Origin of the sequence: Variovorax sp. dw_954 (genome assembly GCF_018449755.1) — a bacterium.
GTDB lineage: Bacteria > Pseudomonadota > Gammaproteobacteria > Burkholderiales > Burkholderiaceae_C > Variovorax.
Genome location: NZ_JAAVVD010000016.1, coordinates 57672 through 114062 on the forward strand (window position 1 = coordinate 57672; position 56391 = coordinate 114062).

Below are 56391 nucleotides of genomic sequence, written 5' to 3' on the forward strand. Positions count from 1 at the left end.
AACGATCAATTTCGGCATGGCCGACTCCTGGATCTCAGTACGAACGTTTTAAGTATCAGCAAGATGCTCGCCAGCCCCGTCTCCGCACGCATTGCCATTCAAGCTGAGGCATCGGGTGCAGAAATGTTGCCGGCGCGAGCAAGAACTACAGATATGTTGTCCCGGCCGCCATTCTCGTTTGCAATTGCAACCAAAAGCGTTGCCTTTTCTGACAATTCGATATCTTGTAACAAAAGCGTGAAAAGCTGCTCTTCGAGAACCATTTCACTCAGTCCGTCCGAACATAACAGGTACAGGTCGCCCGGGCGCACACTGTGTTCGTGCATTTCCAGGTCGACGTGGCGCTCGATGCCCAGTGCGCGAGTGACCAGATTGCGGTGCGGCGACAGCGCCGCTTGCGCCGCCGTGATGGCGCCCGAGTCCATCTGTTCCTGCAGGAGAGAGTGGTCGCGCGTCAACTGTTCCAGAACGCCCGCCCGCAACCTGTAACAACGCGAGTCGCCAATGTGGCCGACGATCACGCGATGCGGCCCGAACGCGGCCACGACAAGGGTTGTCCCCATGCCCTGGAGTTGCAAATTTGCAACGCCCGCTTCCAGGATGGCGTCGTTGGCCTCGTCCACGCCGGCCTGCAACGCACGCCGGACCGCGCGCGCATGGGCCCGGGGACCGGCATGGGCCAGCCAGCGCCCGAAGCTCGCCTGCAGCAGCGCGATGGCCATGCCGCTCGCCACCTCGCCGCCGTTGTAGCCCCCCATGCCGTCGGCCAGGATGGCCAGGCCGAGCGCAGGGTCGAAGGCGATGGCGTCTTCGTTGTTCGCCCGCACCCGCCCGGAATCCGTCAGCGCCGCGAAATCCCAAGGCAAGGACACGGCTCCAGGGGAATATGCGGCGCCGGTGATTGCCATGTGCGAGGTCTTTCGTGTCAAGTCGCCGCGTGGGCGCGCTGCTGCATGGAGCGACCGATGGCCACCACGATGGCCGCCCCTGCCGCTGCAGCAGCGTAATGCAGCCACGGATTCACCGCCAGTACGTCATGCAGCGAAACGTCTTCCACGATCGTCTCGCCACCCACCCAACCGATCAGCGCGGCACCCAGCATCACGATGATCGGGAAGCGCTCCATCACCTTGATCATCAACGTGCTGCCGAAGATCACCAGCGGAATGCTGATCGCCAGGCCCAGGATCAGCAACACCATGTCGCCGCTTGCAGCGGCCGCCACGGCAATGACGTTGTCGAGGCTCATCACCAGGTCGGCAATGAGGATTGTGCGGATCGCGGCGGCCAGGGTTCCGTATTCCTTGCCCTCGCCCTCGTCTTGCTCGTCGTCGCTGAGCAGTTGCACGCCGATCCAGAGCAAGAGCAGGCCGCCAGCGATCTGCAGGTAGGGCAGCGCCAACAACTTGGCGGCAACGACTGTCAGCACGATGCGTAGCACCACGGCTGCCCCGGAGCCGAACATCACGGCTTTCTTTTGCTGTTGCGGCGGCAGTGAGCGCGCAGCCAGCGCGATGACCACCGCGTTGTCACCGGAAAGGATGATGTTGATCCAGACGATCTTCATCAGGCCCAACCAGAAATCAGTCGAATAAAGGAATTCCATCCATCGTGCTCCGAGCCCTATGTCTGGAACCAAAAAAGCGCCGGCAACCAACGTTGCGGGCGCCTTTTTCCAGATGCAGGCAGTTGTTTTGCCAAGCGCGAATTTACAAACGTGATTTCAGCAGTTTGCCCAATTCCGAGAAGTTGCGCGTCACGGTGAACCCGCACTCTTCCATGATCGCCAGCTTGGCATCGGCCGTGTCGGCGCCGCCCGAGATCAGCGCGCCGGCGTGGCCCATGCGCTTGCCCGGAGGCGCGGTGACGCCTGCGATGAAGCCGACGATCGGCTTCTTCATGTTGTCCTTGCACCAGCGCGCGGCGTCGGCTTCGTCCGGGCCGCCGATTTCGCCGATCATGATGACGGCGTCGGTGTCGGGGTCGTCGTTGAAGGCTTTCATCACGTCGATGTGCTTCAGGCCGTTGATCGGGTCGCCGCCGATGCCGACCGCTGTCGACTGGCCGAGGCCGATTTCCGTCAGCTGCGCCACCGCTTCATACGTCAGCGTGCCCGAGCGCGAGACCACGCCGATGCGGCCCTTGCGGTGGATGTGGCCCGGCATGATGCCGATCTTGATTTCGTCGGGCGTGATCAGGCCGGGGCAGTTCGGGCCGAGCAGCAAGGTCTTCTTGCCGCCGGCCGCTTCCTTGGCCTTCATCCTGTTGCGCACTTCGAGCATGTCGCGCACCGGGATGCCTTCGGTGATGCAGATCGCCATGTCGAGGTCAGCCTCGACGGCTTCCCAGATGGCTGCGGCGGCGCCCGGAGGCGGCACGTAGATCACCGACACGGTGGCGCCGGTCTGCGATGCGGCTTCCTTGACCGAGCCGAAGATCGGGATGTTGAAGATCGATTCGCCGGCCTTCTTCGGGTTCACGCCCGCGACGAAGCAGTTCTTGCCGTTCGCGTATTCCTGGCACTTCTCCGTGTGGAACTGGCCGGTCTTGCCGGTGATGCCCTGGGTGATGACCTTGGTGTCTTTGTTGATGTAGATCGACATGCTTGTTCCTTAGGCCTTGGCTTTGACTGCTGCGACGACCTTCTGGGCCGCTTCCGCCATGGTGTCGGCGCTGATGATCGGCAGGCCCGAATCAGCCAGCAGCTTCTTGCCTTCGACTTCGTTGGTGCCCTTCATGCGCACGACCAGCGGCACTTGCAGGTTCACCGCCTTGCAGGCTGCGATCACGCCGGTGGCGATGGTGTCGCACTTCATGATGCCGCCGAAGATGTTCACGAGGATGGCTTCCACGTTCTTGTTCTTCAGCATGATCTTGAAGGCTTCGGTGACCTTCTCGGGGGTGGCGCCGCCGCCCACGTCGAGGAAGTTGGCCGGTTCGCCGCCGAAGAGCTTGATGGTGTCCATGGTGGCCATGGCCAGGCCGGCGCCGTTCACCAGGCAACCGATGTTGCCGTCGAGAGAGATGTAGGCCAGGTCGAACTTGCTGGCTTCGACTTCTGCCGCATCCTCTTCGTCGAGGTCGCGCAGGGCGACGATCTCGGGATGGCGGAACAGCGCGTTGCTGTCGAAGTTGAACTTGGCGTCCAGCGCCATGACCTTGCCCTTGCTGTCACGGTTGAGCGGGTTGATCTCGACCAGCGAGGCATCCGTCTCCATGTAGCAGGCGTAGAGCTTCTTGAGGATGTCGACGGTCTGCGCGGTGGAATCGGCCGGCATGCCGATGCCGTCTGAGATTTCCTTCGCTTGCGCGTCGGTCAGGCCGACCTTGGGGTCGGCCAAGACGGTGATGATCTTCTCGGGCGTGTCGTGCGCGACGGCCTCGATGTCCATGCCGCCTTCGCTGGAGGCGATGAACGCGACCTTCTGCGTGGCGCGGTCGGTCACGGCCGACACGTAGTATTCCTTGTTGATGTCGGCGCCGTCCTCGATGTAGAGGCGGCGGACCTTCTGGCCTTCGGGGCCGGTCTGGTGCGTGACGAGTTGCATGCCGAGAATCTCGCCGGCCAGGCGCTTGACGTCGTCGATGCTCTTGGCGACCTTGACGCCGCCGCCCTTGCCGCGGCCACCCGCGTGGATCTGGGCCTTGACTACCCACACCGGGCCGCCGAGCTTCTGGGCGGCCTCGACCGCCTCCTGCACCGTGTATGCCGGAATGCCACGCGGCACCGGCACACCAAACTTGGCAAGGATTTCCTTGCCTTGGTATTCGTGAATCTTCATGAGGATGTCTCTCGGAAGAGGAGGTTGGGACGGGAGATGGGGATGTTGTCCGAGGGCCACGTGCGCTGCAAGACTGGCCGGCGAACAACCGGGGAATGTATCATGGTGCGCTGCACCAACCGCAGGCATCTGCTTGCGGTCAATACGTAGTTACTCCAGCGCAAAAAGAACTCCATGGTCAAGGTCTTCATCGACGGCGAAGCCGGCACCACCGGCCTGCAAATCCGCGAACGTCTCGCCACGATGCCCGGCATCGAGGTGGTGAGCATCGATCCCGCATTGCGCAAGGACGTGAACGCCAAGCGAGAGCTGATGGCCGGGGTCGACCTGGTGATGCTCTGCCTGCACGACGACGCGGCCATCGAGTCGGTGGCGTTGATCGATCAGTTGAGCGGCAAGAAGCCGAAGATCATCGACGCGTCGACGGCGCATCGCGTGAACCCGGCGTGGACCTTCGGTTTCCCCGAACTGGTGGCCGGCCACTGGGAAGCGGTGGCCAAGGCCGACCGCGTGGCCAACCCGGGCTGCTACGCCACCGGCGCCATCGCCATCGTGCGTCCGCTGATCGACGCCGGACTGCTGCGTGCCGACCAGCCGATTGCCCTGCCATCGGTCAGCGGCTTCTCGGGCGGCGGCCGGACCATGATCGAGGCCTACGAGTCGGGTGCGGCGCCGGCGTTCGAGACCTATGCGCTCGGCCTCAAGCACAAGCACATCCCCGAGATCATGAAGTACACAGGGCTCACGCACCGCCCCGTCTTCATCCCCTCGGTCGGCAACTTCAAACAGGGCATGCTGGTGCAGTTGCCATTGGACCTGGACCAACTGCCAGGCAAGCCGAAGGCCGGCGACCTGCACGATGCGCTCGCGGCGCACTATGCCAGCAGCAACACGCCGGCCCGATACGTGAAGGTGCTTCCGCCCACCGACAGCGGCAAGATCGATCCGTTGGCGCTCAACGACACCAACGAACTCGAGATCCGCGTGTTCCCGAACGAAGACCACCGCCACGCGGTCGTCATCGCGCGGCTCGACAACCTGGGCAAGGGCGCGAGCGGTGCGGCGGTGCAGAACCTCGAATTGATGCTGGGGCTCTGAGCTTCGTCGCTGCGCTGGCGGGGCTACCCGCCTTGACACCTCGGGCAATGCCGAAGCAGGAGGGATTCCCAGGCACGACGCAAGACCGGCTCGACCCTTTGTCCGACGCTACAGATTCGATAGCAATGCGTGCAATTGTGGCGCGCATTTCCGCGGTTCCGGGCGTGCAAATGTGGCTATCATCCGGCGATCCAAACAAGAGGAGCGCTGAACATGGCCGCCAAATTCCAGAAGCCCACCGGCGCGTTCGTGGCCGCATCCTGGGCCGCACTGTTCGTCGGCGCGATCGTCTTCCTCATCGGGTTGTGGAACGCCTCCATGCAACTCAATGAGAAGGGCTACTACTTCACCATCCTGATGTACGGCCTGTTCTCCGCCGTGTCCCTGCAGAAGTCGGTGCGCGACCGGCTCGAGGGCATTCCGGTCACCAACATCTACTACAGCCTATGCTGGGTCTCGCTGTTGCTGTCGGTGGCGCTGTTGGCCGTGGGCCTCTTCAATGCCACGCTGGCGGGGAGCGAGAAGGGCTTCTATGGCATGGCGTTCCTGCTCGCGCTGTTCGGTGCGGTCGCCGTGCAGAAGAACGTGCGTGACATGGCTGCGCACAAGAGCGACACGCCCGGCTTGGCGGACGAGCCCGACGTGGCCTGAGCGGCCTGCGAAAGCCGGACGCCCGCTGCGCGGGTCTCAGCGCGTGAGATAGAAACCCACGGCCGCCAGCGCCGCGTGCGCGGCGACGGCAATCCACCAGATCGTGCGGGAGGGCGTGGCCGCATCCTGAAGCGCATCGCCGATGCGCTGGTTGAGCATGGTGCGCAAGGCGGGGTCTTCGGCGCCTGCCGCTGCCGCACCGAATTCACCCTGAGTCTGCTGCCAATGCGCCACCATGTCCGACAGCGGCAGCCGCGCAAGCACGAAGCCGATGGCCCTGGACAGCGCCTTGCTCTCCCCGAGGACCGGCGCGAGTTGCCGGCTCAAGGTTTCCACGGTGAGCCATTCCGGTACACGCTGCAATGCGCCGTACGTGCGGGGCATGGCCTCGATGCGGCCCGCGATGGCAGAGGCCAGTCGCTGAGAGAGGGTCTCGCCGTGGGCCCTGACCACCTGCTGCAGCGCCCGTGCATGGCCTTGCTTCACGCCGATCATCAGGTAGAGCGGGACGTACAGCATCAGCAACATGGCCACCAGCAAGGGCGGTGAGGCCAGCATTGCCAGCACGGCGCCGACGCCGCCCGCATGGGCTGCCGACATGCCCGGTCCATCGAAGCGGCCGAGGTACCACGCGAATGCGCCGCCGCCGAGCAGCAGGGCCAGGAGTCCGCCCACGACGACTGAACTCGCGAAAGCCGCGCCGGCCTTGAAGCCGGTGCGCATGAGAGACGGCGAAGCCGGCGTTGAAGCATTCGATGGCAAGAATTCCTCCCTGGATTGCGGTCTGCGCCGCGCCTTCGAATCATGCCAGTCCACGCCCGCCACGGGCGCGTTTAATTGATGTCCGCGTTCGTTTTCAGCGTCTTCGTGACCACGTCGGCCGAGAAGCCGCGGGCCAGCAGGAAGCGCACCTGCCGGGCGCGCTCGGCGGCATCCGCTGGCGGCACGCCGAAGCGGCGGCGCCAGACTTCCAGGGCACGGGGCAATTCGGTCTCGCGCAGGCTGGCCACAGCCTCGGCGATGGCCTCCGGAGCAATGCCCTTGTGCGCCAGCTCCTGCCGGACGCGCGCGGCGCCGACGCGCGAGGCACGTTGGTTCAGCACGGACTGGACCACGCGCGCCTCGCTGATGAAGTCTTTCGCGGCGAGTTCGTCGAGCGCCCGGCCCAGCGAGCCGGGCTCTTCCTCATGGCGCGCGAGCTTGCGTTCCAACTCCGCGCGCGAATGCTCTCGTTGGCTCAGCAGGCGCAGCGCGCGGCCTTTGAGGGAAGGGGCTCCAAATGCCATCGGCTGGCGTGTCGCTTACTTCTCGGCCTTGTCGGCCTTCTCAGCCTTCACGGGCTTGGCCACGGGCGCTTCGGGCGCACCCGCATCGGCGGCCAGCAGCGGAATGCCCAGCGATTCGCGCACCTTGTTCTCGATCTCGCGCGACAGCTCCGGGTTCTCGCGCAGGAACTCGCGCGCGTTGTCGCGGCCCTGGCCGATCTTCTCGCCGTTGTAGGCGTACCAGGCGCCGGACTTGTCGACGATCTTTGCCGTGACGCCCATGTCGATGATCTCGCCCTCGCGGCTGATGCCTTCGCCGAACAGGATGTCGAACTCGGCCGTCTTGAAGGGGGGCGAGACCTTGTTCTTCACCACCTTGACCTTGGTCTCGTTGCCGATGGCTTCGTCGCCCTTCTTGATGGTGCCGATGCGGCGAATGTCCAGCCGCACCGAGGCGTAGAACTTCAGCGCGTTGCCGCCGGTGGTGGTTTCGGGCGAGCCGAACATCACGCCGATCTTCATGCGGATCTGGTTGATGAAGATGACCATGCAGTTGGTCTTCTTGATCGTGGCGGTGAGCTTGCGCAGCGCCTGGCTCATCAGGCGGGCCTGCAGGCCGGGCAGGGAGTCGCCCATTTCGCCTTCGATTTCGGCCTTGGGCGTGAGCGCGGCGACCGAGTCGACCACGATCAGGTCGACGGCGCCGGAACGCACCAGCGAGTCGACGATTTCAAGGGCTTGCTCGCCGGTGTCGGGCTGGCTGATGAGCAGGTCGGACAGGTTCACGCCGAGCTTCTGGGCGTACTGCACGTCGAGCGCGTGTTCGGCATCGACGAAGGCGCAGGTGCCGGCCTGACGTTGCATCTCGGCGATGACCTGCAGCGTGAGCGTGGTCTTGCCCGAGGATTCAGGGCCGTAGATCTCGATGACGCGGCCGCGCGGCAGACCGCCGACGCCCAGCGCGATGTCCAGGCCCAGCGAACCGGTGGAGACCACCTGGATGTCTTCCAGCGCCTCGCCTTCGCCCAGCCGCATGATCGTGCCCTTGCCGAACTGCTTTTCGATCTGCGCCAGCGCGGCCTGCAGTGCCTTGGCCTTTTCGCTGTTCGGGACCGAGATGCTGGTGCCCTTGACGAGTGCGTCCATGAAAAATCTCCTTGAATATCAACGGTTTGTGTTTGGTTTTCGCATCTGTGTTTGATAACAGGCTGGATGCTTGAACAGTAGTGTATGCGGCTGTATAAATCCGTAAAGTCGATTTTTAGTCAGTTTGCTTTACCATATGCACGATGACCACGGACCCCGAAGACGACTGGCGGCAGACCCACCTGGGCCGCCTGCTCGGCCACGCGATGCGCCGCTTCGACGAGCGCGTGCTGGCGCTGATGGCGCACGACATCGACGTGCCCCTGGCGTTGTCGAACCTCGCCGCGCGCCAGCAGGTCAGCGCCGCCCACATCCACATCACGCGGCACTTGGCGCGCAACGGCTCGCGCCTGACCGAACTGGCCGAGCGCGCCGGCATGACCAAGCAGGCGATGGGCACGCTGGTCGACCAATGCGAGGCCTGGGGCATCGTGACGCGCGGGCCCGACCCGCTCGATGCGCGGGCGCGGCGCGTGGAGTTCACCAACGACGGGCTGGCCTGGCTCGATGCCTTCCGGCGCGCCGTGGCGCAGGCGGAGCAGGAGTTCCGCGCCAGCGTGGGCGACGAGGTGGCGACGGTGGTGACGATCGGGCTGGAGGCCTATGCAACCTGAGCGAAAGGCCATGGACGCACTTCTAGAATCGGCGCTCGATAGAGCTAAATCGCAGGGACACCACACCAACGGGGACACCACCCATGCGAATCCTGATTGCCGAAGATGACCAGGTCCTGGCCGATGCCTTGCTGCGCAGCTTGCGCACCTCGGGCGCGGCGGTCGACCACGTGGCCACCGGCTCGCAGGCCGATGCCGCGCTGATGACCAACAGCGAATTCGACCTGCTCATCCTCGACCTCGGCCTGCCCAACCTGCACGGCCTGGAAATCCTGAAGCGGCTGCGCGCCCGCGGCTCCTCGCTGCCGGTGTTGGTGCTGACCGCCGCCGACAGCGTGGAGGAGCGCGTCAAGGGGCTGGACTACGGCGCCGATGACTACATGGCCAAGCCGTTCTCCCTGCAGGAGCTGGAGGCGCGGGTTCGCGCGCTCACGCGCCGCGGCATGGGCGGCACCAGCAACGCGATCCGGCACGGCCCGCTGGTGTACGACCAGGCCGGCCGCGTGGCGACCATCGACGGGCGGATGATCGAGCTGTCGGCGCGCGAACTGGGCCTGCTCGAAGTGCTGCTGCAGCGCGCCGGCCGGCTGGTCAGCAAGGACCAGTTGGTGGAGCGGCTGTGCGAATGGGGCGAGGAGGTGAGCCTCAACGCGATCGAGGTCTACATCCACCGCCTGCGCAAGAAGATCGAGAAGGGCCCGATCCGCATCGCGACGGTGCGCGGGCTGGGCTACTGCCTGGAGAAGATCCAGGCGTAGCCTGGAAGCCGCCTTACTGCTGCTTGTCCAGATACATCGTCATGACGTAGCGGGGCGACTTGGCGATCATGACCAGCGAGCGGAAATAGCCATTCCCGACGTAGTCGCCGGCCCCGGTCAAGTAGATTGCGCTCGGGCCGGCGTAGTCTCCGGCGGTGTCCAGTTCGCACGCCTTCTGTGTGCCTGTCGCCGCATTGGCCGTGTTCAATGTCAGGTCGTACATGTTCTTCGCGGTCTTCGGCTCCGACTGCAGCAGCGTGCCCCAGAGCTTGCAGGTCCCGAATTCCGAGCCGCCGGTCGTCCCGGTCAGCACGCCCTTCTCGTCGATCTTGATCGAGACAGTGACATTCGATTCGCTGACGCCCCATTTGCCCGCGACGCTTTGCTGGCTCACGGCCAGCGCATTGGCGTTGCTGTACTTCAGCGGCCCCCAGGCCTGGGATGAGCGGCCGTCCCTCGCGTAGCTGCCATCCATCGAGGCCTTCGCGCTGAATGTGCCGGAGCCCGTGATGACCGGTTCGTCAATGAACCCGAGCGAGCGCGTGTCGCCGTTGAACACCCAGTTCGAGCCACCGGTGACGCTGATGGAGCCCCAGGTCCAATCGAGGAGGCCGCGGCGCACCAGCGACCCCTGCGCGCCGACCAGCGTGAAGCCCCACATGTCTTCGTAGATGCCTTCGCCATTGACGCCGACCTCGGCCGTCGAGCCGGGCTGCGGCGCGACGAGGGACGGTGCGGGCTCGCTGCCCGCCACAGGGTCATAGCGATCGGGCGCTGGAATCGTGGGTGCGGGTGCGGGTGCGGGTGCGGGCGCAGGAGGTGTCGGCGCCGCGGGCGCAGGTGGCACAGAGCCCGGCACAGTCGCAGGCGTGCCGGTTTGCGCTGGCGTGACCGCGAGCGCTTGCGTTGGCGTTGCGGCTGGGGTTGCGCCGTCAGGCGTTGACGTGGCCGTCGTCGGGCCCGATTGCCCTTCGGGCGAGGCGGCGGCGGGCGTCGTTGTCCCTGTGGCCATGGGGAGGAACCCGCCTCCACTCCCACCCCCACCTCCACCGCCACAAGCGGTCAACGCGGCGCACAAGGCGGCGGCGGCCGCGGCGGTGAACAAAGGCTTTGCGCGCAGGCGCGACGATTCAATATTCAATTGGATTTCTCCCTGACGTTTCGGATGGCTGAACAGAAGCACCGACGATAGTTTTCGATCCATCGCGCGGCCATCGGCGCCTTCCGCGTCGCAGGCGGAAACTTCCTCACAATTGACAATCCGTTTCATGTCTGAGGAAAACGTCACTTGAGATTCTTCAATCGCGGCCAGCGCTCGCTGTTCGGCGAGATCCTGGACTGGATGCTCACGCCGCTCCTGCTGCTGGTGCCGGTGAGCATCAGCGTGACCTGGCTGGTGGCGCAGGGCATCGCCAACCGGCCGTTCGACCGTGCGCTCGAATACAACGTCCAGACGCTGGGCACGCTGGTCACGGTGCAGGGGGAGCGCGTGCAGTTCTACCTGCCGCAGCCGTCGCGCGACATCATGCGGGCCGACGACACCGACCATGTCTACTACCAGGTGCGAGGGGCCGAAGGCGAACTGCTCGGCGGCGACGCCGACCTGCCGCCGCCGCCGGACGACGAGTCGCCATCGAGCGAGCGCGTGCTGATCCGCGAGGACCGGATGCGCGACGAGACGGTGCGCGTGGCCTACACCTGGGTCCAGCCGCGCCTGCCCGGCGCCGGCCTGGTGCTGGTGCAGGTGGCGGAGACGCGGCGCAAGCAGGAGGTGCTGGCCACGGAGATCATCAAGGGCGTGCTGCTGCCGCAATTCGCGATCCTGCCGCTGGCGATCCTGCTGATCTGGCTGGCGCTGGTGCGCGGCATCAAGCCGCTGTCGGAGCTGGAAGACCGCATCCGCGAGCGCAAGTCCGACGACCTGAGCCCGCTCGACGACAGCGCGGTGCCGGTCGAGGTGGCGCCGCTGGTGGCCTCGGTCAACGGGCTGCTGACGCGGCTGAACGAAACCATCGCGACGCAGCGCCGCTTCCTGGCCGACGCGGCGCACCAGTTGAAGACGCCGCTGGCCGGGCTGCGCATGCAAGCCGACCTGGCGCAGCGCGAAGGTGCAAGCGCGGAAGACCTGAAGCAGTCGCTCAAGCAGATCGGCCGCTCCAGCATCCGGGCCACGCACACGGTGAACCAGCTGCTGGCGCTGGCCCGTGCCGAAGGCGGCGGCGGCGCGGTGGCCCGGCAAGGCTGCGACCTGGCGCGGATCACCATCGAGGTGGTGCGCGAAGCGGTGCCGCGTGCGATCGAGCGGCGCATCGACCTCGGCTACGACGGCGTGGAAGCCGGCACGGCGGGGGTGATGATCCACGGCAACCCGACCTTGCTGAAGGAACTGGTGCGCAACCTGATCGACAACGCCATCAACTACACGCCGTCATCGAGCGAGCGGCCCGGCGTGATCACCGCGCGGGTGCTGGCGGACCCCTTCGGGCGGGTGACGCTGCTGCAAGTGGAAGACTCGGGGCCGGGCATTGCCGTGCACGAGCGCGAACTGGTGTTCCAGCCCTTCTACCGCGTGCTCGGCAACGAGGCCGACGGTTCGGGGCTGGGCCTGCCCATCGTGCTGGAGATCGCGCGCCAGCACAACGCCACGGTGGAGCTGGGCGATGCGCGGCCGGGGAGGCAGCCGCGCGGGGCGTTGTTCAGCGTGCGCTTTCAGACGAATTACTGAGCCCGCGGGGGCTGCGCCCGGCCCGCCCCCGAGGGGCATCAAATCGAGATGGCAGAGCCACATCGACTTGCGAGCACAAGCCGGTCTGTCGGCGTCCGTCCAGCAGTGCCACGCTCGATTCTCTTGAAGGCGCATCCGGCCTCGCGCGGGGGAACCCGGCGGCGTCAGAGGCCTTCGTGATCGGCGCTGGATGTGGACGGCGCGTTCGGCGAAGTCGGAGGTGCTGGCGCCGGCTCGGACGGCGATGCCGCGGCGGCCGGCACGGGTGCAACGACGTCCGACTCCTTGCGAATCTGCAATGCCTCCGGCCGGACCTGCTGCGCCATTCGCTGCGGCTCGCGCTCCGACAGCGACGCCGGCGCAGCACCGAACATCGCGAGCCCGCCCTGGGTCCAGGCGAAGTACAGGAGGTTGAGCGCGACCAGCGCCATCAGCAGCAGGCGCGCCCGCTTCATCCTCGCACCTCGCCCGCCTTGGGGCGCACGCTGACCTCCGAGCTGGTGATCGACTGCAAGCCGGCCGACGTGCGCACGAGCAATTCACCGCCCGCGCCGACGCCCTCGCAGGCGCCGATGGTGCCGTCGCTCAGGCTCAGCTCTCGCCCGTGCAACGCGTCGCGCGCGGCGAAGGCCTGTGTGAAGGGCGCGAATCCCTGCGCGGCGAAGCGCAACACGTCGCGCACCAGTGGCGCCGCGATGGCGGCCAGGGCCTGCGGTGCGGTCGCATCGGCGCGGAATTCCCGAAGCCAGGCCGGCGCCGTGTTCAAGCCCTCGGCCGGGCGCGGTCCGATGTTGAGGCCGATGCCGATGACCACGAAGCGCTGCGCCTCGCCGCCGTGCGGCATGGCGGTCTCGATGAGGATGCCGCCGAGCTTGCGGTCTTGCGCCGTCCACAGGTCGTTGGGCCACTTGAGGCGAATCTGCGCGCCCTCCGGATCGAGGCTGTCGGCCACGCTTGCGCCGACGGCCAGCGACAGGCCCGACCAGTCGGCCGGCGCCAGCGGCAGTCCGAGCGAAAAAGTCAGCGATTCGTCGAGCGTGCCCGGCCCGGCATCGCTGGCGCTCTGCCAGGGCCGTCCAAGGCGGCCGCGGCCCGCGGTCTGGCGCTCGGCCACCAGCAGCACCGGCGCCGCATCCCCCGCACGTGCGCGGCGCATGAGCTCGGTGTTGGTCGAGTCGATCTCGGGCACCCACTCGACCGTCATGCCAGCCACCAGCGCGCCGAGCGCGGCGCGCAGTTCGGTGACCGGCCAGGCAGGGGTCATGGCTTGTCGGCCTTCTTGCCGGACTTCCTGTCCGACTTCCCGGCCTTCCCGTCCTGCTTCTTCGGCTTGGCGGCCTTGGCCTTCTTCTCCAGCTTCTCGACCTTGTCCGCCTTCTCGCCCTTGCCAGCCTTCGCGACCTTTTCCACCTTCTTCTTTTTCTTCTTCCGGACCGGCTCCGCCTTGGCCCCATCGTCATCGCCCTTGGGCGACAGCAGGGTGCCCCGGCAGGTCTCGGCGCCGCACCAGCACGGGTACTCGGCCAGCAGTTCGGGCGTGTACTCCTCGTCGATGATCAGGCCGTAGTCGTAGTTGAGTTCCTCGCCGGCGGCGATGTCGCGCAGCGCCTTGATGAAGATGCGGCCCTCCTGCTCGTCGGCCTCGCAGTTCGGCGCGCAGGCATGATTGATCCAGCGGGCGGCATTGCCGTTGACCTTACCGTCGATGACATGCTTGTCGTCGATATGGAAGTAAAAGGTATGGTTCGGCTGCGCCGGGTCATGCGGATGACGGCGCAGGGCTTCCTTCCAGCTGATCACCTCGCCCTTGTATTCGACGATCGTCTCGCCCTCGGCAATGTCCTGCATGGCAAAAACACCGTTGCCGTGCACTTCGGAGCGGCGCGTCTGGATGCGACGACCTGAGTTCAAAGGGGATTTGGAAGGCATCGCCGAAGTCTGTTAGTTTGAATATGCACACGTATGCGTGCGCGCGCGTACACACGCGAGAAGCGGCAGATTGTAGATAGAGAGAAAAGATGACCAAGACTCTGGTGATTGCAGAAAAACCGTCGGTGGCGCAGGACATCGTTCGCGCGCTCACGCCTACGGCCGGCAAGTTCGACAAGCACGACGAGCACTTCGAAAACGAACACTACGTCGTGACAAGCGCGGTGGGCCACCTGGTGGAGATCCAGGCGCCCGAGGAGTTCGACGTGAAGCGCGGCAAATGGAGTTTTGCCAACCTGCCGGTGATTCCGCCGCACTTCGACCTGAAGCCCGTCGACAAGACCAAGACCCGGCTCAACGCCGTGGTCCGGCAGGCCAAGCGCAAGGACGTGACGCAACTCATCAACGCCTGCGACGCGGGCCGCGAGGGCGAGCTGATCTTCCGCCTGATCGAGCAATACGCGGGCGGCGCCAAGCCGCTGGGCAAGCCGGTGCGGCGCCTCTGGTTGCAGTCGATGACGCCGCAGGCCATCCGCGATGGCTTCGACTCGCTGCGCACCGAAAAGCAGATGCAGGGCCTGGCCGACGCCGCGCGTTCGCGCTCCGAGGCCGACTGGCTGGTGGGCATCAACGGCACACGGGCCATGACGGCCTTCAACTCGCGCGATGGCGGCTTCTTCCTGACGACCGTGGGCCGCGTGCAGACGCCGACGCTGTCGGTGGTGGTGGAGCGCGAGGAGCAGATCCGCAAGTTCGTCTCGCGCGACTACTGGGAGATCCACGCGAGCTTCGCGGCCGAAGCCGGCCAGTACCCCGGCAAGTGGTTCAACCCCGACTGGAAGAAGGCCAACGCACCCCTGCTCGCGAACGGCGAGCCGGATGCCGAGCAACGCGCCGACCGCGTCTGGAATGAACGCGAGGCGCGCGAGATCGCCGATGCATCGCGCGGCAAGCCCGCCACCGTCACCGAGGAAAGCAAGCCGACGACGTCTGCCTCGCCGATGCTGTTCGACCTGACGTCGCTGCAACGCGAGGCCAACAGCCGCTTCGGCTACAGCGCCAAGACCACGCTCGCACTGGCCCAGAGCCTGTATGAACGCCACAAGGCGCTGACCTATCCGCGGACCGATTCGCGCGCGCTGCCCGAGGACTACCTGCCGGTGGTGAAGGACACCATGAAGATGCTCGCCAACAGCGGCATGAAGCACCTGGCGCCCTTCGCGAAGCAGGCGGTCGACGGCAACTACGTCAAGCCCAACAAGCGCATCTTCGACAACGCCAAGGTGTCGGATCACTTCGCCATCATCCCCACGCTGCAGGCGCCCAGCGGCCTGAGCGAAGCGGAGCAGCGGCTGTACGACTTCGTCGTGCGGCGCTTCCTGTCGGTGTTCTTCCCGAGCGCCGAGTACCAGGTGACCACGCGCATCAGCACGGTCGAGACCAACGGCAAGAAGTACCCGTTCCGCAGCGACGGCAAGGTGCTGGTCAAGCCGGGCTGGCTCGCCATCTACGGCAAGGAAGCCGTATCGGACGACGACGAGAAGGACGGCAAGAACCTCGTGCCGGTGAAGCCGGGCGAGATCGTCAAGACCGAGTCCGCCGACATGAAGGGCCTGAAAACGCGTCCGCCGGCGCGCTACTCCGAAGCCACCTTGCTCGGCGCGATGGAAGGCGCGGGCAAGCTCATCGACGACGACGAATTGCGCGAAGCGATGCAGGAGAAGGGTCTCGGCACGCCCGCCACGCGCGCGGCCACCATCGAAGGCCTGATCGCCGAGAAGTACATGCTGCGCGAAGGCCGCGAGCTGATCCCGACGGCCAAGGCCTTCCAGCTCATGACGCTGCTGCGCGGCCTGGGCGTGGAAGAACTCTCGCGCGCCGAACTCACCGGCGAGTGGGAGTTCAAGCTCGCGCAGATGGAGCACGGCAAGCTCAGCCGCGACTCGTTCATGCGCGAGATCGCCAAGATGACGGAGCACATCGTCAAGAAGGCGAAGGAGTACGACCGCGACACCGTTCCCGGCGACTACGCCACGCTGCAGGCGCCCTGCCCCAACTGCGGCGGCATCGTGAAGGAAAACTACCGCCGCTACGCCTGCACCGGCAAGAGCGGCACCGGCGAGGACGCCTGCGGCTTCTCCTTCGGCAAGTCGCCGGCCGGCCGCACTTTCGAAGTGGCCGAGGCGGAGGCCTTGCTGCGCGACAAGCACATCGGCCCGCTGGAAGGCTTCCGCTCCAAGGCGGGCTGGCCCTTCACGTCGGAGATCATCATCAAGTTCGATGAAGAGACCAGCAACTGGAAGCTGGAGTTCGACTTCGGCGACGACAAGAACGAGGACAGCGGCGAGATCATCGACTTCAGCGGCCAAGCCTCGCTGGGGCCGTGCCCGATCTGCGCGGCCAGGGTGTTCGAATCCGGCAGCAACTACGTGTGCGAGAAGTCGGTGCCGACCAATGAACAGCCGACGCCGAGCTGCACCTTCAAGAGCGGGAAGATCATCCTGCAGCAACCGGTCGACCATGAGCAGGTCAAGAAGCTGCTGGCCACCGGCAAGACGGACCTGCTCGACAAGTTCGTGTCGATGCGCACCCGCCGCGCGTTCAAGGCCTTCCTCGCCTGGAACAAGGATGAAGGCAAGGTGACCTTCGAGTTCGAGCCGCGCGCCAGCAAGTTCCCGCCCCGCAAGACCTTCGGCAAGGCCGCGCCCGCGAAGACGGCGGCCTCGGCAAAGACCGCCGCCGCGAAGAAGGCGCCTGCAGCAAAGAAGGCCGCTGCCAAGAGTGCCGCCGCGCCCAAGGCTCCGCGCAAGACCGGCGCCGGCCTCAAGCCCAGCAGCGAGCTGGCCGCCGTGATCGGCGCCGAACCGGTGGCGCGCACCGAGGTCATCAAGAAGCTCTGGGACTACATCAAGGCCAACGGCCTGCAGGATGCGGCCAACAAGCGCGCGATCAATGCCGATGCCAAGCTGAAGCCGGTGTTCGGCAAGGACCAGGTGACGATGTTCGAACTGGCCGGCATCGTCGGCAAGCACCTGTCGGCCGACTGACGCGCCAGGGCGCACAAGGCAAACGGGCCCCGATCGCGCTGATCGGGGCCCGTTGTTCTTTGCGGGTCTGCCTGGTCGCCGCTACCGAAGGAACTCGCGAACCACCGGTGCCACCTCGGTCGCCTTGTTCATCAGGAACAGGTGGCCGTCATCCACGATGTGCAGTCTTGCATTGCGCATGAGCGAGGCCTGCAGGCGCGCATTGACCAGCGGCACCAGCGGATCGTCGCTCCCTGCCATCAACAACGTCGGATGGTGGATGCGCCACAGGAACGGCAGGCTGCTCCACGCTGCCATGGCCAGCAGCTGGTAGCGATAGCCCTTGGAGTCGCCGCCGCGCGCATGGTCGGTGAAAAGCTTGATGGCATCGGGGTCGGCGCGCAACGAGCCACCGTAGATGTCGGGCGCGATGCTCTTCATGTAGCCCTTGTCCCGGTAGCGCTTCGGATTGATCATTTTCCAGAGCACGCTGGGCTTGCCGGGCAGCATGGTTTGCCCGCCCATGGTCGTCGCCGCGAGCACCAGCCTGCGCACGCGCGCCGGAAACTGGATGGCGAACTGCTGTGCGAGCCCACCGCCCCATGACACGCCCAGCACGTCGACCTGGTCGTAGCCCAGTTCGTCCAGCACATTCGCCGCGAGGCGCGCCATCGTGAACAGCCGATAGGGACTCTTGGGCGCTGGCGACTTGCCGGCGCCGGGCACGTCGAAGATCACTGTCTCGGTGTCGCCGAGTTCGGCGATGAAGGGGCTGACCAGTTCGAGATTGGCGCCGATCCCGTTGAACATCAGCAACGGCTTGCCTGTGAGCGCGCCACCGACGCGCGCGCCGGGCCGGATGCCCACGCGCAGCAGCTGTTCGCCGATCGTCAGGGTGCCGATGTACATCCCCGATTTGGGATCGAACTGCACGTCCTTGAGCCGATCCTGGGGCGCTGCGACCGCAACGCTGGTTTTCTTGGCGGTGCCCATGAGTGATGTAGCCCAGTTCGCGAGGCGGAGCGGCGCACAGAGGCGCAAGACGGCGGCGCTCACTTTTGCATGACGTATTCGCCCGGCGCAGCAACGCCCGGCTTGTTCTTCGCGCTGCCAAGCTTGGCGGGCGCCCGCACCTTGTCGCCGGAGCGCCGGTGCATCCAGTCCATCCAGTTCGGCCACCAGCTTCCGTCGATGCGCGTCGCACCCGCCGTCCACGCCTCGGCGTCCGGTCCGCCGACCTTGCCCGTCAGAAAGAAGGACTTGGCCGCGCCGGGCGGATTGAGCAGGCTCTGCAGGTGGCCGGCATTGACCAGCGTGAACGTGCTCTTGTCGCCGTAGATGCGCGCCGTCGGGTAGCACGCCTTCCAGGGCGTGATGTGGTCGGTGATGCCGGCCACGATGTAGGCGTCGACCTTGACCTTGCGCATGTCGATGGGCTCACCCAGCACCTTCAGCTTGTTGGCATGGATGAACGGGCTCTCCTGCATGATGTCCAGCAGGTCGGCATGGAACGCGGCCGGCAGGCGGGTCGTGTCGGCATTCCAGTACAGGATGTCGAAGGCGGGTGGGTCGTTGCCCAGCAGGTAGTTGTTGACCCAATAGCTCCAGATCAGGTCGTTGGGGCGCAGCCAGGCAAACACGCGCGCCAGCGCCTCACCGTCGATGTAGCCCTTGGCCTTGGTCGCGGCCTTGATGGTGGCCACGCTTTCGGGCGTCATGAACAAGCCCATGCTGGTGTCCGACACGTTTTCCGGATCCAGCGTGCACACCGGGCTGACCACGTTCGCGACCTTGCTTTGCCCGGTGGCGGCGAGCCAGCCGACATAGGAAGCCGCGGTCATGCCGCCCGAGCAGGCGCCCCACAGGGTGATGTCGGGACTGCCGGTGATGTCGCGCGCGGCATCCACCGCTTCGTCGAGTGCCTTGCAATAGGTCGACATGTCCCAGTCGCGCTGCTTTTCGCCGGGATTGAACCAGCTCACGCAGAAGATCTGGACGCCTTGCTCGACGACGAACTTGACCAGGCTCTTCTCCGGCGAGAGGTCCATGGCGTAGAACTTGTTGACCTGCGGCGGGCAGATCACGAGCGGACGGGTGTACACCTCGGCGGTTTGCGGCTTGTACTGGATCAACTCGAGCACGTCGTTCCTGAACACTACCTGGCCCGGCGTCAGGCACAGGTTCTTGCCGAGTTCGAACTTCGACTTGTCTACCGACGATGGCAAGCCACCGTTGTCGCGCCAGTCGCCCACGAGGTTCTTCATGCCCTTGACCAGGCTCTGGCCGCGCGTTTCCTTGGCGCGCTTGATTGCGGCGGGATTGATCAGGGCGTTGCTCGGCGCGATCGCGTCGATGTAGATGGAGGCCACCAGCTGGGCACGTGCCTTGTCGCGCGGGTCCATCTCGATGGCATCGAGGTAGTTGTTGATGACGCTGCCGGTGGCCGCATGCGCCTGGAGCAGGCGCTTGAGCAGGCCACTGCTGCGCCAGGCCGGGTCCGCGAAGCGCTTGTCCTTGGGATAGGGCTCCGCGTCGGATGCGCCGGAAACGACCTTGCCCAGTTCGAGCGCATAGGCAGCCCAGTGCTGCGCGACCTTTGCCGGCTGCTGGACGGCCGAGCCGAACAAGGCCTTGACGCCTTCGCCGAGGTCCTCGAAGCGCAGCCCGATGAACGGGTTCACGGCCAGGGTGTTGTTGGCAGCGTCTTCGGTCAGCCGGCTGACCAGTTCTGCGGAGTTCGCTGCTTCGGCAGGCGCGGCTGGCTTGGCACGCGTGTCTGGCTTGGCTGCCTTCGGCTTTGCGACGGCCGGCCGCTTCGCCACCGCCTTCGGCGCCACAGGCGCGGCCCTGGCCACCTTGGTTGCTTTCACAGCGGCCTTCTTCACAGGCTTGGCTGACTTCGCGGCCACTTTCTTGACCGGGACAGTGGTCGTGGCCTTGGCACGCTTGGTTGCCGCAGCCTGCCTCTTCGGATTTGTCTCTTCGCTCATCAGGTTCTCCGCGCTTTGCGCACCGTTGAATGCTTTCGTATCGACAGGGTCGCTCATGCCGCCCCGCCAGTACAACCAGCGTCTCGGCGATCAAGGCAGGCTTTGCCTCGCCCTCGATCTCCACCGTGTTAACCATCGTGACCGGATGCCTTCCTTTGCCCTGGTCCACGACGGATCCCATTGTCACCCGAGCCCGCACACGCGAACTCACCTTGACCGGTGCGATGAATCGGACCTTGTTCAAGCCATGGTTGAAAGAGGCGAACGACGGCAACGTCGCGATCGAAAACTCTGTCCCTGTTGTCATCTGGTATCCCTGTACCTGCGTGAAGTCACTATGCCACCCGGGCCTGCGCGATGCGGCCAGCGCGCCCCGACGTTTGACGCCCATTTCGAGAATAGCGACCGATTTGCAGCCCCCGTCTACGGAAAACCCTGTTCCCGATGCGCGAGGACGGGGCGGTGTCGCCAAGGCGTCTGCATGGGGCTATCGGCGCAGCAGCGCCTGACGCAGCAACCGCGCGGCGCGGTCGCGGATCTGCCCCGGCATGCGATGGCGCCAACGTTGCGGCTGGCGCCTGCCGGCCGCGCATGCATTGAGGAAGTCGTTGAGGATCGGCGTGTCGTCGACCGTGGTGATCACGCTGCCGCTGCCATGGAACTCCGGATGCCATTGCGTCGCCGCGATGTAGCCATGGCCGCCGCGGGTGGTCGTGCGGCGAATGGCTTCGGGCACGTGGTCCGGATAGCTCCAGGCCTCGATCTCGAAACCGGGCGCCAGGTCCTTGATGCCCTGGTGGTGGATGCTGTTGACGCGCGTGTGCGTGACGCCGGGGTACATGCCGGCCAGCCGCGTGCCCTCGACCAGCACCAGGTCGTGGTAGTTCTTGTCGTAGCTCACCGCATCGCGGTGCGTGAGCGCGCCGGCATGCTGGGTCTCGATGTCCTGGTAGAGCGTGCCGCCGAAGGCCACGTTGATGAGTTGCAGGCCGCGGCATACGCCGAAGATCGGCTTGCCGACCTGCTCGAAGGCCTCGACCAGGGCCAGGTCATAAAGATCGCGGATGCGGTCGCCGATCCAGGCTTCCTTCAGCGGCGTTTCGCCATAGCTGCCTGGCCACACGTCGGCGCCACCGTGCATCACGACGCCGTCGAGCCACTCGGCGTAGTGCGAGAGCCGGGTGTCGCCGCGCGCCGTCTCGCCGGTAGGGCACGGCACCATGACCACCATCGCCCCGGCCGACATCAGCCAGTGCGCGATCGACTGCTCCACGTACTGCAACGTCTTGTTGGTGAACAGCGAGCGCGTGGGGTCCGCGTGCTGGAAACAGGCGGAGAGGCCGATCTTGAGGCGGCCGGCAACGGTCTTGGGCATGGCGGGTCGATACCTGCAGGGCGAGGAAGTTCATTGTGCACACTCACTTCACAGATGGCGACCCGCCAGCCGATAAGCTTTGCGTTTCTCGCGCACATGGCCGCCTGCCTCACGAATTCATGAAGACCTTGGTATTGCTTCTGGCGCTCTGGAGCGCGACCACGTGCGCCATCGCGCAAGAGTCGACCGAAGCGAAGGCGCAGGAACTGGCTCGATTGCGAGCGCAGATCCAGGAAAGGCTCCAGGAACCACTCGACAAGGCGCCCGGGCCGCGGCGACGAGGCAAGTACGTCGTGTATGGCGGCACGGCCGCCGACACGTCCTACGCGGCATGGCTGCGCGGCACGTATTGCCGCATCGTCGCCGTGCACGCGAGCCTGAACGCGCCGGGGTCGCTGCCGAAGGGCCCCGGGCGCGGACGGCTGATGCTGACTGTGGAGCGTTCCGGGGACCTGCAGGCGGCGAGCATGCCGGTGTCGTTGGGCGACGCGCGGCTGGATGACTCGGTCATTGCAGCGGCGTCGCGGGCAGCGCCCTTTCCACCGCCGCCGCCGGAACCCGACGGCAAGGTCGACCTGCTCTGGACCGATGCAGTGATCGTCTATGGGAATGACGGGCTGGGGGCTCCCGACGAGTGTGCTGCTGAAGTCCAGCCCGGTGCGCTTCGCTTCGCGGACCGGGATTCCAGGAGTGCAGGCGCCTGCTATGCCAAGGGGTTGCCGGCCGCGCGCACCGACGAAGACCTGCGCAGCCTGGTCTCCCGCTGCGGCGACGAACCCGGCTACTTCGCGGCGCTGCGCCAACTCAACGCATTGCCGCTCCCCAAGGCTGCCGCCCTCCGGCTTCGGCCTGCCGGCCAGGAGCAGAACACGGTGCGCGTCAGCCTCGAGGCCGACGTGTTCTTCAACCTGCACCAGACCCGCACCCTGCCGATCGGTTTCGAAAAACTGGACCAGCTGATCGCACGCCTTGGCAAGGAGACCCGCATCGAAGCGATCCGGATCGCCAGTGGCAGCGACAGCTACGAAGCCGCGTCGGGCGACGGCGAACACCTGGCTCGCGCCCGGGCCGAAATGGTCCGCGCCTACCTCGCATCCGCGGGCCTGGACTCCGCGACACCCGTGGCGGTCACCCGGCGCGAGGGCTACGGCCCGTTCACGGCCGAGGGCCGTGCCCGCGACCGCTCGGCGCGCATCACGGTGCAAGCCATCGGCGAGCGGCCCTTAGGACACGTTTTGCACGTGTTCTAGCAACCATTGTGCCTATCAGGCTATAATCGAGGGTTCGCTGACACGACGAAGCACTTTTCGTCATACCGCCGGTTGGCCCGCATCCCGGGCCTCTGACTTCCCTGAAGCCGGCCCTCACAGTGCGTTGGAGCGCCAGACCGGGCGCCCATGATTGCCACCACTGCCTTCTGTCTTGTAAAGCGAATTTCGCGCCTTGTCGGCCGACCTTTCGTCGGCAACGCCGCGCGCCGTTTTCAAACATTTTTCAGGGTGCGTCACGCAAAGCGTGGCCATCGGGCATTGCAATTCATGGATCTCATTCACACCACTGTCGCAGTGGGCAAGTACCTTATCTCGCCGCTGATCCGGCACACCGTCGACGGCGATTTCGCCGCCTCCGTCTCGATCCGCTCCGGCCAGGGCCGGGGCACGCACGACCGCGTGATGCGGTTCACGCCGCGCTTCGACAGCCACGCGCTGGCGCACAGCTATGCCACCGAACAAGGCCTGGGCTGGGTGCGCGAACGCACCATGTCGCGCGTTGTAGTGACGTGACACGGGGTAAGCCTTTTTCAGCACAATTCACGATAATCACGCAGAGGTAACACATACATGGCCAAGGAAGAACTGATTGAAATGAACGGCGCAGTCACCGAGGTGCTGCCCGATTCGCGCTATCGCGTCACGCTCGACAACGGGCACCAGCTCATCGCCTACAGCGGCGGCAAGATGCGCAAGCACCACATCCGCATCCTGGCGGGTGACAAGGTATCGCTGGAGCTGTCGCCCTACGATCTGACCAAGGGCCGCATCACGTTCCGCCACCTGAACGGTCGCGGCCCGATGCCGCCGTCGAACACGACTCCCCGTCGCTGAAGCGTGCCGCCAGCCCTCGTGCTGGCGCGCGTCGAACCGGCCTCCGGGCTCCCGTTGCTATCCGCGGATAGCTCCTGCACAAGCAGCACGGGCGCCGGGGGCTTTTTATTTTCCTGAAGCAACGCTCCTGCACGCGCCGTGACCCGCAGCGCCGCGACCCGGCGAGGCCCTCGACAAGTCCCGCGCGATGCGCACCGTGAAGACTTGCCCGGCGCCGCCCACAGGGCTCCGATTCCTGCAGCGCACTGTTCGCCGCCATGACGCCGCTGCCGGGTCGGGGCGCATTGACCCGCTACGCCGCCTCGACCCCACACTTCGCTCCATCATGACGACAGACACCCACGACTTCGGCACGTTGCCGCTTTCCCCGCAGGCACTGGCCAACCTCACGCAGCTCGGCTACACGCGCATGACGCCGATCCAGGCTGCCGCGTTGCCGCTGGCATTGCTCGGCAAGGACCTGATCGCGCAGGCCAAGACCGGCAGCGGCAAGACCGCCGCGTTTGCGCTGGCGCTGCTGGCCAACCTGAATGCGCGCCGTTTCGCGGTGCAGGCGATGGTGCTGTGCCCGACGCGCGAATTGGCCGACCAGGTGACGACCGAGATCCGCCGCCTGGCGCGGGCCGAGGAAAACATCAAGGTCGTCACGCTGTGCGGCGGCGTCGCGCTGCGCGGGCAGACTGCCAGCCTGGAGCACGGCGCGCACGTCGTGGTGGGCACGCCGGGCCGCATCATGGACCACCTGGAGCGCGGCAATCTCGACCTGGAAGCGCTCAACACGCTGGTGCTCGACGAAGCCGATCGCATGCTCGACATGGGCTTCTTCGACGACATCGCCAAGGTGGCGCGCCAGTGTCCCGCCAATCGCCAGACGCTGCTGTTCTCGGCCACCTACCCGGAAGGCATCGCGAAGCTCAGCCAGCAGTTCATGAAGGCGCCGCAGCAGGTGACGGTGCAGGCCCAGCACGAGGCCGGCAAGATCCGCCAGCTCTGGTGGCAGGTCAAGGAGAGCGAGCGGCTGCACGCGGTGAGCCTGCTGCTGAACCACTACCGGCCCGAGAGCACGCTGGCCTTCTGCAACACCAAGCAGCAGTGCCGCGACCTGGTCGAGGTGCTGCAGGGGCAGGGCTTCAGCGCGATGGCGCTGTTCGGCGAACTGGAGCAGCGCGAGCGCGACCAGGTGCTGGTGCAGTTCGCCAATCGCAGCTGCTCGGTGCTGGTGGCGACCGACGTGGCCTCGCGCGGGCTCGACATCGCCCAGCTCGAAGCGGTGATCAACGTCGACGTGACGCCCGACCCCGAACTGCACATCCACCGCATCGGCCGCACCGGCCGGGGCGATGCCGACGGGCTGGCGCTGAATCTCGCCAGCATGGACGAGATGGGCTACGTCGGGAAGATCGAGCAGTTGCAGGGCCGCGAGTCGGACTGGCAGGCGCTGTCGAACCTCACGCCCGCGGGCGGCGGCCCGCTGCAGCCGCCGATGGCCACGCTGCAGATCGTCGGCGGACGCAAGGAGAAGATCCGCGCCGGCGACGTGCTGGGTGCGCTCACCGGAGAGGCCGGCTTCACGCGCGAGCAGGTCGGCAAGATCAACGTGAACGAGTTCTCGACCTACGTCGCGGTGGATCGGCGCATCGCGGAGCAGGCGCTGCGCAAGCTGTCGATCGGACGGGTCAAGGGCAAGAGCGTGAAGGTGCGGTTGCTCTGATGCAGGGCGCTGGACGGGTTCAGAGTGTTCCAGCGATGGTGGTCGGGCCGAAATCCATGGCGGCATGCTCCGAGATCCGGCCCTGGCGACCGGACGTGACGCCGGCGCGCTGTTCGAGCGCGGCAATGCCGGCCATCACGGCCAGTCCGTAACTCGGCATGGGGCGCTCCGCCCGATCCAGCTGGGCGTCCCGCGCAGCGCGGACCTGCTGTTCTTCCAGGACCCAGTAAAACTGACCGGGAGACGGTTCTTCCACGATCAAAGCAATGCCATTCGCGACCAAAGTAATTCTTTCAAAATGCAAACTGTAGGCGCCATTTGTAAGCGAACGTCGCCTTTCAGCCCGTGCACAAAGTCACGACTGCACCAAGCCTGCACGGCAGCCACGAATGTTCGTGCGATTTCACCGGAATGACGCGGCGCGCTTGCGACGCGGCGCACCGGCCGGGAACTTTCCCTTTGCAACCTTTGTTGAATTTCCTCTGAAGCAGGCCTCATGTCGGACGACAACCAGATCGAAGTCCCCCCGTCCTTCCTGGCGGTCTATGCCGACGCGCGCCAGCGGCTGAGCGAACCGATCGGCATCGTGCGTGCGCGCTACGAGTTGTGCGAGGACCTGGCCACGCTCCTCGTCGAGCAGGCGCAGAGGCTGCACCACGTGGCCGTGCCGTCCGAGGACGAGATCCTGCATCGCTGCCGCGACGGGCTGCTCACGGCCGAATCGGGGGTGTCCGCGGTGGAGGCGACGTGGATCGTGCGGCGGCTGGCGGAGTTGCTGAACTGGCGTTGCCCGACGTTCGAGGACGCGTAGAAGACGAGCCGGCGCGGCGCGGCCGTCAACCCGTATCGCGGCGCAGGTCCAGCAGCAGTTCGAGCCGTTGCGCGGCCCCCCAGGTCTCGCGCTGGAAGAGCTTGTGATACCGGTCGAGTTCGGCCGCGGATTGCGCGGCGACCCGGTGCGCCTCTTCGTGCGAGGCGGCGCGCATGTAGTAGACAAGATATTCGCCCTCGGTCGTGATGTCGAGGAACACCGACTCGATCGACACCCCCTCGGCGACCAGACGCTGCAAGGCATCGGCACGGTGCGCCGACATGTGCGCTGCCCATTCGCGCACGCGGGGCAGCACGCCGTTCTTCAGGCGGATCCGGGCACAGACTGGGACGTGGGTCGAATTCATGGAGTGCATCGCTGCTTGGGCCCGTCTATGGGCCTGTGGCTCCCTGCGCATCCCGAAAGTGTCGGAAGGTGTGGATGAATCCGGCGTGGCCGGGCGGGCACGGCGGGTTCGTCTACACCTTCTCAGTGCAGTGTTCCACGTCAAGCCGGTGTCTGCAACGACTCCCAGGCGATCATCTGGTCGACCTGCTTGCGCAGCCACGAGGATGGCATCGTCTGCGTACCCCATTCAGCCATGCGGCTCGCGTATTCGCCCATGAACCAGGTATGGCGCACGGGGACGAAGCGTGCGATGGCGTCGAACTCCTGCGCATCGATTTCGCGAACGCTCTGGTAGCCGTGCAGGAAGCGGCGCCATCGCTCCAGCGCGGCAGCGTCCGGGCCCGCCGGGCCGGCGCGCAGCAGCAGGCTCCAGAGCCATGTGGCCAGGTCGTAGGCCAGGCAGCCCGGCCCTGCGTCGTCGAAGTCGAAGAAAGAGGCGACGCGCCCGCCCGCGGGGTCGTCGGCGAGGTGCATGTTGCCGGCGTGCGCGTCGCCGTGGCAGGCACCCTCGGGGAGCCGCGCGAGGCCGTCGATGCGCGCGCGCAAGCGCTCGCCGATGGCGGTGAAATCCGCGCGCAGGCCGGCGTCCAGCGTCGGCGCCGCGAGCAGCCAGCGCAGGGGTTGGTCCAGCAGGTGCGGCAAGGCGAGTGCGTAGAGGCTGGGCGGGCCGCTGTAGTGCTGGCTGGCGACGTGGATGCGGGCGAGGTCGCGGCCGGTCGCCTCGATGTCGGCCAATACATCGCCGGGCGGTTCGCCGGGCAGGAAGTCGAACAGCATCAAGGTTCGCATGCCTTCCGGCGCCGCGAGTTCCCCGGCGCTGGCGCCTGCGCACGTGCGCAGGCTGGCCGCCACGGACGCGCCCGCGCGCTGAAGGTGCGACAGCAGCCCGGCCTCGTAGTCGACGTTGGCCGGGCCACGGGCGCGCCTTGCGCTCAGCCGCGCCACCCGTTGGCCGCCAGCCTTGAACTGCACCGCGTAGACGTCGTTGAATCCGCGCCGCAGCAGGTGGCAGCCTTCAACCGGGCCGAGCGCTGGCCAGTGCTGCGCCACGGCCTGCGCGATGGCCGTGCCAGTGGGCGTGGAGTAGACCGTGCTCGCGGGCGGTTGCGGCTGCGGCTCGACGATGGTTGACGGGTCCATGACGTTCGGGGTGATGCGTGACGGCCGCGATTGTGCCGGGCGCGCCGTCCGCGAGCTGGGCAGCGCTATTCCTTCACCGACCCCGTCATCCCCGACACGTAGTACTCGACGAAGAACGAGTAGATGAACGCCACCGGCAGCGAGCCCAGCAAGGCACCGGCCATCAGCGGCCCCCACTGGTAGACGTCGCCCTGCACCAGCTCCGTGACGACGCCGACCGGAAGCGTCTTCACCTCGGAGGAGGAGATGAAGGTCAGCGCATAGATGAACTCGTTCCACGACAGCGTGAACGCGAAGATGCCGGCGGAGATGAGCCCCGGCACCGCCAGCGGCAGCACGATCTTCACGAGGATCTGCCAGCGGTTGGCGCCGTCGATCAGCGCGCACTCCTCCAGCTCCGCCGGGATGGAGCGGAAGTAGCCCATCAGCAGCCATGTGCAGAACGGGATCAGGAAGGTCGGATAGGTGAGGATCAGCGCCCAGCGCGTGTCGAACAGGCCGAGGCTGAACACCACGTTGGCCAGCGGAATGAACAGGATCGACGGCGGCACCAGGTAGGCCAGGAAGATCGACAGGCCGACATGCTTCGCACCCTTGAAGCGCAGCCGCTCGATGGCATAGGCGGCGAACACCGAAGCCGCCAGCGAGGCGAAGGTCGAGACCACCGACACCAGCACCGTGTTCCACAGCCATTGGGGATACGAGGTCTCGAACAGCAGCTTGTGGAAGTGCGCCAACGTCGGGTGGATGACCCAGAACGGATTGCCCTCGCGCGAGAGCAGTTCGGCCTCCGGCTTCACCGAGGTGATGGCCATCCAGTAGAACGGGAACAGCAGCACGACCAGGAATACGAGCAGCGGCACATACACCGTCACCACCTTGCGCGGCAGCGAGTCGAGGAAGCTCATGCCGACCGTGTCGACCTGGCCTGGATTGCTGCTCATTTGTCGGACCCTCCCTGTTGCCACGCGCGGCGCTGCAGGCCGAAGAAACTGAACATCACGCAGGCCAGCAGGAAAGGCACCATCGCGATGGCGATGGCCGCGCCTTCGCCGAGCGCACCGCCCGAGATCGCGCGCTGGAACGAGAGCGTCGCCATCAGGTGCGTGGCGTTCAGCGGGCCGCCGCGCGTGATGACGTAGATGAGCTGGAAGTCGGTGAAGGTGAACAGCACCGAGAAGGTCATGACCACCGCGATGATCGGCGTCAGCAGCGGCATCGTCACGTGGCGGAACTGCTGCCACGGCGTGGCGCCGTCGATCGCCGAGGCTTCGTAATAGGAGGGCGAGATGGTCTGCAGGCCGGCCAGCAGCGTGATCGCCACGAAGGGCACGCCGCGCCAGACGTTGGCGATGATCACCGCGATGCGCGCGTTCCACGGCGAGCCGAGGAAGTCGATGTAGGTGTCGATCAGCCCCATCTTCACCAGCGCCCAGCTGATGATCGAGAACTGCGAGTCGTAGATCCACCAGAAGGCGATGGCCGACAGCGCCGTCGGCACGATGTAGGGCAGCAGGATGACCGCGCGGAAGAAGGTCTTGAAGCGGATGTTCTTGTTGAGCAGCAGCGCCAGCCACAGGCCCAGCAGGAACTTGAACACGCTCGCCACCGCCGTGTAGAAGAGCGTGTTGAACAAGGCCAGCCGCGTGACCGCATCGCCCCAGAGAAACTCGTAGTTCTCGAGCCCGATCCATTGGCCCGGACGGCCGACCTTGGCGTCCGTGAAGCCGAGGTACGTGCCGAGGCCGAGGGGATAGGTCAGGAACAGCAGCAGCAACACCGCCGCCGGCAACATGAACATGAGGCCGAGGGCGTTGCGACTGTTCTGGATTCGCTGAATCAGTGTCATGAAGCCTCGTTAAATGCCAGTGAGATCACCAACTCTTTTCCAGAAACTCCGCGAATCTGACAGGCGAGCGGCGCGGGCTCGGAAGTGCCGCGCAGAAGGCGTGAAGCTTTCATAGCGAGGGCATCGAGGTCGGGTTGAGGAGCGGAGCCGTACTCCCGTACGGCGAGCACCGCAGACCCGAGATCGGTGGCCGCAGTAGAAAGATTCACACCTTCTTAGACCTTGTAGTAACGCTCGGCGCGCTTCTGCGCACGCTCGGCGGCTTCCTTCGGCGTCTTCGAACCGCTCGCTGCTTCCGCCACCATGTTCGGAATGATGAAGTCCGCCGCGACGCCGGCCGAGGCATAGCCCAGCTTGCCGTCGTAACCGGCCGGGCGCAGGTTCTTGACCGAGTCGCGGTAGGGCGTGTTCTTCGGGTCGGAGGTCCAGATCGAATTGGCCTCGTAGGCGCGCAGCGGCTGCGCGACGTAGCCGCCGGCGCCGATCAGCCAGGCGTCGAACTGCTCCTTCTCCATCATGAAGCGCAGGAACTCCTTGGAGGCCTGCGGGTACTTGGTGTACTTCATGATCATCTGGTTGAAGAACAGGTGCGACTCGGTCGGCACGCCCACCGGCCCGACCGGGAAGACCGCATGGTTGATGTCGGCGGCCATTTCCTTGACCTTCGGGTCCGGCGAGTTCTTGGCCGCGTAGTAGACCGAGATGCCGTTGTTGGTGACGCTGATCTGCCCGTCGAGGAAGGCCTTGTTGTTGTTCGGGTCCAGCCAGGACAGCGTGCCGGGGATGAAGTTGGCGTAGAGCTCCTTGGCGTACTCCAGCGCCTTCAGGGTCTCGGGGCTGTCGAGGACGACCTTGTTGCTCTTGTCCACCAGCTTGCCGCCGAAGGCCCAGATGAGCCAGTTGCACCAGGTACTGTCGCCGGTGGCGTTGCCGAGCGCCATGCCGCCCGGCGTGCCCTTTTCCTTCAGGGCCTTGTACATCTTCAGGAAGTCGTCGGTGTTCTTGGGGAAGGCGTCGTAGCCGGCGGCCTTGAGCATGCTCTCGCGATACACCATGAGCGAGCCCGAGGCGCCCAACGGCAGGCCCAGCCACTTCTTGCCGTCGGGGCGCATGAAGGCCTCCGCGGCGGGATACCAGCCGCCGTATTTCTTGCCGAGGTATTCGGCGAGGTCGGTGCAGTCGAGCAGCTTGTCGGGGTAGAGGTTGGCGTCGTCGTTGGTCGACAGGATGATGTCCGGTCCGGCGCCGGTGTTGGCGGCCACCGCTGCCTTGGGGCGCACGTCTTCCCAGCCTTCGTTGTCGACGCGCACCTCGATGCCGGTGGCGTCCTGGAACTTCTTGACGTTGGCCATGTAGGTGTCGATGTCGCCCTGCACGAAGCGGCTCCACCGCAGCACGCGCAACTTGGCGCCCTTCTCGGGCTTGAAGGTCATGTTCTGCGCCTGCGCCAGCGACGAGAACAGCACGGAGCCGGTGCCGACAGTGGCTGCGGCAGCGAAGCCGGCCGAGCCTTTGAGGATCTTGCGGCGGTTGTTGAAGTCACTCATGGATGTCATGTCGTCTCCTGGGGGTTTGACGTGCCGGTGGAAGTGGAACTGTCGTGGTGATCAAGCCACGAGCCTGTGCCCGTTGCTCGCGTCGAAAAGGTGTGCGCGCTGCAGGTCGGGCTGCAGCAGGATGGTGCTGCCGGGCGCGAAGTCGTATCGCTCGCGGAACACGGCGGAGAGGTCGGCGCCTTCATGCCGGCAGGCGACGAAGGTGTCCATGCCGGTCGGCTCCATCACCACCACCTGCGATGGAATGCCGCCCGAATCCGCCAGCGACAGGTGTTCCGGCCGCGTGCCGTAGACGACCGGCTGGCCGTCGATGCCACCCGCGCGAACCGGCGCATCGAGCCGCGTGCCGTCGTTCAGTTCCACATACGCGCCGCTGCCATTGCGATGCAAGGTGCCCGGCAGGAAGTTCATCGCCGGCGAGCCGATGAAGCCCGCCACGAACTGGTTGGCCGGGTTGTCGTAGAGGTCGAGCGGACTGCCGGTCTGCTCGATGCGGCCGTCGCGCATGACGACGATCTTGTCGCCCATGGTCATGGCTTCGATCTGGTCGTGCGTGACGTAGATCGAGGTGGTCTTCAGGCGCTGGTGCAGTTCCTTGATCTCGCTGCGCATGGCCACGCGCAGCTTGGCGTCGAGGTTGGACAGGGGCTCGTCGAACAGGAACACCTGCGGGTCGCGCACGATGGCCCGGCCCATGGCGACGCGCTGGCGCTGGCCGCCCGACAACTGGCGCGGATAGCGATCGAGCAAGGGCGTGAGCGCGAGGATCTCGGCGGCGCGCTTCACCTTGGATTCGATGGTCGGCTTGTCGGTCTTGGCCAGCGCGAGCGCGAAGGCCATGTTGTCGCGCACCGTCATGTGCGGATAGAGCGCGTAGTTCTGGAACACCATCGCGATGTCGCGTTCCTTGGGCGGCAGATCGTTGACGCGCTTGTCGCCGATACGGATCTCGCCGCCGTTGATCTGCTCCAGCCCCGCGATCATGCGCAGCAGCGTGGACTTGCCGCAGCCCGACGGGCCCACGAGCACGGTGAAGGAGCCGTCCTGGATATCGATGTCCACGCCATGGAGGATGGGCACCTCTCCGAAGTTCTTCTTCACCGACTGGATCGTGACACTGGCCATGCACTGGGTCCTGAAAGTTCGCAAGTCAATCGTCGGCAACCGATAACGGGTTGGCAGCCGCGCAGTATTCGCGGTGCGACTTGGCAGCGCTATCAGGGCAAACCGTTACGCACTAACCCCCGGAAATTTGTATGATGACCACATAACTACGTCCATTTCCTCCGCGCCCATGCGGACCTCTGCTCTTTCCGCCCCTCCCCCGCTCACCGTCGATCGCCTGTCAGACCGGCTGGCCGCGCGCCTGAGCGCGCAGATCGATACGGGTGTGCTGCGCCCCGGCGACCGGCTGCCGACCGAGCAGCAACTCGCGCTGGCGCACGGCGTGTCGCGCACGGTGGTGCGCGAGGCAGTGCACCAGCTCAAGTCCCGCGCCCTGGTGCAATCGCGCCAGGGCTCGGGCGTGTTCGTGGCGCCGAGCCCCGTCAACCAGCCCCTGATGTTCGACCCGACCGTGCTCGACTCGGTGCAGTCGGTGGTTCATGTGGTGGAAGTGCGGCGCGTGCTGGAGGGCGAGATTGCCGCGCTGGCGGCCGAGCGCGCCACGCGCAGCCAGATCGCCGCCCTGCGCCGTGCGCTCAAGGGCATCGACGACGCCGTGGCCGCGGGGCAGGACGGCGTGGCGGAAGACCTTGAATTCCATCGGGTCATTGGCGAATCGACCGGCAACCCGCAGTTCCGGCTGCTGCTCGGCTTCCTGGAGCAATACCTGCGCGAGGGCATGCGCATCACGCGCGGCAACGAGGCGCGGCGGTCCGACTTCATGGTGGCCGTGCAGGCCGAGCACCGGGCCATCTACGAGGCCATTGCGGCGCGCGACCCGGTGGCCGCACGCCACCACGCAAACGAACACCTGATCCGCGGCGAGCAACGGCTCGTCGAGGGCGGAATCATCCACGGCAGGCGCCGGCAGGCCGCCGCCAAGGCAACCCATCAACACAAGGAAATCCCATGAAACTGATGATCACCGGAGGCGGTGGCTTCGTCGGCGCACGGCTTGCGCGCACGCTGCTGCAACGCGGCACGCTGGCCGGGCAACCCGTCGACCGCATTGTGCTGACGGACATCGCCCCGCCACCGGCCGACCTGCTGGCCGATGCCCGGGTCGAGGCCCGCACCGGTCCGTTGCTCACGCAAACCGACGCGCTGCGCACGGAGTCCTTCGATGGGATCTTCCACCTGGCGTCGGCCGTGTCGGGCGAGTGCGAACTGGACTTCGACCTCGGCATGCGGTCCAACCTCGACAGCACGCGCGCCCTGCTCGACGCGATCCGCGCCAACGTCACCGCGGGCGGCAAGGTGCCGCGCTTCGTGTTCTCCAGCTCGGTGGCGGTGTTCGGGCCGGACGCCGCCGTGCCGATGCCCAAGCTCGTGGCCGACGACACGCTGCCGGCGCCGCAGACCTCCTATGGCGTGCAGAAGCTGATCTGCGAACACCTGATTGCCGACTACACGCGCAAGGGTTATGTCGACGGCCGCGCCGCGCGGCTCATGACCGTGACGGTGCGTCCGGGCCGGCCAAATGGCGCGGCCTCCTCCTTCTTCAGCGGCATCATCCGCGAGCCGCTGGCCGGTGTGGAAGCTATCTGCCCGGTGTCGGCCGACGTGTCGCATCCGATGTCCTCGCCGGGCCGCACCATCGATGGATTGATTGCTGTCTACGAAGCCAGCCGCGAGGCCTTCGAGGGCCGGCTCGCGCTCAACCTGCCGTCGATCAACGTGCGCGTGGGCGACATGCTCGACGCCCTCGAGGAAGTGGCGGGCGCCAAGGTGCGCGGGCTGGTGCGCTTCGAACGCGACGAGCGCATCGCCGGCATCGTGGCCAACTGGCCCACGGGCGCGACCGCCGCGCGCGCGGGCAAGCTGGGCCTGCATCCGCACGACAACTTCGCCGACATCATCCGGCAGTACGTGGCCGACTGCGCGGCACTACCCAACGCGAACGAAACCCTGAAGGGAATGAACTGATGAAAACCGACAAGTCCGACAAGAAGGCCAAGGCCACCACCAAGGGCGCCTCCAAGACCTCGAAGGCCAAGGCCGTCAAGGGCAAGCCCACCGGCCTGCGCTCGCAAGCCTGGTTCGACAACCCCAACAACGCGGACATGACCGCGCTTTACCTCGAGCGCACGATGAACTTCGGCCTGAGCTTCGACGAGTTGCAGTCGGGCCGGCCGATCATCGGCATCGCGCAGACCGGCTCCGATATCGCGCCGTGCAACCGCCATCACATCGTGCTGGCCGAGCGCGTGCGCGAGGGCATCCGCGACGCGGGTGGCATTGCGTTCGAATTCCCGATCCATCCCATTCAAGAGACTTGCAAGCGCCCGACCGCCTCGCTCGACCGCAACCTGCAATACCTCTCGCTGGTCGAGATCCTCTACGGCTATCCGATTGACGGCGTGGTGCTGACCACCGGCTGCGACAAGACCACGCCGGCGCAGATCATGGCCGCGGCCACGGTCGACATCCCGGCGATCGCACTGAACGCCGGGCCGATGCTCAACGGCTGGTTCAATGGTGAGCGCACCGGCTCGGGCACCATCGTCTGGCGTGCGCGCGAGATGATGGCCGCAGGGGAGATCGGCTACGAAGGCTTCCTGAAACTGGTGGCTTCGTCCGCGCCGTCGACCGGCCACTGCAACACCATGGGCACGGCCTCGACGATGAATTCGCTGGCCGAGGCACTGGGGCTGACATTGCCGGGCAGCGCCGCCATTCCCGCGCCGTACCGCGACCGGCAGGAGATGGCGTACATGACCGGCAAGCGCATCGTCGAGATGGTGCGCGAGGACCTCAAGCCGTCCGACATCCTCACGCGCGAAGCCTTCGAGAACGCGATCATCGTGAACTCGGCGATCGGCGGCTCGACCAACGCACCGATCCACCTGAACGCGATCGCGCGGCACATCGGCGTGGAGCTGAGCACGGACGACTGGGAAAAGCACGGCTACAAGGTGCCGTTGCTGGTGAACCTGCAGCCCGCAGGCGAGTACCTCGGCGAAGACTTCTATCGTGCCGGCGGCGTGCCCGCCGTGGTGGCCGAACTCGTTGCCAAGGACAAGATCAAGCCCGCGATGACGGCCAACGGCAAGACGCTCAAGGACAACTGCGAAGGCCAATTCACCAGCGACCGCAAGGTGATCTTTGCCTACAACAAGCCGATGAAGAAGGATGCCGGCTTCCTCAACCTCAAGGGCAACCTGTTCGACTCCGCGATCATGAAGACCAGCGTGATCACCGACGAATTCAGGAAGCGCTACCTCGAGGACGAGAAGGACCCGATGGCTTTCGAGGGCACCGCCGTCGTGTTCGACGGCCCGGAGGACTACCACCACCGCATCGACGACCCGAAGATGAAGATCGACGCGCACAGCGTGCTGTTCATGCGCGGCGTGGGGCCGGTCGGCTATCCGGGCGCGGCGGAAGTGGTCAACATGCGCGCGCCGGACTACCTGCTGAAGAAGGGCATCACCGCATTGCCTTGCATCGGCGACGGTCGGCAGTCGGGCACCTCGGGTTCGCCGTCGATCCTCAATGCCTCACCCGAAGCGGCGACCGGCGGCAACCTGGCGCTGGTGCAGACCGGCGACCGCGTGCGCATCGACCTGAAGAAGCGCACGGCCAACATGCTGGTGTCGGACGAGGAACTGAAGTTGCGCCGGGAGAAGCTCGACGCGGCCGGCGGCTACAAGTACCCGCCGAGCCAGACGCCGTGGCAGGAGATCCAGCGCAGCGTCGTGGCCGAGTTGTCGGAGGGCATGGTGCTGAAGCCGGCGGTGAAGTACCAGCGCATCCACGCCACGTTTGGCGTGCCTCGAGACAACCACTGATGAAGGCGTGAAGATTTCGTAGCGAGGGCGCCGAGGTCGGGTCTGCGGCGCGGAACCGCACTCTCGGCGGTGACAACGCAGTTGCGGCATAGGCTGACAACTGCGCAAAGCGCTTGTCACGCCGGAGCCAACACTGCGGACCCGAGATCGGCGGCCGCAGTAGAAATATTCACATCTTCTTCGGGCGCAGCAGCGCTTCGATCGGATCGCAGGTCGCCGCGATGCTGTGCCCCTGGTACCAGTCGAAGGCCGCCCGCGACATGCGCGCGACCTCGGCGGGGGACGGATCGGCAGGCGGGATGCCCTTGAGGTACTGCACGCCGGGCGCCAGGCCGTCGTAGGCACCGGTGTTGGGCGACAGCAGCACGGGCACCGCGCCGTGCGCGCAATAGGACCCGAAGATGCCGCTCTTGGCCACGTCGTGTGGCGAGTAGGCGACCACGCCGTAGGTTGCAGTGCGCATCAGCGCGGATATCGCCTCGACCGACAGCCGTCCATGTTCGATGACGCCATGCGACTTCAACAGGGCCGCGATGTCCGGGTCTTTCACCGGCGATCCGATGTCATGGATTTCCAGCCCGCTCGCGGCGGCCCAGCGAAACAGCGCCTCGCCACCCGCGCGCCAGGTGTTGACGCGCACGGGCGCCGTGCCGAACACGATCAGTTTCTTCTCGCGCACCGCCGGCAACCCGGAAAGCTCGCCGACCGTGGAATAGATCGGCATCCACAGATGCGGCAGGTGCCCGGCCTGCGTCTCCAGCCAGTCGTGGATGTAGTGGGTGTTCGAGATCCAGAACTCGGATTCCCTGGCCAGTTGGCTCGCGATGTAGCGCTGCGCGCGCCAGACCCAGAACACGGACGAAGTGATGCGGTTGCTGACGGCGTAGGCCTCGTGCATGAAGACGCCGAAGCGCTTCATGCGCGGCTTGTTGCGCTTGACCCAGTTCAACAGGTGGAAGGGGGCGCCGTAGCGCGAGTAGCCGTACCCGCTGACATGCAGCAGCACGGCGTCGCCGTCGACCTCGAGGTCCTTGCGGTACCCGAGCACGCGGGCATTGCCCATGCGCTCGGCCATCGCGTGGGCATAGTCCATCACCCCGCCGGCCTCGTCGGGGATGACCATCGAGATGCGGTCAGCGGTACTGTCGTGCGTGGGCATGCCGGTGAGTGAAAAGTGGGGGTTCTGAGGGTCGGGCACGTTTACCGGGGGTGTTCTGCGCATCCGGAGCACGGACATGCGGCTGGGGCACCGTCGGCCGTGGCTGCGTGCTCCCTTGGGAAGCGGGAAATGATAGCCGCAGCCCCCGTCTGCCGACCACCATGGCCCGCAGCCCGGACCCCGGTTCATGACAAAAGTTTGCCCTGCAACGGGCGCGTGGATCCGGCGGACCCAATGGGCTGGGCACGCCGTTATTCCGCCGCACCCAATTGCCCCACCACCCCTTGCAGTTCCTGCGAGAACGCCACCACCTGCCGGGCATCCAGCGAATAGGCCATCGTGGTCGCGCCGACCTGCAGCAGCACCAGCGCGCGCCCGGGTTCGCCTTTCATCACGGCCATCGCGCTGGCGTCGACCGGGCGCAAGGTCAGTGTGCCGTCCCCGCCAAAGTGCCGCGGCAGCGCCCGGATCTCGCCGGAGGCAATCGACACCTTCGCCAGCATGTGCGTGAGCTTGCTGATTTCAGCCACAGGCACTTCGAGCGGGACCGCGCCATCCTCCGTATCGATGGTGATGTTGAAGGTCAGCCCATCGTCATGCAGCGAGGCATTGCTGAGGCCGGTGTACTTGCGAGTTTGCATTGAGCAATCAATGGTCGCGCCGCGGCGCCGGCGTTGCGGCCGCGGCCGCCGCGTCTCGCTCGCGAACCTCGTCGATGCGGCGTGCCGTGAACTGCGCCGACATCTCCAGCTTCTTGAGGTCCCGCTGCGTGAGCGCATCGTTCTCTGCGAAGCTGAAGCAGCAGAGCGTGCCGTAGACGTTCCCGTCGCGCAACACCACCGGCACGCTGAGATAGCTGCCGATCGGGAAAGGCAGCTTGGGCATGCCCTGCGTGGCCGGATCGGTCGACCAGTGCTTGACCATCTGCGGCAGCCTGCCGTCGACCACGCGCTGGCAGAAGGTGTATTCGAGCGGATGCGACTGCCCCTCCTCGAACACGCGCTTGCCGGCATCGGCCTCGACGCGGCGGAACACGCGGTGACCGTCGACGAACTCGGAGACGAACACCACGTCCATGTTGAGTTTCTCGCGCAACAGTTGCAGCACCTCGGTGACGGCGCTGCTGATGAGAGCGTCGCCACCCTCGGCGGTGGCAACGAGCAACTCGGAAACCCGGACCTCGAAGGCATCGGGCGCGTAGTCTGCAGAATGTAATGCGTACATATTGATTTTCGGGCTGACCACCAGTGGCAAACGCTCAGCCAGCCCTTTTGTTCCTCCCTTGAATCCCACGTTTGCCGAACAAGCAATGTAGCCTGACCAGCGCAGATGCGCGCATGCCCCTGACTCACACGTAACGCGGAATCGGCCCGTTCTGCGGCGTAGTGTCCTCGCCCAGGTCCAGCGCCACGCGGTCGACGAAGCACCATCCCCAGCCCTCGGGCGGGTCATAGCCTTCGATGATCGGATGCTGTGTTGCGTGAAAGTGCGCAGTGGCGTGGCGATGGGGCGAGTCGTCGCAACAGCCGACGTGTCCACATGTGCGACACAGGCGCAAGTGCACCCAGCGGCTGCCGGCCTTCAGGCATTCCTCGCAACCCGGGGCGCTCGGCACCACGCGCGTGATGCTGCCGGTGTGCGTACAGTGCTTGCTCATGACGTTTCTCCCGTGCGTCGGAGGCGACATGTTCCCATGGAGACCGCGACCCTGCCAGTCAATTCGGGCGGGCACGCGCCTTGCAGATGGCTGTTGGCCTACGTAAAGTCCGGCGGGCCGTCCATTCCGGCTTTTGCCGCAATACTGCAAAGTACTGCTCTTTGCCTGGAGCCTCGATGCCAGACCCCGGTTACCGCCACGCGCTCGAAGAAGGCGCACCGCACCCGCTTGGCGCCACGTACACCGGGCGGGGCGTCAACTTCGCCGTGTTCTCCGCCCACGCCACCAAGGTGCAGGTCTGCTTCTACGACGAGGCCGGCACCACCGAACTCGGCTGCGTCACGCTGCCCGAGTACACCGACGAGGTCTGGCACGGCTTCGTGCCGGGCCTCCTGCCCGGCACCCGCTACGGCCTGCGCGTGCACGGCCCCTACGAGCCCGAGAAGGGCCACCGCTTCAACCATCACAAGCTGCTGCTCGACCCGTATGCCAAGGCGCACATGGGCGAGCTGAAGTGGGGCCCCGAGTTGTTCGGCTACACCGTCGGCCACCCCGATGCCGACCTGAGCTTCGACGAGCGCGACAGCGCACCCTTCATGCCCAAGTGCGTGGTGGTCGACTCCCGCTTCCAGTGGACGCAGACCGATGCCGTGCGCGTGCCATGGAACCAGACCGTTTTCTACGAGACGCATGTGCGCGGCTTCACGATGCGCCACCCGGCAGTGCCGGAACACATGCGCGGCACCTTCGCCGGGCTGGCGCGCGACGAAGTCATCGGCCCGATCCGCGAACTGGGTGTGACCAGCGTCGAGCTGCTGCCGATCCAGATGTTCCTGAACCAGCCCTTCCTCACCGACAAGGGCCTGACCAACTTCTGGGGCTACGACACCATCGGCTTCTTCGCGCTCGACCAGCGCTACCTCGACGGCCCCAACATCGACGAGTTCAAGCACATGGTCGACCGCTTCCATGCGCACGGGTTGGAGGTGATCCTCGACGTGGTCTACAACCACACGCCCGAGGGCAACGAACTCGGCCCGACGCTGTCCTTCAAGGGCATCGACAACGCGAGCTACTACCGCCTGATGCCGGGCACCGGCAATGGCGACGGTCCCGGCCCGCGCTACTACATCAACGACACCGGCACCGGCAACACCGTCAACCTGAGCCACCCGCGCGTGCTGCAGATGGTGACCGACAGCCTGCGCTACTGGGTCACCGAGATGCACGTCGACGGCTTCCGCTTCGACCTGGCCACCATCCTCGCGCGCGAGCCGCACGGCTTCGACGAGGGCGGCGGCTTCCTCGACAGCTGCCGGCAGGACCCGGTGCTCTCCAGCGTCAAGCTCATTGCCGAGCCCTGGGACATCGGACCCGGCGGCTACCAGGTGGGTCGCTTCCCGCCGGGCTGGGCCGAGTGGAACGACAAGTTCCGCGACAACGTGCGCGCCTTCTGGAAGGGCGATGAAGGCATGGCGCCGGCGCTCGCGCAATGCCTGACCGCGAGCGGCGACTACTTCAACCACCGCGGCCGCAGGCCGTGGGCCAGCGTCAACTTCATCACCGCACACGACGGCTTCACGCTGGCCGACACGGTGAGCTACAACGACAAGCACAACGAGGCCAACGGCGAGGACAACCGCGACGGCCATTCGCACAACCGGTCGTGGAACTGCGGCGTGGAAGGCTCCACCGACGACGAGGACGTGCTGGCCCTGCGCGCGCGCCAGCAACGCAACCTGCTGGCGACGCTGCTGCTGTCGCAAGGCACGCCGATGCTGCTGGCCGGCGACGAGTTCGGCCGCACGCAGCAGGGCAACAACAACGCCTATTGCCAGGACAACGAGATCAGCTGGATCGACTGGGCCGCGGCCGAGGAAGCGTCAAGTCGCTCGCTGGCCGAGTTCGCGCGCCACATCATCCGGCTGCGCAAGGACTATCCGGTGCTGCGCCGCAACCGCTTCATGACCGGCAAGGTCAACCAGGCCACGAAACTCAAGGACGCGACCTGGCTCACGCCCGATGGGGCCGAGATGGATCAGGCCCATTGGCTCGACATGCGCACGCGCTGCATCGGCCTGCTGCTGGAGGGCAGCGTGCCCGGATCGTCATTGCCGCAACCCGCCACCGATGCGAGCGTGCTGATGGTGTTCAACGCTTGGGAAGGCGCGCTGGAGTTCAAGATGCCGCGACGCGGCAGGGCGCGCGGCAAGACGTGGACGCGCGTGGTGGACACGGCCCTGGAGACGCAGGAGGAAGACACCTTCCGGCCCGGGCATCTCTACATGGTCACGGGGCGGTCGATGCTGGTGTTTCATTCACCCTAGCCGCGTCAATCCACCTTCGCGCCGGACGCCTTCACCACCACGCCCATCGCATCCCAGTCACCGCGCAGCAGTTGCTGGAACTCGGCCGCCGTCTGCGTGCGCGGCTCGACGCCGATGCGCGCGAAGCGCTCCTGGATCGCCGGGTCGGCCAGCACCTTGTTGACGGCGGCGTTGAGCTTGTCGACCTCGGCCTTGGGCGTGGCCGCGGGCGCGAGCAGGCCGATCCATGAGTCGAAGGAATAGCCGGGCAGGCCGCTTTCCGCCACGGTCGGCAGGTTGGGCAGGAAGGGGCTGCGCCGGGTGCCGGTGGTGGCCAGCAGCTTGATGCGCGCATCGGTCTGGAAGCCGATCACGCCGATGCTCGACGAGATCACCGCCTGCACGCGGCCGGCCAGCAGTTCGTTGACGGCCTCGCCGGTGGACCTGGTCGGGATGTGCGTCATCTGCAGGCCGGCCCTGGCAAGGAAGGAGGCCACTGCCAGGTGCGTGGCGCTGCCGTTGCCGGCCGAGGCGTAGTTGTACTTGCCCGGGTTGGCCTTGACCTCCTTGATGAAGTCCGCCGTGGCGCCGACGTTCATCGCGCTCGACACCGCCAGCGCATAGCCCGCATTGCCGAGGTTGGCGACGCCGACGAAGTCCTTCAGCGGGTCGTAGCCGAGCTTGCTGTAGAGGTGGCCGGCGATGTGATGGCTGGCAGCGGCGAGGACCAGCGTATTGCCGTCGGCAGGGGCCTTGGCCACGAGGGCCGCGCCCACGCTGCCGCCTGCGCCTGCGCGGTTCTCCACGATGGTCGTTGCGCCCAGCGCCACGCCCAGCTCGCTGTTGAAGGCGCGCGCCACGGTGTCCTGCACGGCGCCGGTGGCGAAGGGCACGATGATGTGGATCACGCGCTGCTGCGCCATGGCGGGAAGGGCGGCAGCCGCTGCGGCGGCGGCGATGAAGGAACGGCGGTCGAGCGCGAAGGACATGGCGGGAGGGCTTTTTTCTTCCAGGGGGTTGAACGGATTCATGCGGCGACCGGCAGCCAACGCTGCGCCAGTTTCACGAAGTAGCTGGCGCCGATCGGGATGATCTCGTCGTTGAAGTCGAACGAGGTGTTGTGGATGATGCAAGGCCCGGGCCCGTGGCCGTCCAGGCGGTGGTCGCCATCGCCGTTGCCGAGGAAGGCATAGCAGCCCGGCCGCACCATCAGCATGTGGGCGAAGTCCTCGGCGCCCATCACGGCGGGCCAGTCGTCGGTGACCATGTCGTCGCCGACCACCTCGCGCATCACGCTGGCGGCGAAGCGCGCCTCGTCCTTGTGGTTGACCACCGGCGGCGAGGCGCGGATGAAGCTCACCTCTGCCGTGCAGCCATGCGCCTCGGCCACGCCTTTGGCCACGGTGCGCAGGCGCTCCTCGATCTTGTCGAGCGCGTCGATGGAGAAGGTGCGCACCGTGCCGCCGACCGTGGCCACGTCGGGGATCACGTTGGGTGCATCGGAGCCCTGCAACTGCGTGACCGCGAGCAGGGCGCGCTCGGTGCTGGCGATGGTGCGCGGCACGATGGTCTGCAGCTGCTGCGCCAGCGTGACCACCGCCGCCACCGGGTCGATGCCGGTGTGGGGCATCGAGGCATGCGTGCCACGGCCGCGCATCGTGACCTTGTACGTGTTGCTCGACGCCATCAGCGCACCCTCGTTGAGCGCGAAACGACCCACCTCGCCGACCGGGAAGTTGTGCAGCGCGAACACCGCGTCGCAGGGGAAGCGCTCGAACAGGCCGTCCTGGATCATCTTCTTCGCGCCGGCCTTGCCCATCTCCTCGGCAGGCTGGAAGATGAAATGGACGGTGCCGTCGAAGTCATCCGGGCCTTGCTGCGACAGGTGCCATGCAGCGGCCAGCAGCATCGTCGTGTGGCCATCGTGGCCGCAGGCATGCATGCGACCGGCGTGGGTGGACTTGTGCGGAAACTCGTTGGCCTCGTGCAGCGGCAGGGCATCCATGTCGGCGCGCAGGCCGATGGTGCGTTTGCTCGTGCCCTTGCGCAGCACGCCGACCAGGCCGGTGCCGGCGATGCCGCGGTGGACTTCGATGCCCCATTCGGTCAACAGTGAAGCGACCTTCTCGGAGGTGCGGTGCTCCTCGAAGCCGAGTTCGGGATGGGCGTGGATGTCGCGGCGGATGTCGATGAAGCGGGCGACGTTGGCGAAGGAGTCGACGATGTTCATGGGTGCAAGAGCGGGTTGGGTCGGGGTGATTCTCGGACGCCCGGGGTTCCCGTTCAGGCCTGTGGATTCACCGATGTACAGCCATCAGGACTTTTGTAAGCTTCTGCGACGCGTGCGCCCGGCCGCATGACGTGCGGGCGCAGCGCCCTTCACGTTGGCCATTTCCCGTCAGGTTTTCGCCTTGCGTCTTCAATTCGCGATGCGAGCCAGACCTTGAACAATGAGGTGCGAATACGTTTCCACGGCCGCGGGCCATGCCCGATGCGCGGCAAGCCACAACCAGAAGAAGCACAGCGCCGCAAACGACAGTTGTATCGCGGCGGCGCCATCCAGGAAGGACCGGCGATCTCCAAAAGGCTTGGGCCACTTGTTGTCGCGCGCAAAGTCATCGACATCCTCCGCATACTGTCCGCGCAAATATCTGAGCTGACGATTGGCTGCCCGCACCCCGAGCCACCCGGCCACGGTGATGCCCAGGCCCGCGAGCGGGAGCGCAGCAAGGAGAAAGTCGACCAGCCATGGCGCGATGACGGCGGCGTTCCCGGCTTCGCTTGCCGCAGATGCCTGGATGAGCGCGAGCGCGACGAACAGCGAGCCGTTGAGCTGGAACGCCCAGGTCATGCGCTGATGGACGAGTCCATCCTCACGCGAAATCTGTGCCGAGATGAATTCGTACTGCTGCCTGCGCGCTGCGGCGAGCTCCGAGTGACTGGACGACGTCGCCTTTGCCTTCAAGTCGTCTTCCAGGCGAATGCTGATCGCATTGGTCAGCCGGACGATCGACGCGGCTACGCCGGGGCCCGCCACATTCAGCGTGACTTCGGCTTCGCGAGAGTCCGCTGCTTCGCCTCGCTGCCCATCCATGCGCGTTGCGCCGCCGATCTTTTCCTCGCCGCCAACGTTTCTCATCGATGCCTCCGATCTGGACAGCTGCTTGCCATTGGCCAATTTGCCGCCTGACGCTCGCCAAGGCAACGCCGTCTATCGATCCAGGCGCGGCAAATTTCTGCCCTTCGGGGCAATCGGAAGCGCATGGGAGGGCAATTGATGCAGCCCGCGAGGCAGGCAAGAATCCGTCTTTGCCTCCCGGCAGCGGGACGCCGAGCGACCTGAACGTCTGGAGAGTGCTGCGATGAGGGACCGCCTCTGATGCCTGCCATGGCAAGTACCGGCAATTCACTGCGCACACTGCAGGCCGGTGCGCTGATCGCCTGCGCGCTGCTGGCGGCATGCTCGAAGAAAGAGGCCGAGAAGCCGGCGCCAGCACCGACGGAAGTCTCGGTGCAGACGGTCAAGGCGCAGCTGGTCCCGATCACCTACGACTTCGTCGGCCAGACCGAAAGCTCGCAGCAGGTCGAGATCCGCGCGCGGGTCGACGGCTTCCTGGAAAAGCGCGTGTACACCGAAGGCAGCTTCGTGAAGGCCGGGCAGGTGCTGTTCCAGATCGACCCGAAGCCCTTCAATTCGGACCTGAAGGCCGCGCAGGCCGAACTGGCGCAGCAGCAGGCGCGGCTCTCCACGGCGCGCGCCAACCTCCGGCGCGTGAAGCCGTTGGTCGCCGACAACGCGCTGGCGGCGAAGGACCTGGACGATGCCACCGGCAGCGAGCAGGCCGCCGCCGCGGCGGTGGAGGCCGCCAGGGCCAAGGTCACGGATGCGTCCCTGAACGTCGGCTATGCCACGATCACTTCGCCCCTCGACGGACTCTCGTCCTTCGCGAAGGTGCAGGACGGCGCCTATGTCAACGGACAGAACAGCCTGCTGACCTATGTGGCGAAGCTGGACCCGATGCGCGTCAATTTCAGCTTGTCGGAGAACGAATCGCTGCGCATGCACGACGAAGTGGCCAGCGGCAAGCTGCTGCGGACGCCGCGCAACGACTATGCGGTGGAACTGCTGATGGCCGACGGGACCAGCTACCCGGCGCAAGGGCGCATCACCTTCTTCGATGCCGCGTTCAGCCAGGACACGGGCACCTTCCTGCTGCGCGCCGAAGTGCCCAACCGCGAGGGCGTGCTGCGGCCGGGCCAGTTCGTGCGCGTCAGGGTCCACGGCCTCCAGCGTCCCAATGCGATCGTGGTGCCGCAGCGCGCCGTGCAGCAGGGCCCGCGCGGCGCCTTCGTCTGGACGGTGGACGCGGAGAACAAGGTCCTGCAGCAGCCGGTCACGGCCGGCGACTGGCTGGGCGACCAGTGGCTGGTGAGCCGAGGGCTGAAGGATGGCGACCGCGTGGTGGTCGATGGGTTCATGCGGCTCGCACCCGGCGCGCCGGTGCGCGTGAAGGAAGTCGCGGCCGAGCCCTTGCCCGTTGCCGCTGTCGCCGCGTCGCCTGGCACGGCGGCAACGGGGAGATCGGGCGCGGCGCCTGCGGGTGCCGGAGATACCACCGGAGCTGCGGTATCAGGTGGTGCGGCAGGTGCCGGCACCGCTCCGGCGCCTGCCGCACCAGCCGCCACCGCCCCGGGTCCTGCAACGGCGCCCGGCACCGAGGCCGTCTACTTCGACCCGGCACGGACCACGCTCGATGCCACCGGCCGCGCGCACCTGCTCGGCGTTGCGGCCACGCTGAAGGCCAAGCCCGATGCGCGTGTCGCGCTGCACGGCTTCGTCGACGCGAGTGGCAACCCACAAGCCAACGCGCAACTGGCCAAGGCGCGCGCGCAGGCGGTGCGCGATGCGCTGGTCGCCGCCGGCGTGCCGCGCGAACGCATCGACATGCAAGCGCCGACCGACATCGTCGGGGGCCAGTCACCCGCACTCGCGCGTCGCGTCGACGTCGTGGTGGCGGGGGCGCGATGAAGTTCTCGCACTTCTTCATCGACCGCCCCATCTTCGCCTCCGTCATCTCGATCGTGCTGGTGCTGGCCGGCGCGGTGGCGATGCTGAACCTGCCGATCGCCCAGTTCCCTGACATCACGCCGCCGCAGATCTCCGTCACCGCGACCTACCCCGGTGCGAGTTCGGAGGTGGTGTCGCAGAACATCGCCGCGCCGATCGAGCAGCAGGTCAACGGCGCGGACCACATGATGTACATGAACTCCACTTCGAGTTCGACTGGCAACATGACGCTGTCGGTGTACTTCGAGATCGGCACCGACCCCTCGCTGGCGCAGGTGGACGTGCAGAACCGCGTGAACCTCGCGCTGCCGACGCTGCCATCCGCGGTGAGTTCGCAGGGCGTGTCGGTAGCGAAGAAGTCGCAGGCCTTCATGATGATCGTGGCGATCTATTCGCCGGACAACAGCAACGATCCGACCTTCATCGCGAACTACGCCAACATCAGCGTGCTCGACGCGATCAAGCGCGTGCCGGGCGCCAACCAGAGCTCGATCTTCGGTTCGCCGGACTACGCGATGCGGCTGTGGCTCAAGCCCGACCGCATGGCCTCGCTCGGCCTCACCGCCACCGACGTGCAGCAGGCCGTGGCGGCGCAGAACCAGCAGTACGCCGCCGGCCGCCTCGGCGCATCGCCCACGGCCGGGCCGGTGCAGCAGACGATCCCGGTCGCGACCTCGGGGCGCATGACCGAGCCCTCGGAGTTCGAGAACATCATCCTGCGCGCGTCGCGCGACAGCAATGGCGCGATCGTGCGGGTCAAGGACATCGGCCGCGCCGAACTCGGCGCCAAGGACTATTCGATCCGCTCCAAGTACAACGGCAAGACCGCCACGCTGATCGCGATCTACCAGCAGCCCGGGGCCAATGCGCTGCAGGTGGCGAAGGACGTGAAGGTGCTGCTGGCCGAGATGAAGAAGAGCTTCCCGCCGGGACTCGACTACGACATCGCGCTGGACACCACCGAGTTCGTGCAGGAGTCGATCAAGGAGGTGGTGCACACCTTCGTCGAGGCGCTGGTGCTGGTGGTGCTGGTCGTGTTCCTCTTCCTGCAGAGCTTTCGCGCGACGCTGGTGCCGATCCTCGCGGTGCCGGTGTCGATCCTGGGTGCCTTCATCGGCATGACGGCGATGGGCTTCTCGATCAACATGCTGACGCTGTTCGGCATGGTGCTGGCGATCGGCATCGTGGTCGACGACGCGATCGTGGTGGTGGAGAACGTCGAGCGCAACATGGCCGAGTTCGGGCTGCCGCCCAAGGAGGCGGCCAAGCACGCGATGGACGAGGTCAGCGGGCCGGTGGTCGCGATCGTGCTGGTGCTGTGCGCCGTGTTCATCCCGGTAGCTTTTCTCTCTGGCATCACCGGGCAGCTCTACAAGCAGTTCGCGATCACCATCGCGGTGTCGGTGGTGCTGTCGGGGCTGGTGGCATTGACGCTGTCGCCGGCCCTGGCGGCGATCCTGCTGAAGCCGCAGGCGCATGGCGAGAAGAAGGGCTTCTTCGGCTGGTTCAACAAGAAGTTCGATCGGCTGACCGACGGCTACGGCCGCAGTGTGCAGCTGGCGATCAAGCGGGTGGGCATCGCGGCGATCCTGATCGTCGGGATGGTCGCGATCATGATGGGCTTGTTCAGGAAGGTGCCATCGTCCTTCCTGCCGGTGGAAGACCAGGGCTACATCTTCACCGCGGCAATCATGCCGGACGCCGCCAGCCTCGACCGCACCGAGCTCGCGACCGATCGCGCCCAAGCCTGGTTCAGCAAGCAGCCGGCGGTGAAGTCGGTGGCCTCCGTGCCGGGCTTCAGCCTCATCGATTCGCAACTCAAGTCGAACGCCGGCGTGCTGTTCGTCTCGCTCAAGGGCTTCGCGGAACGGCAGGCGCCGGGCGACAAGGCCGACGCGCTGATCCACGAGGCCGGCAAGGAATTCGCGTCGTACCAGGACGCGGTGATGATCCCGGTGAACCCGCCGTCGATCCCCGGCCTCGGCACCACGGGCGGCTTCGAATTCTGGGTGCAGAGCGAGGGCGATGCCACGCTGCAGCGCGTGGAGCAGGTGACGCGCGAGCTCATCGCCAAGTCGCGCGAGCGGCCCGAGCTGCGCGGCGTCACCTCGACCATCAACACGCGGTCCCGCCAGCTGATGGTCGACGTCGACCGCGACAAGGCGGAGAGCCTGGGCGTGCCGGTCGAGGCCGTCTACACCACGCTGCAGACGCTGTTCGGCTCGCTCTACGTGAGCCAGTTCCCGAAGAACAGCCGGCTGTTCCAGGTGATCCTGCAGGCCGAGCCCGACTACCGCACCAAGCCCGACGACCTGCAGAACATGTACGTGCGCAACCGCGACGGCAAGATGGTGCCGCTGAAGGCGCTGGCCACCACGCGCTACGTGGCGGGTGGCGACATCGTCACGCGCTTCAACAACTTCACCGCGGCCAAGATCACCGGCGATGCGGCCGTCGGCTACAGCTCGGGACAGGCCCTCGACGCGATGGAGGAACTGGCGCGCGAGGTGCTGCCCGCAGGCTTCTCGTATGCGTGGTCGGGGCAGTCGTACGAGGAGCGCAAGGCGGGCTCGACCGCGGGGCTGGTGTTCGGCTTCGCGCTGGTGATGGTGTTCCTGATCCTGGCGGCGCAGTACGAGAAGTGGACGCTGCCGATCGGCGTGCTGCTGGCCGTGCCCTTCGCGCTGTTCGGCGCCATCGCGGCCATCTGGATGCGCGGCATCCAGAACGACGTGTACTTCCAGATCGGGCTGACGGTGCTGATCGCGCTGGCCGCGAAGAACGCGATCCTGATCTTCGAGTTCGCGATCGAGGAGCGCGCGAAAGGCAAGTCGCCCTACGAGTCCGCGCTGAGCGCCGCCCGGCTGCGGCTGCGGCCGATCATCATGACCTCGCTCGCCTTCATCCTCGGCTGCATTCCGCTGGCGATCGCCAGCGGCGCCTCGTCCGCGAGCCGGCGGTCGCTGGGCACCGGCGTGATCGGCGGCATGCTGGGCGCGACGCTGATCGCGATCTTCTTCATCCCGATGTTCTTCTGGGGCTTCGAGACGCTGGCCGAACGATTCGCGAAGAAGAAGACGCCGCCGCAGGAGGTGGAACCAGCGCTCGGCGCCGAGGACGTGCCCGATGCGCCGCATTGAACGTTGCGCGCCGGCACTCGCGGCCGCGATGGCCGCCCTGCTCGCGGGCTGCATGCTGGGCCCGGACTACCAGCGCCCGGCCATCGAGGTGCCGGCGCAATTCCGGGGTGCCGCAACGCAGGCCAACGCCGTCGCGAACGCCAGCGACACGGCCTGGTGGCGGCAGTTCGGCGACCCGAAGCTGGATGCGCTGGTCGACGAGGGCCTGCGCAGCAACGACGACCTGGTGGCCGCCGCCGCGCGTTTCGACCGCTACTACGGCGTGCTCGGCACCACTCGCGCACCGCTCTTTCCGCAACTCGGCGCCGACGCCGCGGGCAGCCGCACGCGTGCCAGCGAACAGACCATCTCGCCCGCTCCCGCGACCAACCCCTACAACGCCGTGCAGGCGACGCTGCTGGCCAGCTGGGAGATCGACCTGTTCGGCCGCACGCGCCGGCTCAGCGAGGCGGCCGCCGCCGACCTGCAGGGCAGCGAAGCCTTCCGCCGCGGCACGGTGCTGTCGCTCGTGGCCGCCGTGGTCACAGGCTACGTGCGCCTGCTCGACCTGGACCGGGAGCTGGAAGTGACGCGTGAAACGCTGCGCATCCGCCAGGATGCGCTGACGCTGTTCGAGAAGCGATTCAAGGGCGGCGTGGTGTCCGAGGTCGAGGTGAGCCAGGCGCGTTCGGACTACGCCACGGCGCTGCGCAACATCCCGCTGCTGGAGCAATCCATCGCGGAACTGGAGAACGCGTTGTGCCTGCTGCTCGGGCGCAATCCCGGCCCGATCGCGCGCGGCGGCCCCCTCAGCGCGCTGACGGCGCCGGCGGTGCCAGCCGGCCTGCCATCGGACTTGCTGGACCGCCGGCCCGACATCCTGCAGGCCGAACAGGCGCTGGTCGCGGCCAATGCGCGTATCGGCGCGGCGAAGGCGGCGTATTTCCCGAGCATCTCGCTGACCGGGGCGTTCGGGCAGTCGAGCCGTTCGCTGTCGGACCTCTGGGGTGGCGCGGCGCGCGTGTGGACCTATGGCGCGGATATCAGCGTGCCGATCTTCACCGCGGGTGCCATCGCGGGCCAGGTGCGCAGCGCCGAGGCGGCGCAGCGGGAGGCGCTTGCGCAATACCGCAAGAGCGTGCAGACGGCGTTCGGCGAAACGGAGAACGCTCTCTCCGGCATCGTCACCAGCCGCAAGGCGCTCGACGCCCAGAAGCTGGCGGTGAGTTCGCTCGACCGCTACCTGCGCCTCGCGTGGAGGCGCTACGAAGGCGGCTATACCAGCTACCTGGAGGTGACCGATGCCGAGCGCAACCTCTTCACCGCGCGCATCCAGCTGGCGCAGTCGGAAGGCGAGGTGCTGCTGCAGAGCATTGCGCTCTACAAGGCGCTGGGCGGCGGCTGGGTCGACATCGCGGTGAAGGAGGCGCCGCAGCCGCAGCGGTAGTTGGCTGGAGTCGGTTGGTGGCTTCCGGCTGCCGGCGCTTCGACGGCGCGTGTGACGCCATGCGAGACGGGCGCCCGCGCATGGATGAACGCTAAAAAACCAGCGTGCGCCAGCGCAGGTCGCTTGCACGCGCCATGAACTGCACCGCGCCGCCGCGCCGCGTGCATTCCGGCACCAGCGTCGCGGCTGACAGTCCATGCGCCTGCAACGCATCGGAGCAGGCGAAGAACACCGCGCCGTGACTGGCGGCTTCCTGCATCGCGTCGTACACGGTCTTGGGATGGCCCGAAGGCCGCAGCGACGCGGCCACGCCCGGCTGCAACAGCAGCACGCTGCGTGCGGTGAAGTAGATCTCCACCGGCATGTCCAGCGCCGCCGCGGCGGCCGCGTGGAAGAAGGGCGTGGCGAGGCGATGCGGCGCCTCGGGCTCGCTCGCCCACAGGAGGATCGCGATGCCCGCAGCCGTACTGTCGGCAGCGGCATTCATTCCAGATCCTTCATTGCTTGAACCGCATGCTGTGCCATCACCTCGGCCACCTCGTCGCCCTGCACCAGTTGCGGCCGGTCGGCCTCGAAGTCACGCAACGCCAGCCGCGCCAGCCATCCCTCGCCGTAGGGATCACGATGCACCAGCTCCGGCGTTTCCTCCAGCCGCGGATTGACTTCCACTACCGTCCCCGTCACCGCGCTCTTCACCGACACGATCGCCTTCGCCAGTTCCACCACCGCGACCGCGCGCCCCTGCGCGATCTCCGAGCCAACGGGCTTGGCGCGGCACATGTAGATCTCCCCCGACAGCTTGATCCCCAGCGCCGTGATGCCGACGGTCGCCGTCCCGTCGTCGTGCATGCGCGCCCAGACGTCATGCTCGACAAGGTACAGCAGGTCCGATGGAAATCGCAATGACAAGTCCGGCATTCAACCCCCCTCAAAAAGTGCAGGAGACAAAGGCGTTGTATCGCCGTAGCGAGCGACCGGAGGTTGCGCCGAGAAGCGCAGCCGTACATGCGTACGGCGAGCATCGCAGGTGCAAGATCCGGCCGCGCAGTAGGCGAGACAATGCCTTTGCGAGGCAATGCCTTTGGCGGAGGGGGGAAAGAGTCGAACTTTCGCAGCGACGCATGGCGCCACCCACCGGGTTTGAAGCCCGGCCGTCCCACCAGGGACGTTCCCCCTCCATGATCCACAAATCATGCTTGCCGCAAGGCTGTGCGCGTGCCCTCATGCCGCCACCTGCCCGAGGAACAGTTGCGTGTCGCTGCGCAGCCGGTGCACGTCACCCACCCGTCGCAGCAGTCCCACGCGATCGAAATATTCCAGCACCTGGATGGCGCGCTTGCGGCCCAGCCCGGTCGCGTCACGGAACCGGGCGGCGGTCACCTCGCCGGGCGTTCCCGCGGCCACCGATCGCAGTATCTCCGCCATGCGCACCACGCAGTCCTGCGAGTAGTAGAGGTCCTTCATGACCTGGTGCAGTTCGCCTCGCTGTGCGAGTCGCGCGAGCGTGGTGCGCATCAGCGCCTCGCTCTCGTGCGTGTCGGCGGCGAGGTCGCGCACCCAGCAGCCTTCGAAGGCAGTGATGGACATCAATGGCTTGATCTTTTGCGCCAGCCGCTCGTCCGTTGCAGACAGGCGCAGTCCATGCTCCGGCAGATGCACGAAAGTCCCGCGCAACACCAGCTTGCCGTCAGCGCGCAGCGACGCCAGCAGCGCGCGCCACAGAGGTTCAGCCAGGCGGGGTGCCGCGAGCCGGCGCAAGCGTCCGGCGTCGGCGCCCAGCGCGTTCGGCTCGCGCGCATGGAACGTTGCCAGTGCCCCCAACACCGCTTCCTGCGCAGCGCGCGCAAACGCCTCGCCAAGCGTCCAGTCGCCGTGCGCCGCATCGACGACGTGCAGCGCCCCGTGCGGCAGTGCCGGCAGCTCATTGGCCGGCGTCCCCTCCGCCAGCGCCCAGCGCCTGAGCGACACGCCGAAGGGCGCGGCACCGATGAGTGCAGCGAGGCGCGACGTCGCATCCGGTTGTGACCACGCATGCAATTCAGCCATGCGTTGCGGCGTGCGGCGATAGCGCGCCGGCGCAAAAGGATCGAGCACCCGACCGCCCGCGAGCGTGCGGCTGGCGGCGTTGTCACGCAGCACCACGCGGTCGCCATGCCACGCGCCGATGGGCTGGCGCAGTACCAACTGGACCAGCGCCGACGAACCCGGCGCCATGGATGACGCGGCGCCGTCGCTCTCGTCGCCCTCTACCTGCAAGACCGCCACGGTGCCCAGCACATCGACCGAACCGATGTGCACATGCACTGGCGTGCCGGATCGCAAGGCCTTCGCCTCGTCGTGCCACAGCGTGAGCGAGGCATCGATGCGGTCCGTGGCCGATGCGCAGCCCTGCACAACCAGCCACTGGCCCCGCGCCACCTGGTCCTTGCCGACGCCCGCCAGCGCCACCGCGCAACGCTGCCCGGCATGCGCGCGCGTGACTGTGCGGTTCTGTGCGTGCAGGCTGCGAACGCGCGCGTGCCCCTGCGTCGCGCCGGGCGTCAACACCACTTCATCGCCTACCGCCAACTGGCCGGCATGCACCGTGCCGGTGACGACCGTGCCGACGCCATCGAGCGTGAACGCACGGTCGATGGCCAGGCGAAACGACGATGCGTCCTGCAACCGAAGAGGCATGGCGCGGGCCGCCTCGAACAGCAACGCGCGCAGCGCCTCGACACCTTCGCCGCTGTGCGCAGACACCGCGATGACCGGCGCTCCCGAGAGCGGCGAGCCCGACAGCAACGCGCTGACCTCGGCACGCACCTGGTCCACCCGCTGCGCATCCGCCCGATCCACTTTTGTGATCGCCACCGCCCCACGCGCGAGTCCGAGCAGCGACAGCACCGCCAAGTGCTCGCGCGTTTGCGGCATCACGCCGTCGTCGGCCGCCACCAGCAGCAGTGCGAAGTCGATGCCGGTCGCACCCGCGAGCATGGTGTGCACCAGCCGCTCGTGCCCGGGGACATCGATGAATCCGATGCGCTCGTCCTGCGGGCTGCCGGGCACGTCGAGGAACGCATAGCCCAGCTCGATGGAAATGCCGCGCTTCTTTTCTTCCGGCAGCCGGTCGGTGTCCACGCCGGTGAGCGCGTGCACCAGCGTGGTCTTGCCGTGGTCGATGTGGCCTGCGGTTCCGACGATCATGGCTACATGAAGTTCCGTGTGTGCAGGTCGGCGAGGCGCTCGGCTTCGGCGCGCGAGAAGCCCAGCCGGGCGAGGCGTGCACGGCGGCCGGCCGCCATGTCGCGCTTGAGCCCCTGCACCGCTTGGTGACCGCGCGCGATGGCGCCCGGCGCCAGCTCGCCCGCCGCCAGCAGCACCAATGCATCGAAGACTTCTTCGTTCAGTCCCGCCGTGCTCGCCAGCATGTCGTAGCGGGATTCCACCGCGTTGCGCAGTCGCGGCTGAAAGTCGGGCTGTGCCGCAAGCCGGTGCTCCAGATGCGCCATGCCAAAGGCGACGTGACGCGCCTCGTCACGGGCCGTCAGGCGCGCGATCTGACGCGTCACCGGATCAGGCGCATGCTCGTGCAGGAAGTTCAGCAGGTTCACGAAGCTGCCTTCGCCGAGCACCGCCAGAAGAAAGGTGGACACGGAGAAGTCGGGTGCGTCGAACAGGGTGCGCAACGATGCCTGTCCACCGGCCGTCGACAGCGCAGGCTCGTGGCCGCGCAGCGTCGCGCGGCGGGTGAACACCTCGACATGCCGTGCCTCGTCGGCGCACTGCAACGCGAGCAATTGCAGCACCTCGCGGTAGTGTGGATGGATCTGTCCGAGGTGCCGCGCCGGCACGAGCAACGCCGCGTTCTCGTTCTCGATCAGGTAGGTCATGACCTGCACGACCGCCGCCTCGATCGCCGCAGGCAGCTCGAAATCCGCATGCCAGTCGATGGCCGTTTCGGGGTCCCACTGCGCCGCGGCGCCCTGGCGGTAAAGCTCGCCCGCAGTGGCCGCCCAGATCTCGTCACGGCGACGCAGGCCGAAGTGGAATGGCGTACTGCCCGCCTCGACCACGGCGCCGCGCGCCGCCAGGCCCCATGCCGGCGACGCTTCTTCCGCAGGCATGCCGGGCGCGTCCGACGCCGCGTGCCCGGTCGACAACGCGCCGCGCCAGCGGCCTTCGACCTGCCCCCCGTTCGTCACCCACGCCTCGACGCGGCCCGCAGCCCCATCGTCGAGGCGCATCGCGTGCCCCTGCTGACGACACCATGCCGCCAGATGCATCTCCCACGCGGGCGCATGTCCGCACACGCGCAACTGCCCGCCCGCCGGCACTTCGGCGAGCGCGCGGCGGATCAGCAGCAGGGCGCCCTGGTCCAGTCCGAGCGACTCAATATCGATAGTCGGCGGCGGTGATGCGTCCATCGGGGCTGTAGAAGTGTTCGTCGTCGATGGCGCGCTCCAGCAGCGCGTAGCCATTGGTGCGGCCGACCCGCCACTCCCGAAGGCCTTCCAGTTCGAGCAAGGGCCGGACTTGCGGATCGTCCCAGCGCATGGCCATCAGCAGCGACAGGAAGCGCTCGACCAGGGCAGCCGGTGCATCCGGACTGGTGGTGAAGTTGCAGTGGTCGAAGGGCTGCGTGGTGGCGATGACGCGCGTGCTGCCGGCCGGCAAGGTGCCGTCTAAACCGAAGGCCAGGTGGTTGCCATCGATCAGGCAACACGCCTGGATCTCGCTCGCCATCAGCGCCAGTGCGGCATCGCGTTCGCCGCCGATATGGTCGCCATGCTTGCCGCCGAGCACATCGAAATAGCGCGCCGTGAAGTCGCGCTCCTTCACCAGGCCATTGCCACGCAGATGGTCCAGCGGGATCAGCGTGGCCTGCGGTGAATCGACGGCTCCAAGGCCCACCGTCTTGCCGCGCAGGTCCGCCAGCGTGCGCAGCTCGCTGTCGGCACGAACGACGATGACCGAGCGCAGGTCGCAGTCGGTGTCGCGCATGGCCACCGCCTGCACGGCCTGCCCGCGGCTGCGCGCCATGCGGTCCGCGCGCACCCAGGCCAGCGGCGAATTCCATGCGAGGTGGATCGTGCCGTCGAACTGCGCTTCGACCTGGCGTTCGTAGTTCGAATACAGCACGTAGTCGAAGGCCAGGCCGTTCTGCGCAAAGAAGGCCTTGAAGCCTTCCCAGATGGTGACGACCTTCGGGGCATAGGCCACCGCACCCATGATCAGCGTCGGTTCGGACATCGCCGGCTCCCTCAGAACAATGGCAGGCCGGTGATGGCCTTGCCGATGAAGTCGTAGAGCACGTCGGAGGTCGGCGCCATCACGCTCGCGGCGCGTGCGTCGCGGAACAGCCGCTCGATGCCGACCTCCTTGCGGAAGGCGGCGCCACCGCACACGCGCATCGCGATGTCGGTGACTTCCAATGCGGTTTCGCCGGCGGCGGCCTTGACTTCAAGCACGCGCAGCATGGTGTCGGCGCGACCGGTGCCGATCGCCGCGACGGTGTCGTCCAGAAGGGCCTGCGCCATGTCGGTCTTGATGCGCGCGCGGGCCAGGTAGGCGCGGATGGTCGGAAGGTCTGCCAGCGACGAGCCGAGGTGCAGGTGTTTCGTCTGGCTGACGTGGGACACGGCCCGCGACAGCGCGCCATCCATGAGGCCCACCGAGCAGGCCGCGCTCAGCACGGAGAACCACGGCAGCACCACGCCCATCATGACGTCGAAGCCCTTGCCGTCTTCGCCCAGTCGATC

General features: G+C 66.6%; 53 protein-coding genes and 1 tRNA gene (2 of these 54 running past the window's edge). 18 read left to right on the top strand and 36 right to left on the bottom strand.

The window, feature by feature from the left end:
* The 5 genes from HB681_RS23025 to sucC all read right to left on the bottom strand — a co-directional run.
* Positions 1–18, bottom strand: partial view of an FHA domain-containing protein gene (locus HB681_RS23025; RefSeq protein ID WP_213957196.1) — the start only. 627 nt of this gene lie to the left of the window's left edge; 18 of the gene's 645 nt are visible here — the first part of the coding sequence; its start codon is at positions 16–18; its stop codon lies beyond the left edge, outside the window.
* A gap of 80 nt (positions 19–98) precedes the next feature.
* The gene (locus tag HB681_RS23030) at positions 99–908 is read right to left on the bottom strand and encodes a Stp1/IreP family PP2C-type Ser/Thr phosphatase (protein WP_213957197.1); all 810 of its coding nucleotides are present in this window, start codon (positions 906–908) and stop codon (positions 99–101) included.
* Between the two features lie 17 nt (positions 909–925).
* The gene (locus HB681_RS23035) at positions 926–1606 is read right to left on the bottom strand and encodes a TerC family protein (protein ID WP_213957198.1); all 681 of its coding nucleotides are present in this window, start codon (positions 1604–1606) and stop codon (positions 926–928) included.
* Positions 1607–1709: 103 nt separating this feature from the next.
* A complete protein-coding gene (gene sucD / locus HB681_RS23040) occupies positions 1710–2603 on the bottom strand; it encodes a succinate--CoA ligase subunit alpha (protein WP_213957199.1) in 894 nt (297 codons plus the stop codon).
* A gap of 9 nt (positions 2604–2612) precedes the next feature.
* Entirely contained in the window at positions 2613–3782 is a 1170-nt protein-coding gene (sucC, locus tag HB681_RS23045; protein ID WP_213957200.1) for an ADP-forming succinate--CoA ligase subunit beta, read from the bottom strand.
* 174 nt (positions 3783–3956) lie between these two features.
* On the opposite strand from sucC, the gene argC reads away from it, so the two are divergent.
* Together argC and yiaA are read left to right on the top strand one after the other, a co-directional pair.
* A complete protein-coding gene (gene argC / locus HB681_RS23050) occupies positions 3957–4880 on the top strand; it encodes an N-acetyl-gamma-glutamyl-phosphate reductase (protein WP_213957201.1) in 924 nt (307 codons plus the stop codon).
* 213 nt (positions 4881–5093) lie between these two features.
* Positions 5094–5531, top strand: a complete 438-nt coding sequence (gene yiaA / locus HB681_RS23055; RefSeq protein ID WP_213957202.1) for an inner membrane protein YiaA — start codon at positions 5094–5096, stop codon at positions 5529–5531.
* Between the two features lie 36 nt (positions 5532–5567).
* Here the strand turns inward: yiaA and HB681_RS23060 are convergent, their stop codons facing one another.
* From HB681_RS23060 to recA, 3 genes are all read right to left on the bottom strand, one after another.
* Positions 5568–6254, bottom strand: a complete 687-nt coding sequence (locus HB681_RS23060) for a hypothetical protein (protein WP_213957203.1) — start codon at positions 6252–6254, stop codon at positions 5568–5570.
* Positions 6255–6364: 110 nt separating this feature from the next.
* Positions 6365–6817 (bottom strand): recombination regulator RecX, encoded by a 453-nt coding sequence (recX, locus tag HB681_RS23065; RefSeq protein WP_213957204.1) that lies wholly within the window; start codon positions 6815–6817, stop codon positions 6365–6367.
* Positions 6818–6832: 15 nt separating this feature from the next.
* Positions 6833–7942 (bottom strand): recombinase RecA, encoded by a 1110-nt coding sequence (recA, locus tag HB681_RS23070; protein WP_213957205.1) that lies wholly within the window; start codon positions 7940–7942, stop codon positions 6833–6835.
* Positions 7943–8085: 143 nt separating this feature from the next.
* Here recA and HB681_RS23075 point away from each other — a divergent pair, with 143 nt between their 5' ends.
* A complete protein-coding gene (locus tag HB681_RS23075) occupies positions 8086–8556 on the top strand; it encodes a MarR family transcriptional regulator (RefSeq protein WP_213957206.1) in 471 nt (156 codons plus the stop codon).
* 83 nt (positions 8557–8639) lie between these two features.
* Positions 8640–9314, top strand: a complete 675-nt coding sequence (locus HB681_RS23080; RefSeq protein WP_213957207.1) for a response regulator transcription factor — start codon at positions 8640–8642, stop codon at positions 9312–9314.
* A gap of 13 nt (positions 9315–9327) precedes the next feature.
* Here the strand turns inward: HB681_RS23080 and HB681_RS23085 are convergent, their stop codons facing one another.
* Entirely contained in the window at positions 9328–10326 is a 999-nt protein-coding gene (locus HB681_RS23085) for a hypothetical protein (protein WP_213957208.1), read from the bottom strand.
* A gap of 276 nt (positions 10327–10602) precedes the next feature.
* On the opposite strand from HB681_RS23085, the gene HB681_RS23090 reads away from it, so the two are divergent.
* Complete coding sequence (locus tag HB681_RS23090) at positions 10603–12039, top strand: sensor histidine kinase (RefSeq protein WP_213957209.1); 1437 nt, start codon at positions 10603–10605, stop codon at positions 12037–12039.
* A gap of 164 nt (positions 12040–12203) precedes the next feature.
* On the opposite strand, the gene HB681_RS38285 is transcribed toward HB681_RS23090, so the two are convergent.
* The 3 genes from HB681_RS38285 to HB681_RS23105 are packed head-to-tail and all read right to left on the bottom strand — an operon-like array spanning position 12204 to position 13968.
* Positions 12204–12494: a hypothetical protein gene (locus tag HB681_RS38285; RefSeq protein WP_256735067.1), complete on the bottom strand. Its 291-nt coding sequence runs from the start codon at positions 12492–12494 to the stop codon at positions 12204–12206.
* Positions 12491–13303 (bottom strand): biotin--[acetyl-CoA-carboxylase] ligase, encoded by an 813-nt coding sequence (locus HB681_RS23100; protein WP_213957210.1) that lies wholly within the window; start codon positions 13301–13303, stop codon positions 12491–12493. Before HB681_RS23100 ends, HB681_RS38285 begins: the two co-directional genes overlap by 4 nt.
* Positions 13300–13968, bottom strand: coding sequence for an SET domain-containing protein-lysine N-methyltransferase (locus HB681_RS23105; protein ID WP_213957211.1), 669 nt, complete (start codon positions 13966–13968; stop codon positions 13300–13302). The genes HB681_RS23100 and HB681_RS23105 overlap by 4 nt, the downstream gene beginning before the upstream one ends.
* An 89-nt stretch (positions 13969–14057) precedes the next feature.
* On the opposite strand from HB681_RS23105, the gene HB681_RS23110 reads away from it, so the two are divergent.
* Complete coding sequence (locus HB681_RS23110) at positions 14058–17015, top strand: DNA topoisomerase III (protein WP_213957212.1); 2958 nt, start codon at positions 14058–14060, stop codon at positions 17013–17015.
* Positions 17016–17096: 81 nt separating this feature from the next.
* Here the strand turns inward: HB681_RS23110 and phaZ are convergent, their stop codons facing one another.
* The 3 genes from phaZ to HB681_RS23125 all read right to left on the bottom strand — a co-directional run bounded on the left by phaZ (position 17097) and on the right by HB681_RS23125 (position 21359).
* Positions 17097–17987: a poly(3-hydroxyalkanoate) depolymerase gene (phaZ, locus tag HB681_RS23115; protein WP_256735068.1), complete on the bottom strand. Its 891-nt coding sequence runs from the start codon at positions 17985–17987 to the stop codon at positions 17097–17099.
* 59 nt (positions 17988–18046) lie between these two features.
* Positions 18047–20041, bottom strand: a complete 1995-nt coding sequence (locus tag HB681_RS23120; protein WP_213957213.1) for an alpha/beta fold hydrolase — start codon at positions 20039–20041, stop codon at positions 18047–18049.
* A 430-nt stretch (positions 20042–20471) separates the two neighbouring features.
* Entirely contained in the window at positions 20472–21359 is an 888-nt protein-coding gene (locus tag HB681_RS23125) for a type 1 glutamine amidotransferase (protein ID WP_213957214.1), read from the bottom strand.
* A 119-nt stretch (positions 21360–21478) separates the two neighbouring features.
* Here HB681_RS23125 and HB681_RS23130 point away from each other — a divergent pair, with 119 nt between their 5' ends.
* The 4 genes from HB681_RS23130 to dbpA all read left to right on the top strand — a co-directional run bounded on the left by HB681_RS23130 (position 21479) and on the right by dbpA (position 25175).
* Positions 21479–22609 carry a TonB C-terminal domain-containing protein gene (locus HB681_RS23130; protein ID WP_213957215.1) on the top strand — a complete coding sequence of 377 codons (1131 nt, stop codon included), beginning with the start codon at positions 21479–21481 and terminating at the stop codon, positions 22607–22609.
* A 288-nt stretch (positions 22610–22897) separates the two neighbouring features.
* A complete protein-coding gene (locus HB681_RS23135; protein WP_213957311.1) occupies positions 22898–23143 on the top strand; it encodes a hypothetical protein in 246 nt (81 codons plus the stop codon).
* Positions 23144–23200: 57 nt separating this feature from the next.
* The gene (gene infA, locus HB681_RS23140) at positions 23201–23464 is read left to right on the top strand and encodes a translation initiation factor IF-1 (RefSeq protein WP_213957216.1); all 264 of its coding nucleotides are present in this window, start codon (positions 23201–23203) and stop codon (positions 23462–23464) included.
* A 325-nt stretch (positions 23465–23789) separates the two neighbouring features.
* On the top strand, positions 23790–25175 hold the full coding sequence (dbpA, locus tag HB681_RS23145) for an ATP-dependent RNA helicase DbpA (protein ID WP_213957217.1): 1386 nt from the start codon (positions 23790–23792) through the stop codon (positions 25173–25175).
* A 19-nt stretch (positions 25176–25194) separates the two neighbouring features.
* Here dbpA and HB681_RS23150 read toward each other — a convergent pair whose 3' ends face one another.
* Complete coding sequence (locus HB681_RS23150; protein WP_213957218.1) at positions 25195–25335, bottom strand: hypothetical protein; 141 nt, start codon at positions 25333–25335, stop codon at positions 25195–25197.
* 336 nt (positions 25336–25671) lie between these two features.
* On the opposite strand from HB681_RS23150, the gene HB681_RS23155 reads away from it, so the two are divergent.
* The gene (locus HB681_RS23155) at positions 25672–25986 is read left to right on the top strand and encodes a hypothetical protein (protein WP_213957219.1); all 315 of its coding nucleotides are present in this window, start codon (positions 25672–25674) and stop codon (positions 25984–25986) included.
* A 25-nt stretch (positions 25987–26011) separates the two neighbouring features.
* Here HB681_RS23155 and HB681_RS23160 read toward each other — a convergent pair whose 3' ends face one another.
* The 6 genes from HB681_RS23160 to ugpC all read right to left on the bottom strand — a co-directional run bounded on the left by HB681_RS23160 (position 26012) and on the right by ugpC (position 32064).
* The gene (locus HB681_RS23160; RefSeq protein WP_213957220.1) at positions 26012–26353 is read right to left on the bottom strand and encodes a DUF6176 family protein; all 342 of its coding nucleotides are present in this window, start codon (positions 26351–26353) and stop codon (positions 26012–26014) included.
* A gap of 140 nt (positions 26354–26493) precedes the next feature.
* On the bottom strand, positions 26494–27534 hold the full coding sequence (locus HB681_RS23165; protein WP_213957221.1) for a phosphotransferase: 1041 nt from the start codon (positions 27532–27534) through the stop codon (positions 26494–26496).
* 65 nt (positions 27535–27599) lie between these two features.
* Entirely contained in the window at positions 27600–28478 is an 879-nt protein-coding gene (locus HB681_RS23170) for a carbohydrate ABC transporter permease (protein ID WP_213957222.1), read from the bottom strand.
* Positions 28475–29377 (bottom strand): sugar ABC transporter permease, encoded by a 903-nt coding sequence (locus HB681_RS23175; protein ID WP_213957312.1) that lies wholly within the window; start codon positions 29375–29377, stop codon positions 28475–28477. The genes HB681_RS23170 and HB681_RS23175 overlap by 4 nt, the downstream gene beginning before the upstream one ends.
* Before the next feature lie 221 nt (positions 29378–29598).
* Positions 29599–30930, bottom strand: coding sequence for an extracellular solute-binding protein (locus tag HB681_RS23180; RefSeq protein ID WP_213957313.1), 1332 nt, complete (start codon positions 30928–30930; stop codon positions 29599–29601).
* Positions 30931–30990: 60 nt separating this feature from the next.
* The gene (ugpC, locus tag HB681_RS23185; protein WP_213957223.1) at positions 30991–32064 is read right to left on the bottom strand and encodes a sn-glycerol-3-phosphate ABC transporter ATP-binding protein UgpC; all 1074 of its coding nucleotides are present in this window, start codon (positions 32062–32064) and stop codon (positions 30991–30993) included.
* Between the two features lie 169 nt (positions 32065–32233).
* Between ugpC and HB681_RS23190 the strand changes: the two genes are divergently transcribed.
* The 3 genes from HB681_RS23190 to HB681_RS23200 are packed head-to-tail and all read left to right on the top strand — an operon-like array spanning position 32234 to position 35894.
* Positions 32234–33016: a FadR/GntR family transcriptional regulator gene (locus HB681_RS23190; protein WP_213957224.1), complete on the top strand. Its 783-nt coding sequence runs from the start codon at positions 32234–32236 to the stop codon at positions 33014–33016.
* On the top strand, positions 33013–34029 hold the full coding sequence (denD, locus tag HB681_RS23195) for a D-erythronate dehydrogenase (RefSeq protein ID WP_213957225.1): 1017 nt from the start codon (positions 33013–33015) through the stop codon (positions 34027–34029). The genes HB681_RS23190 and denD overlap by 4 nt, the downstream gene beginning before the upstream one ends.
* Entirely contained in the window at positions 34029–35894 is a 1866-nt protein-coding gene (locus HB681_RS23200; protein ID WP_213957226.1) for an IlvD/Edd family dehydratase, read from the top strand. Before denD ends, HB681_RS23200 begins: the two co-directional genes overlap by 1 nt.
* A gap of 169 nt (positions 35895–36063) precedes the next feature.
* Here HB681_RS23200 and HB681_RS23205 read toward each other — a convergent pair whose 3' ends face one another.
* The 4 genes from HB681_RS23205 to HB681_RS23220 form a co-directional block, all read right to left on the bottom strand.
* On the bottom strand, positions 36064–37092 hold the full coding sequence (locus HB681_RS23205) for a hypothetical protein (RefSeq protein WP_213957227.1): 1029 nt from the start codon (positions 37090–37092) through the stop codon (positions 36064–36066).
* A 212-nt stretch (positions 37093–37304) separates the two neighbouring features.
* The gene (locus HB681_RS23210) at positions 37305–37694 is read right to left on the bottom strand and encodes a hypothetical protein (RefSeq protein WP_213957228.1); all 390 of its coding nucleotides are present in this window, start codon (positions 37692–37694) and stop codon (positions 37305–37307) included.
* A gap of 7 nt (positions 37695–37701) precedes the next feature.
* Positions 37702–38277: a GAF domain-containing protein gene (locus HB681_RS23215; RefSeq protein ID WP_213957229.1), complete on the bottom strand. Its 576-nt coding sequence runs from the start codon at positions 38275–38277 to the stop codon at positions 37702–37704.
* 124 nt (positions 38278–38401) lie between these two features.
* Positions 38402–38710: a UBP-type zinc finger domain-containing protein gene (locus tag HB681_RS23220; protein WP_213957230.1), complete on the bottom strand. Its 309-nt coding sequence runs from the start codon at positions 38708–38710 to the stop codon at positions 38402–38404.
* A gap of 176 nt (positions 38711–38886) precedes the next feature.
* Here HB681_RS23220 and glgX point away from each other — a divergent pair, with 176 nt between their 5' ends.
* A complete protein-coding gene (gene glgX / locus HB681_RS23225; protein WP_213957231.1) occupies positions 38887–41037 on the top strand; it encodes a glycogen debranching protein GlgX in 2151 nt (716 codons plus the stop codon).
* A 5-nt stretch (positions 41038–41042) separates the two neighbouring features.
* On the opposite strand, the gene HB681_RS23230 is transcribed toward glgX, so the two are convergent.
* The 3 genes from HB681_RS23230 to HB681_RS23240 all read right to left on the bottom strand — a co-directional run bounded on the left by HB681_RS23230 (position 41043) and on the right by HB681_RS23240 (position 44155).
* Complete coding sequence (locus HB681_RS23230; RefSeq protein WP_213957232.1) at positions 41043–42005, bottom strand: tripartite tricarboxylate transporter substrate-binding protein; 963 nt, start codon at positions 42003–42005, stop codon at positions 41043–41045.
* Positions 42006–42043: 38 nt separating this feature from the next.
* The gene (locus tag HB681_RS23235) at positions 42044–43246 is read right to left on the bottom strand and encodes a M20 aminoacylase family protein (protein WP_213957233.1); all 1203 of its coding nucleotides are present in this window, start codon (positions 43244–43246) and stop codon (positions 42044–42046) included.
* Positions 43247–43435: 189 nt separating this feature from the next.
* A complete protein-coding gene (locus tag HB681_RS23240; protein ID WP_213957234.1) occupies positions 43436–44155 on the bottom strand; it encodes a hypothetical protein in 720 nt (239 codons plus the stop codon).
* A 240-nt stretch (positions 44156–44395) separates the two neighbouring features.
* Between HB681_RS23240 and HB681_RS23245 the strand changes: the two genes are divergently transcribed.
* The 3 genes from HB681_RS23245 to HB681_RS23255 are packed head-to-tail and all read left to right on the top strand — an operon-like array spanning position 44396 to position 50650.
* On the top strand, positions 44396–46045 hold the full coding sequence (locus tag HB681_RS23245; RefSeq protein WP_256735069.1) for an efflux RND transporter periplasmic adaptor subunit: 1650 nt from the start codon (positions 44396–44398) through the stop codon (positions 46043–46045).
* Positions 46042–49224: a multidrug efflux RND transporter permease subunit gene (locus HB681_RS23250; protein WP_213957235.1), complete on the top strand. Its 3183-nt coding sequence runs from the start codon at positions 46042–46044 to the stop codon at positions 49222–49224. The genes HB681_RS23245 and HB681_RS23250 overlap by 4 nt, the downstream gene beginning before the upstream one ends.
* Positions 49211–50650, top strand: a complete 1440-nt coding sequence (locus HB681_RS23255; RefSeq protein WP_256735070.1) for an efflux transporter outer membrane subunit — start codon at positions 49211–49213, stop codon at positions 50648–50650. Before HB681_RS23250 ends, HB681_RS23255 begins: the two co-directional genes overlap by 14 nt.
* Positions 50651–50741: 91 nt before the next feature.
* On the opposite strand, the gene HB681_RS23260 is transcribed toward HB681_RS23255, so the two are convergent.
* The 7 genes from HB681_RS23260 to HB681_RS23290 form a co-directional block, all read right to left on the bottom strand.
* Complete coding sequence (locus HB681_RS23260) at positions 50742–51137, bottom strand: DsrE family protein (RefSeq protein WP_213957236.1); 396 nt, start codon at positions 51135–51137, stop codon at positions 50742–50744.
* On the bottom strand, positions 51134–51553 hold the full coding sequence (locus HB681_RS23265) for a glycine cleavage system protein H (RefSeq protein WP_256735071.1): 420 nt from the start codon (positions 51551–51553) through the stop codon (positions 51134–51136). The genes HB681_RS23260 and HB681_RS23265 overlap by 4 nt, the downstream gene beginning before the upstream one ends.
* 179 nt (positions 51554–51732) lie before the next feature.
* Positions 51733–51828: transfer RNA gene (locus HB681_RS23270), tRNA-Sec, on the bottom strand.
* Between the two features lie 43 nt (positions 51829–51871).
* Complete coding sequence (gene selB, locus HB681_RS23275) at positions 51872–53836, bottom strand: selenocysteine-specific translation elongation factor (RefSeq protein WP_213957238.1); 1965 nt, start codon at positions 53834–53836, stop codon at positions 51872–51874.
* A 2-nt stretch (positions 53837–53838) separates the two neighbouring features.
* Positions 53839–55056 carry a ferritin-like domain-containing protein gene (locus tag HB681_RS23280; RefSeq protein WP_213957239.1) on the bottom strand — a complete coding sequence of 406 codons (1218 nt, stop codon included), beginning with the start codon at positions 55054–55056 and terminating at the stop codon, positions 53839–53841.
* Complete coding sequence (locus HB681_RS23285) at positions 55022–55882, bottom strand: PhnD/SsuA/transferrin family substrate-binding protein (protein ID WP_213957240.1); 861 nt, start codon at positions 55880–55882, stop codon at positions 55022–55024. Before HB681_RS23285 ends, HB681_RS23280 begins: the two co-directional genes overlap by 35 nt.
* An 11-nt stretch (positions 55883–55893) precedes the next feature.
* On the bottom strand, positions 55894–56391 hold the 3' end of the coding sequence (locus tag HB681_RS23290; RefSeq protein WP_213957241.1) for an acyl-CoA dehydrogenase family protein. The gene runs 618 nt beyond the window's last position; only the last 498 of its 1116 coding nucleotides appear in the window; the start codon falls outside the window, past its right edge; it ends in the stop codon at positions 55894–55896.

Bases quoted from the DNA above. Each gene is read 5' to 3' on its own strand.
- HB681_RS23240 (WP_213957234.1), bottom strand. From the start codon at position 44,155: ATGAGAAACGTTGGCGGCGAGGAAAAGATCGGCGGCGCAACGCGCATG.
- phaZ (WP_256735068.1), bottom strand. From the start codon at position 17,987: ATGGGCACCGCCAAGAAAACCAGCGTTGCGGTCGCAGCGCCCCAGGAT.
- glgX (WP_213957231.1), top strand. From the start codon at position 38,887: ATGCCAGACCCCGGTTACCGCCACGCGCTCGAAGAAGGCGCACCGCAC.
- sucD (WP_213957199.1), bottom strand. From the start codon at position 2,603: ATGTCGATCTACATCAACAAAGACACCAAGGTCATCACCCAGGGCATC.
- HB681_RS23150 (WP_213957218.1), bottom strand. From the start codon at position 25,335: ATGCCGAGTTACGGACTGGCCGTGATGGCCGGCATTGCCGCGCTCGAA.
- HB681_RS23105 (WP_213957211.1), bottom strand. From the start codon at position 13,968: ATGCCTTCCAAATCCCCTTTGAACTCAGGTCGTCGCATCCAGACGCGC.
- HB681_RS23190 (WP_213957224.1), top strand. From the start codon at position 32,234: ATGCGGACCTCTGCTCTTTCCGCCCCTCCCCCGCTCACCGTCGATCGC.
- HB681_RS23255 (WP_256735070.1), top strand. From the start codon at position 49,211: ATGCGCCGCATTGAACGTTGCGCGCCGGCACTCGCGGCCGCGATGGCC.
- yiaA (WP_213957202.1), top strand. From the start codon at position 5,094: ATGGCCGCCAAATTCCAGAAGCCCACCGGCGCGTTCGTGGCCGCATCC.
- HB681_RS23085 (WP_213957208.1), bottom strand. From the start codon at position 10,326: ATGGCCACAGGGACAACGACGCCCGCCGCCGCCTCGCCCGAAGGGCAA.
- HB681_RS23215 (WP_213957229.1), bottom strand. From the start codon at position 38,277: ATGTACGCATTACATTCTGCAGACTACGCGCCCGATGCCTTCGAGGTC.
- HB681_RS23060 (WP_213957203.1), bottom strand. From the start codon at position 6,254: ATGCGCACCGGCTTCAAGGCCGGCGCGGCTTTCGCGAGTTCAGTCGTC.
- HB681_RS23285 (WP_213957240.1), bottom strand. From the start codon at position 55,882: ATGTCCGAACCGACGCTGATCATGGGTGCGGTGGCCTATGCCCCGAAG.
- HB681_RS23220 (WP_213957230.1), bottom strand. From the start codon at position 38,710: ATGAGCAAGCACTGTACGCACACCGGCAGCATCACGCGCGTGGTGCCG.
- HB681_RS23210 (WP_213957228.1), bottom strand. From the start codon at position 37,694: ATGCAAACTCGCAAGTACACCGGCCTCAGCAATGCCTCGCTGCATGAC.
- HB681_RS23180 (WP_213957313.1), bottom strand. From the start codon at position 30,930: ATGAGTGACTTCAACAACCGCCGCAAGATCCTCAAAGGCTCGGCCGGC.
- HB681_RS23200 (WP_213957226.1), top strand. From the start codon at position 34,029: ATGAAAACCGACAAGTCCGACAAGAAGGCCAAGGCCACCACCAAGGGC.
- HB681_RS23075 (WP_213957206.1), top strand. From the start codon at position 8,086: ATGACCACGGACCCCGAAGACGACTGGCGGCAGACCCACCTGGGCCGC.
- HB681_RS23260 (WP_213957236.1), bottom strand. From the start codon at position 51,137: ATGAATGCCGCTGCCGACAGTACGGCTGCGGGCATCGCGATCCTCCTG.
- HB681_RS23165 (WP_213957221.1), bottom strand. From the start codon at position 27,534: ATGGACCCGTCAACCATCGTCGAGCCGCAGCCGCAACCGCCCGCGAGC.
- recA (WP_213957205.1), bottom strand. From the start codon at position 7,942: ATGGACGCACTCGTCAAGGGCACCAGCATCTCGGTCCCGAACAGCGAA.
- selB (WP_213957238.1), bottom strand. From the start codon at position 53,836: ATGATCGTCGGAACCGCAGGCCACATCGACCACGGCAAGACCACGCTG.
- HB681_RS23035 (WP_213957198.1), bottom strand. From the start codon at position 1,606: ATGGAATTCCTTTATTCGACTGATTTCTGGTTGGGCCTGATGAAGATC.
- HB681_RS23245 (WP_256735069.1), top strand. From the start codon at position 44,396: ATGCCTGCCATGGCAAGTACCGGCAATTCACTGCGCACACTGCAGGCC.
- HB681_RS23235 (WP_213957233.1), bottom strand. From the start codon at position 43,246: ATGAACATCGTCGACTCCTTCGCCAACGTCGCCCGCTTCATCGACATC.
- HB681_RS23250 (WP_213957235.1), top strand. From the start codon at position 46,042: ATGAAGTTCTCGCACTTCTTCATCGACCGCCCCATCTTCGCCTCCGTC.
- dbpA (WP_213957217.1), top strand. From the start codon at position 23,790: ATGACGACAGACACCCACGACTTCGGCACGTTGCCGCTTTCCCCGCAG.
- HB681_RS23170 (WP_213957222.1), bottom strand. From the start codon at position 28,478: ATGAGCAGCAATCCAGGCCAGGTCGACACGGTCGGCATGAGCTTCCTC.
- recX (WP_213957204.1), bottom strand. From the start codon at position 6,817: ATGGCATTTGGAGCCCCTTCCCTCAAAGGCCGCGCGCTGCGCCTGCTG.
- HB681_RS23155 (WP_213957219.1), top strand. From the start codon at position 25,672: ATGTCGGACGACAACCAGATCGAAGTCCCCCCGTCCTTCCTGGCGGTC.
- HB681_RS23130 (WP_213957215.1), top strand. From the start codon at position 21,479: ATGAAGACCTTGGTATTGCTTCTGGCGCTCTGGAGCGCGACCACGTGC.
- HB681_RS23100 (WP_213957210.1), bottom strand. From the start codon at position 13,303: ATGACCCCTGCCTGGCCGGTCACCGAACTGCGCGCCGCGCTCGGCGCG.
- HB681_RS23230 (WP_213957232.1), bottom strand. From the start codon at position 42,005: ATGTCCTTCGCGCTCGACCGCCGTTCCTTCATCGCCGCCGCCGCAGCG.
- HB681_RS23135 (WP_213957311.1), top strand. From the start codon at position 22,898: ATGGATCTCATTCACACCACTGTCGCAGTGGGCAAGTACCTTATCTCG.
- sucC (WP_213957200.1), bottom strand. From the start codon at position 3,782: ATGAAGATTCACGAATACCAAGGCAAGGAAATCCTTGCCAAGTTTGGT.
- infA (WP_213957216.1), top strand. From the start codon at position 23,201: ATGGCCAAGGAAGAACTGATTGAAATGAACGGCGCAGTCACCGAGGTG.
- denD (WP_213957225.1), top strand. From the start codon at position 33,013: ATGAAACTGATGATCACCGGAGGCGGTGGCTTCGTCGGCGCACGGCTT.
- HB681_RS23125 (WP_213957214.1), bottom strand. From the start codon at position 21,359: ATGCCCAAGACCGTTGCCGGCCGCCTCAAGATCGGCCTCTCCGCCTGT.
- HB681_RS23110 (WP_213957212.1), top strand. From the start codon at position 14,058: ATGACCAAGACTCTGGTGATTGCAGAAAAACCGTCGGTGGCGCAGGAC.
- HB681_RS23160 (WP_213957220.1), bottom strand. From the start codon at position 26,353: ATGAATTCGACCCACGTCCCAGTCTGTGCCCGGATCCGCCTGAAGAAC.
- argC (WP_213957201.1), top strand. From the start codon at position 3,957: ATGGTCAAGGTCTTCATCGACGGCGAAGCCGGCACCACCGGCCTGCAA.
- HB681_RS23080 (WP_213957207.1), top strand. From the start codon at position 8,640: ATGCGAATCCTGATTGCCGAAGATGACCAGGTCCTGGCCGATGCCTTG.
- ugpC (WP_213957223.1), bottom strand. From the start codon at position 32,064: ATGGCCAGTGTCACGATCCAGTCGGTGAAGAAGAACTTCGGAGAGGTG.
- HB681_RS23120 (WP_213957213.1), bottom strand. From the start codon at position 20,041: ATGAGCGACCCTGTCGATACGAAAGCATTCAACGGTGCGCAAAGCGCG.
- HB681_RS23030 (WP_213957197.1), bottom strand. From the start codon at position 908: ATGGCAATCACCGGCGCCGCATATTCCCCTGGAGCCGTGTCCTTGCCT.
- HB681_RS23280 (WP_213957239.1), bottom strand. From the start codon at position 55,056: ATGGACGCATCACCGCCGCCGACTATCGATATTGAGTCGCTCGGACTG.
- HB681_RS38285 (WP_256735067.1), bottom strand. From the start codon at position 12,494: ATGAAGCGGGCGCGCCTGCTGCTGATGGCGCTGGTCGCGCTCAACCTC.